This window comes from Aquaspirillum soli, assembly GCF_054781915.1.
In genome coordinates, this window is the sequence record NZ_BAAGTM010000015.1 from 1 (window position 1) to 41,357 (window position 41,357).

At 50.9% G+C, this 41,357-nt stretch carries 33 protein-coding genes and 1 CRISPR repeat array; of the genes, 17 read left to right on the plus strand and 16 right to left on the minus strand.

Features of this window, described 5'->3' with window-relative positions; genetic code table 11:
* Positions 1–318 precede the first annotated feature (318 nt).
* A CRISPR array of direct repeats spans positions 319–849; the repeat unit is 36 nt; unit sequence GTCTTAATCCCTTTAACAACAGGGCTGAATTACTAC.
* Between the two features lie 300 nt (positions 850–1,149).
* The 7 genes from ACYVJG_RS10930 to ACYVJG_RS10960 all read right to left on the minus strand — a co-directional run bounded on the left by ACYVJG_RS10930 (position 1,150) and on the right by ACYVJG_RS10960 (position 8,624).
* Complete coding sequence (locus ACYVJG_RS10930) at positions 1,150–1,860, minus strand: ABC transporter ATP-binding protein (protein WP_022652540.1); 711 nt, start codon at positions 1,858–1,860, stop codon at positions 1,150–1,152.
* On the minus strand, positions 1,857–2,627 hold the full coding sequence (locus ACYVJG_RS10935) for an ABC transporter ATP-binding protein (protein ID WP_460431081.1): 771 nt from the start codon (positions 2,625–2,627) through the stop codon (positions 1,857–1,859). Before ACYVJG_RS10935 ends, ACYVJG_RS10930 begins: the two co-directional genes overlap by 4 nt.
* A gap of 3 nt (positions 2,628–2,630) precedes the next feature.
* Positions 2,631–3,746, minus strand: a complete 1,116-nt coding sequence (locus tag ACYVJG_RS10940; RefSeq protein WP_022652542.1) for an ABC transporter permease subunit — start codon at positions 3,744–3,746, stop codon at positions 2,631–2,633.
* Positions 3,747–3,765: 19 nt separating this feature from the next.
* A complete protein-coding gene (locus ACYVJG_RS10945; protein ID WP_460431082.1) occupies positions 3,766–4,695 on the minus strand; it encodes a branched-chain amino acid ABC transporter permease in 930 nt (309 codons plus the stop codon).
* A 659-nt stretch (positions 4,696–5,354) separates the two neighbouring features.
* Positions 5,355–6,383, minus strand: a complete 1,029-nt coding sequence (gene astA, locus ACYVJG_RS10950; RefSeq protein WP_460431083.1) for an arginine N-succinyltransferase — start codon at positions 6,381–6,383, stop codon at positions 5,355–5,357.
* On the minus strand, positions 6,377–7,402 hold the full coding sequence (locus ACYVJG_RS10955) for an arginine N-succinyltransferase (protein WP_460431084.1): 1,026 nt from the start codon (positions 7,400–7,402) through the stop codon (positions 6,377–6,379). Before ACYVJG_RS10955 ends, astA begins: the two co-directional genes overlap by 7 nt.
* Positions 7,403–7,406: 4 nt before the next feature.
* The gene (locus ACYVJG_RS10960; RefSeq protein ID WP_460431085.1) at positions 7,407–8,624 is read right to left on the minus strand and encodes an aspartate aminotransferase family protein; all 1,218 of its coding nucleotides are present in this window, start codon (positions 8,622–8,624) and stop codon (positions 7,407–7,409) included.
* A 357-nt stretch (positions 8,625–8,981) separates the two neighbouring features.
* Here ACYVJG_RS10960 and ACYVJG_RS10965 point away from each other — a divergent pair, with 357 nt between their 5' ends.
* The gene (locus ACYVJG_RS10965) at positions 8,982–10,493 is read left to right on the plus strand and encodes a methyl-accepting chemotaxis protein (RefSeq protein WP_460431086.1); all 1,512 of its coding nucleotides are present in this window, start codon (positions 8,982–8,984) and stop codon (positions 10,491–10,493) included.
* Here ACYVJG_RS10965 and ACYVJG_RS10970 read toward each other — a convergent pair.
* Together ACYVJG_RS10970 and ACYVJG_RS10975 are read right to left on the minus strand one after the other, a co-directional pair.
* Complete coding sequence (locus ACYVJG_RS10970) at positions 10,471–11,214, minus strand: response regulator transcription factor (RefSeq protein WP_245556733.1); 744 nt, start codon at positions 11,212–11,214, stop codon at positions 10,471–10,473. The genes ACYVJG_RS10965 and ACYVJG_RS10970 overlap by 23 nt on opposite strands.
* Positions 11,196–13,256, minus strand: coding sequence for a PAS-domain containing protein (locus tag ACYVJG_RS10975; RefSeq protein WP_460431087.1), 2,061 nt, complete (start codon positions 13,254–13,256; stop codon positions 11,196–11,198). The genes ACYVJG_RS10970 and ACYVJG_RS10975 overlap by 19 nt, the downstream gene beginning before the upstream one ends.
* 164 nt (positions 13,257–13,420) lie before the next feature.
* On the opposite strand from ACYVJG_RS10975, the gene ACYVJG_RS10980 reads away from it, so the two are divergent.
* From ACYVJG_RS10980 to ACYVJG_RS10990, 3 genes are all read left to right on the plus strand, one after another.
* The gene (locus ACYVJG_RS10980; protein WP_460431088.1) at positions 13,421–15,064 is read left to right on the plus strand and encodes an acyl-CoA synthetase; all 1,644 of its coding nucleotides are present in this window, start codon (positions 13,421–13,423) and stop codon (positions 15,062–15,064) included.
* 102 nt (positions 15,065–15,166) lie between these two features.
* A complete protein-coding gene (locus ACYVJG_RS10985) occupies positions 15,167–15,478 on the plus strand; it encodes a DUF485 domain-containing protein (protein ID WP_460431089.1) in 312 nt (103 codons plus the stop codon).
* On the plus strand, positions 15,475–17,148 hold the full coding sequence (locus tag ACYVJG_RS10990; RefSeq protein ID WP_022652552.1) for a cation acetate symporter: 1,674 nt from the start codon (positions 15,475–15,477) through the stop codon (positions 17,146–17,148). Before ACYVJG_RS10985 ends, ACYVJG_RS10990 begins: the two co-directional genes overlap by 4 nt.
* Before the next feature lie 105 nt (positions 17,149–17,253).
* On the opposite strand, the gene ACYVJG_RS10995 is transcribed toward ACYVJG_RS10990, so the two are convergent.
* The gene (locus tag ACYVJG_RS10995; RefSeq protein WP_460431103.1) at positions 17,254–19,029 is read right to left on the minus strand and encodes an extracellular solute-binding protein; all 1,776 of its coding nucleotides are present in this window, start codon (positions 19,027–19,029) and stop codon (positions 17,254–17,256) included.
* Positions 19,030–19,182: 153 nt separating this feature from the next.
* Between ACYVJG_RS10995 and fabI the strand changes: the two genes are divergently transcribed.
* Positions 19,183–19,977, plus strand: coding sequence for an enoyl-ACP reductase FabI (gene fabI, locus ACYVJG_RS11000; protein ID WP_022652575.1), 795 nt, complete (start codon positions 19,183–19,185; stop codon positions 19,975–19,977).
* Positions 19,978–19,989: 12 nt separating this feature from the next.
* Here the strand turns inward: fabI and ACYVJG_RS11005 are convergent, their stop codons facing one another.
* Positions 19,990–20,889 (minus strand): LysR family transcriptional regulator, encoded by a 900-nt coding sequence (locus ACYVJG_RS11005; RefSeq protein ID WP_022652576.1) that lies wholly within the window; start codon positions 20,887–20,889, stop codon positions 19,990–19,992.
* Between the two features lie 168 nt (positions 20,890–21,057).
* On the opposite strand from ACYVJG_RS11005, the gene aceB reads away from it, so the two are divergent.
* The 10 genes from aceB to ACYVJG_RS11055 all read left to right on the plus strand — a co-directional run bounded on the left by aceB (position 21,058) and on the right by ACYVJG_RS11055 (position 31,464).
* Complete coding sequence (aceB, locus tag ACYVJG_RS11010) at positions 21,058–22,653, plus strand: malate synthase A (RefSeq protein ID WP_460431090.1); 1,596 nt, start codon at positions 21,058–21,060, stop codon at positions 22,651–22,653.
* Between the two features lie 85 nt (positions 22,654–22,738).
* Positions 22,739–25,192, plus strand: a complete 2,454-nt coding sequence (locus tag ACYVJG_RS11015; protein WP_460431091.1) for a heavy metal translocating P-type ATPase — start codon at positions 22,739–22,741, stop codon at positions 25,190–25,192.
* 16 nt (positions 25,193–25,208) lie between these two features.
* Positions 25,209–25,370 (plus strand): cbb3-type cytochrome oxidase assembly protein CcoS, encoded by a 162-nt coding sequence (ccoS, locus tag ACYVJG_RS11020; protein WP_022652579.1) that lies wholly within the window; start codon positions 25,209–25,211, stop codon positions 25,368–25,370.
* A gap of 9 nt (positions 25,371–25,379) precedes the next feature.
* Positions 25,380–26,693, plus strand: coding sequence for an MFS transporter (locus tag ACYVJG_RS11025; RefSeq protein ID WP_460431092.1), 1,314 nt, complete (start codon positions 25,380–25,382; stop codon positions 26,691–26,693).
* Positions 26,690–27,181, plus strand: coding sequence for a YiiD C-terminal domain-containing protein (locus ACYVJG_RS11030; RefSeq protein WP_460431093.1), 492 nt, complete (start codon positions 26,690–26,692; stop codon positions 27,179–27,181). The genes ACYVJG_RS11025 and ACYVJG_RS11030 overlap by 4 nt, the downstream gene beginning before the upstream one ends.
* A gap of 3 nt (positions 27,182–27,184) precedes the next feature.
* Positions 27,185–28,264, plus strand: a complete 1,080-nt coding sequence (locus ACYVJG_RS11035; RefSeq protein WP_460431094.1) for an efflux RND transporter periplasmic adaptor subunit — start codon at positions 27,185–27,187, stop codon at positions 28,262–28,264.
* Entirely contained in the window at positions 28,264–29,475 is a 1,212-nt protein-coding gene (locus ACYVJG_RS11040) for an ABC transporter permease (RefSeq protein WP_460431095.1), read from the plus strand. The genes ACYVJG_RS11035 and ACYVJG_RS11040 overlap by 1 nt, the downstream gene beginning before the upstream one ends.
* Complete coding sequence (locus ACYVJG_RS11045; protein ID WP_022652584.1) at positions 29,468–30,166, plus strand: ABC transporter ATP-binding protein; 699 nt, start codon at positions 29,468–29,470, stop codon at positions 30,164–30,166. Before ACYVJG_RS11040 ends, ACYVJG_RS11045 begins: the two co-directional genes overlap by 8 nt.
* A gap of 81 nt (positions 30,167–30,247) precedes the next feature.
* Complete coding sequence (locus tag ACYVJG_RS11050; protein WP_460431096.1) at positions 30,248–31,033, plus strand: enoyl-CoA hydratase-related protein; 786 nt, start codon at positions 30,248–30,250, stop codon at positions 31,031–31,033.
* A gap of 80 nt (positions 31,034–31,113) precedes the next feature.
* On the plus strand, positions 31,114–31,464 hold the full coding sequence (locus ACYVJG_RS11055) for a SpoIIAA family protein (protein WP_460431097.1): 351 nt from the start codon (positions 31,114–31,116) through the stop codon (positions 31,462–31,464).
* Positions 31,465–31,509: 45 nt separating this feature from the next.
* Here ACYVJG_RS11055 and ACYVJG_RS11060 read toward each other — a convergent pair whose 3' ends face one another.
* The 5 genes from ACYVJG_RS11060 to mpl form a co-directional block, all read right to left on the minus strand.
* A complete protein-coding gene (locus tag ACYVJG_RS11060) occupies positions 31,510–33,210 on the minus strand; it encodes a sensor domain-containing diguanylate cyclase (protein WP_460431098.1) in 1,701 nt (566 codons plus the stop codon).
* Between the two features lie 47 nt (positions 33,211–33,257).
* The gene (locus tag ACYVJG_RS11065; protein WP_460431099.1) at positions 33,258–33,704 is read right to left on the minus strand and encodes a response regulator; all 447 of its coding nucleotides are present in this window, start codon (positions 33,702–33,704) and stop codon (positions 33,258–33,260) included.
* Positions 33,705–35,021: a sensor histidine kinase gene (locus tag ACYVJG_RS11070; protein WP_460431100.1), complete on the minus strand. Its 1,317-nt coding sequence runs from the start codon at positions 35,019–35,021 to the stop codon at positions 33,705–33,707.
* On the minus strand, positions 35,015–36,232 hold the full coding sequence (locus ACYVJG_RS11075; protein ID WP_460431101.1) for a sensor histidine kinase: 1,218 nt from the start codon (positions 36,230–36,232) through the stop codon (positions 35,015–35,017). The genes ACYVJG_RS11070 and ACYVJG_RS11075 overlap by 7 nt, the downstream gene beginning before the upstream one ends.
* A gap of 181 nt (positions 36,233–36,413) precedes the next feature.
* The gene (gene mpl, locus ACYVJG_RS11080; protein WP_460431104.1) at positions 36,414–37,805 is read right to left on the minus strand and encodes a UDP-N-acetylmuramate:L-alanyl-gamma-D-glutamyl-meso-diaminopimelate ligase; all 1,392 of its coding nucleotides are present in this window, start codon (positions 37,803–37,805) and stop codon (positions 36,414–36,416) included.
* Positions 37,806–38,018: 213 nt separating this feature from the next.
* On the opposite strand from mpl, the gene ACYVJG_RS11085 reads away from it, so the two are divergent.
* Together ACYVJG_RS11085 and ACYVJG_RS11090 are read left to right on the plus strand one after the other, a co-directional pair.
* Positions 38,019–40,880: a monovalent cation/H+ antiporter subunit A gene (locus tag ACYVJG_RS11085; protein WP_460431102.1), complete on the plus strand. Its 2,862-nt coding sequence runs from the start codon at positions 38,019–38,021 to the stop codon at positions 40,878–40,880.
* Positions 40,868–41,209, plus strand: a complete 342-nt coding sequence (locus ACYVJG_RS11090) for a Na+/H+ antiporter subunit C (RefSeq protein WP_022652593.1) — start codon at positions 40,868–40,870, stop codon at positions 41,207–41,209. The genes ACYVJG_RS11085 and ACYVJG_RS11090 overlap by 13 nt, the downstream gene beginning before the upstream one ends.
* Positions 41,210–41,357: the final 148 nt, after the last annotated feature.

The following is a 41,357-nucleotide window of genomic DNA, read 5'->3' on the forward strand; positions in this document are numbered from 1 at the left end:
GGCGATGAGGTGAATCCGGGGGCTTAATCTACTTAACAAGGTCTGGCCTTAAGGGTGGGCTCAAGCTTCCACGGATTCGGGTGGTGATAGCTAATCACCACAAGAGACAAGATACAAGGGTGGGCACAGGATTTGTGCCCACCTAAATCGGCAATGCAAGGTGATTTATCTTTGAGAAATAACACGATTTAATTTATTCAAAATAGAAATAAAAAAAGCCCGTAATCGGGCTTTTTTTATTGTGTAAATCTTTATTTCGGTAGGGTGGGCACGGGGTTTTTGCTCACCCAATTCGGGCCATTAAGCGGTGGGCTGTTTGGCTTAATCCCTTTAACAACAGGGCTGAATTACTACGGAGGCAGTGGAAGAGGAAATCCGGCGCCATTACGTCTTAATCCCTTTAACAACAGGGCTGAATTACTACTAATGTAACACATGCACTGCAGCAAGCAAGTAACAGTCTTAATCCCTTTAACAACAGGGCTGAATTACTACAGATTGATCCAGCGTGGGGTGGTATCGTACTGGCCGTCTTAATCCCTTTAACAACAGGGCTGAATTACTACTATGCAACCGATTTGTGGTGGCATATAGCAATTGGTGTCTTAATCCCTTTAACAACAGGGCTGAATTACTACTAATAAACGATATGGATTTTGCGCTACTGCTTGTGTCTTAATCCCTTTAACAACAGGGCTGAATTACTACAAAGATGAGTAGTCAAGATGGGTTGCAGTGGTTTCTGTCTTAATCCCTTTAACAACAGGGCTGAATTACTACTATGGTCTCCTCGTGGAACGTGGCGAAATCACCGTCTTAATCCCTTTAACAACAGGGCTGAATTACTACCCTTCGCTCTGAATTTTCCTTACAAATCAAGGACTTCTAGAGGGGGTTACCAACTTTTTAAAGATCGAAAAAGCTGGGCCGTTAATTGCAGTTATTCCTACAACGCGGCACATTCATTAAATATAGCAACACCACAACAACAACACAAGAAAAAAATCACACCTGCACCAAACGATAACTTCGGCAGTGGACAAAAAAACCTGCCCACCCTTGGCTTAGCTGCCGGCCCCATCCGCCACCCAGACAAAAAAATGCCACCCCTCACAGGGTGGCACAAGTCTCGTGAACGGTTGTCGGTGTTTATTCGCCCAAATAGGCTTTTTTCACCGCATCACTGTGTAGTAATTCTTGTGCAGGGCCGGACATAGTAATTTTACCGGACTCCATCACATAACCTCGGTCGGAGACTTCTAACGCCAACTTCGCGTTTTGTTCAACCAGTAAAATGGTCACACCCTGCTGAGAAATCATTTTCACAATTTCAAAGATTTTTTGCACGATAATCGGTGCTAAACCCATCGAAGGTTCATCTAACAACAACAGCTTGGGTTTCGCCAAAATCGCACGTCCCATCGCTAACATCTGTTGTTCCCCGCCCGACAACGTCCCAGCCAACTGTTTATAGCGTTCTTTCAAGCGAGGAAAGAGCTCGTAAACATGCTCGATTTCTGCGTTGATAGCATTTGGGTCGTTGCGGTAAAACGCGCCCATCCGCAGGTTTTCTTCGACGGTTAGGCGTGAGAATACACCACGGCCCTCGGGCACCAAGGACAAACCTTTCGACACAAAATGATGCACCGGAATTTTCGTGCAGTCGTTGCCATCGTAGCTAATCGAACCTGACTTAGGCTTGACCAAACCCACTAAGGTTTTCAAAGTCGTGGTTTTACCTGCACCGTTGGCACCAATCAGCGTCACCAATTCGCCTTGCTCAATATGCAAGTCGATCCCTTTTACCGCTTGAATGCCACCGTAGGCAACTTCAAGCTTTTTCACTTCAAGCAGGCTCATGCGTGGGCAGCTCCCAAATAGGCCTCGATCACGCGAGGATTGTTTTTCACCTCGGCAGGCAAACCTTCGGCAATTTTCTTACCGTAGTCCAGCACCGCAATCCGGTCACATAAAGTCATCATTAACTTCACATCGTGTTCAATCAACAACAACGTGACGCCGGTGGCGCGGATTTTTTCCATCAACACCTGCAAGTCTTCTGTCTCACGCGGGTTCATGCCAGCAGCAGGCTCATCCAAGGCCAACAAAGTCGGCTCGGTGGCCAAAGCACGCGCAATCTCTAAACGCCGTTGGTGACCATAGCTGAGGTTTTTTGCCCGCTCATTGGCCACTTCGGAAATGCCAACATAGGCCAACAGCTCACGCGCCCGTTGTCGGATGGCTTTTTCTTCGTTGCGAGTTTTTTTATCCCGCAACATCGCACCCAACGCCCCAGCAAAAGTACGGACATGACGGCCGACCATCACATTTTCCAAAGCCGTCATTTCACCAAACAGACGGATATTTTGGAATGTCCGAGCGATCCCTGCTTCCACAATCACATGCGGTTTTTTGCAGAACAGGTCTTTACCGTTAAAAGTAAACACCCCTTCATCAGGCTGATACAGACCGGTTAGCACGTTAAACAAAGTGGTTTTACCCGCCCCATTCGGGCCAATCAAACCGTAAATCTCACCTTTGTTGATCGTCAGCCCAACATCGTTGAGCGCATGCAGACCACCGAAGCGTTTGTGAATACCTTCAATTTTAAGTAGTGCTTCTGCCATGATTTACCCCTTGATTCCTTCTTGACGTGCCTGAGAATCAACAGCAGGCAAATCTTCGTCGAGGGCATCGTGGAACTCAGCTGCCCGACGCTTATTCGGCCACAGGCCTTCTGGACGCAACAACATCACCAAAATCAGCGCTAAACCGAACAACAACATCCGTGCATTTTCTGGATCGATCAACATTTTGCCAAAAACAGCCATTTGGACTGGGCCAATCACATCACGCAGCAATTCTGGGGTAATGGTCAGCAAAATCGCGCCCAAAATCACACCCGGAATATGCCCCATCCCGCCCAAGACCACCATCGCCAACACCATGATCGACTCTAACAAGCCGAAGGATTCTGGTGACACGAAACCTTGGAAGCTGGCAAACAAACCACCGGCAATCCCACCAAACACCGCACCGAGGGCAAAAGCCAACAGTTTGATGTTGCGAATGTTAATCCCCATGGCAGAAGCTGCAATGTCATCTTCACGCAATGCCACCCATGCCCGACCGATGCGAGAGTGTTGCAAACGCGAACACACAATCACGGTTAAGACGCAGAGAATCAGGAACAAGTAGTAGTAGAGATACACCGAGTTAATTTTGGTACCAAACAGCTCAATCGATTTACCTAAGCTTACGCCGGCAATTTCAACAGGGGCGATCATATTCACCCCTTGTGGGCCGTTGGTAATGTTGATTGGTGCGTTGAGGTTATTCATAAAAATCCGAATAATTTCCCCAAAACCTAAGGTCACAATCGCCAAGTAGTCACCGCGTAGTTTTAATACCGGTGTCCCCAACATAATCCCCGCACATGCAGCAAGAAAGGCTCCCACGGGTAAGATGGTCCACCACGGTAAGAAGATACCGAAGTGTGGCGAGTTGAGCAGCGCATAGGTATAAGCCCCCACCGCATAGAAAGCGATAAACCCTAAATCAAGCAGGCCAGCAAAACCGACCACGATATTCAGGCCCAACGCCAGCATGATATACAGCAGGGCAAAATCGAGGGTACGGACCCAAGAATTCCCCAATGTCCCGCCGACAATAAAGGGTAGGCAGGCCAAACCAATCGCTGCCAAGCCGAAAACGGCCAGTTGTTTTACCTTGTTGACTTGTGTCATCTGTCTGTCTCCCAGTCAATCAAGCACGTTCGGCCACGCGTTCGCCCAATAAACCAGACGGACGGAACACCAACACTAAAATCAATACCATAAAGGCAAAGATGTCTTGATAGTGGCTGCCGAGGAAACCACCGGTTAAATCACCGATATAACCCGCGCCCAACGACTCAATCACCCCTAACAGAATGCCACCCACGACGGCACCACCAAGGTTGCCAATCCCACCTAACACCGCAGCAGTAAACGCTTTCAGACCAATCAAGAAGCCCATGTGCGAGTGTGCTTGGTCGTAGTTTGCCGCGACCATCACGCCAGCAATCGCGCCTAAACCGGCGCCAATCACAAAGGTCATCGAAATCACGGTGTTGACATTGACCCCCATCAAGCCAGCCACCGCTGGGTTTTGGCTGGTAGCACGCATGGCACGGCCAAGCTTGGTTTTTTCTACCATCAGCAACAAGCCAATCATGATGGCAATGGCCAAGAAGATAATGACGACTTGCAACACGGTAATCGAGGCACCAAAGATATTGACGCTATCGTGAGGCAACAAGGGAGGGAATGGGATGTAGTTACGACCCCAAATTAAGATGGCCAAGTTCTGCAACACAATCGATAGACCAATCGCCGTAATCAGCGGTGCTAAGCGCGGTGCATTACGCAATGGCCGATAGGCGACCCGTTCGATGGTGAAACCCAGCAACATACACACCGGAATTGCCACCATGAGGGCCAACAACACCATCACTGCCCCCGGTAAATCAACACCGGCATTGGCTAAAACACCCAATACGGTAATCGTTACCATGGCACCAATCATCGTCACTTCACCATGGGCAAAATTGATCAAGCCCATAATGCCGTACACCATGGTGTACCCAAGCGCAATCAGCGCATAAATACTGCCGAGCACCAGCCCATTCAGTATCTGTTGTAGAAAGATATCCACAGCAGGAACTCTCCTTTGCATGGGGTTAAACTTTGTCGAGCAACAAAGTTAAGCAAGGACAGGTCAGAAATTACACACCTCGTGACCCCGTCTTTTTTATTTGAAAAACCGCTTGAGCGGCATGGGGCGGATTATGGTTTTGACTGCCCACCCTGTCAACGCAATAAAAAAATTATTTGCTGCAGTTACGCTAACAGACTGGGGTTTTACACTACCTTAGCGCAGTTTTATGGAAAATTCCCCTATTTTTTCACTATTTTGCAATGTCGCAGCGCACAATAATCTGGCATAAAACATGCCCCAAAACAGGGAAACGCAGCACTGTTTTGCAACGCAATCTGCAGAATGTGAATATTTTTTTAAACGCGAGGAAAAGCCCTGTCACCCTATTGTTTTACTCGAAAAGGCCAACAATAGCTGTAGAGAAAATGGCATTTTTTCTGTCATAGCAGAAAAAATATTCCATAAATTGCATAAAAAGGGCAGAGCATGACCAAGAAAGCCGAAAATTATTTCGTCATGCCAAATTTGAGAAAGGTCAACGTAAAGTCTGCAAAATCATCGTTGAGAATCTTAAACAGTTTGAGTAGGAGACAACCGTGGGATGATTTCAGGATGCACTGCACCGAAATGGCGCAGCGCTGGTGATCACATCTATTTCACCGCACAGGCACTGGACAGGCCCGCACGGTATCGCCCACTTGTCGTAATAACGCTGCAGCCACACCGGATGTCAGCTCAATTTCTTGCCGCTCGTGATAACAGACAGCCGAAGCAAGCACCGCCCGAAACTGTTGATCCATCGTATTGCTCAGAAGATAGGGCGTAGCGGTTGCAGCAAGTTGTTCAACCACCCGCAATTGATAACACCGACTGGCAGCAATGGTACGAATGTGCTCAGTCGCAGCCACCAGCGTTGGCCCACCATCAAAAATATCGACGTAGCCTTGTTGCACAAACCCTTCATCACGCAACAGCGCTTCTGCTAACACCGTATCGGGATGCGTTTGCGCCAGCACTGCTTGAGCTTCAGCAGGCAGAAAATCCAGATAAACAGGATATTTCGGCATCATTTCTGCCACAAAAGCTTTGTGGCCGAGTCCTGTTAAACGATCCGCTTCGGCAAACTCAATTTGGAAAAAATGACGGCCTAGGCCTTCCCAAAAGGGAGAACGCCCTTGGCTATCACACACGCCGCGCAATTCAGAAATCACCCGAGAGGGAAAGCGGTCGATAAATTGTGCAATGAACAAAAATCGCGCCCGTGATAACAAAGCACCGAACCCTTGGCCTCGGACACTCGGATCGAGATACAGTGAGCACAATTCAGCACAGCCGGTGTAGTCATTTGATAGGAATAAACTTTGGTGTTGGCTCCAAATCCCTAAAGCAGGGGAAGCGTGTACCATCGTGCCAATCCGATAGTGATAACACGGCGCATCCAAACCCACCGCGCCACGAATCGCGCTGATCCCCAAGACTTGTTGCCGCGATTGATCTTCTAGCACGAATAAATAGTCGGCTTCGGCCAAGGGACTATTACCGGCAAACGCACGCTGTGATGCAGTAATCCGTTGAGCAAGACGCGTTTCATCCACCGGCAAGGAAGTCACCCCCACCCCTGCGGCTGCCGCAAAGCGTAGCAAGACGGCAAGATCGGTTTCGGCAATTGGGCGCAGCACTAACATAACGATTCATCCACAGATAAAGCACTCACCACTTCCCCCTCGCGTAGCCCCAGTGCCGCGCATGTCTCTGCTGGGAGATACAGTTTATTGGCTTCGACCATACCGGCGGTGACGGTGGCGCGAAACTCGGCTGTGGCCGTGTTAGCTAGGAGATAAGGTTGGAAATGCGGTGATGAGGGGGGGGCTTGACGCACAAAATAGCGTTTTGCCGCTGCGATTGAACGGACATGATCGGTGCGTGCAACCAAAGTCGGGGCACCATCAAAAATGGCCAAATAATCTTCATCTTCAAAACCTTCTGCCATCAGAATCGACCACGGTAATTCAGCATCAGGATGAATTTGTCCAATCACATGCTGGGCAGCATCAGGTAACAAACTGACATATATTGGATAGCTGGGCATTAACTCAGCAACAAAGGTTTTACTACGTGTGGCAACCAAATGCTGCGCTTGGGCGTAATCCATATGGAAAAACTTGCGCCCAATCGCTTCCCAAAATGGTGATATCCCTTTTTCATCACTCCACCCCACCATTTCTGCAATCAAACGCCGCGCAAAACGCTCGCGGTGTTGTGCGATAAACAATAAGCGTGCTCGCGACAACAGTTGTGCCGCATAAGGATGGGCGTGATAGGCAGGTTCTAAAAAGAAGGCACATAACTGGCTTTCGCCAGATAAATCATGACATAACGTTAAAGCGTGAATTTTATTGTGGACATCCAAGCTGGCGGAGGCATGGATAAGGGTTTCGTTACGATAGCTATAAAATGGCTCCGAAAACCCAGCCGCCGCCGCAATCGCCGCCGTCCCACACAACCGGCCTTCATCCTCCAACACAAATTGATAAAACTCGGTGCCATAGGTTGCCACATCGGTTTCAAACGAACGCACAGATAAACAAATGCGTTCGAATAAGGTATCTCTTTGATCGGGAAGATTGGTGACGCCCACCCCACTATCGTGAGCCATGCGTTCGATAGCAGGCAGGTCGGACACCCGTACCGGGCGAATGATCATCGCATTACCCTTGTTGAGCCACAAAACGAGCCAATGCACGATCCAAGCGTGCTAAGCCTTCATCAATGTCGGCATCGTCAATCACCAGCGAAGGGGCAAAACGCAACACATTCATCCCCGCCACCAACACAATCAACAATTCTTCTTCTGCTGCTTGCATCAGGGCTTTGGCTTGATTTTGATAACGCTCATTCATCACCGCCCCCAACAACAGCCCCAAACCGCGCACTTCGGCAAAGACTTGATAACGGGTATTTAACGCTTCCAGCCCCGCCACTAAACGCTGATGTTTGGCTTTCACACCGGCGAGAGTGGACGGGGTATTGATTACATCCAACACCCGTTCTGCTACGGCACATGCCAAAGGATTGCCGCCATAGGTAGTACCGTGCGAGCCCACGCCAAAACTGGCCGCCACTTTTGCGGTACTTAAAATGGCCCCAATCGGGAAACCACCGCCCAACGACTTAGCCGAGGACAAAATATCGGGAGTCACGCCATATTCCATATAGGCGAACAACGAGCCTGAACGCCCCATCCCTGTTTGCACCTCATCAAAAATCAGCAAAGCCTGATGACGGTCGGCAATTTCACGGGCAGCTGCTAAAAATTCACGCTGGGCTGGCAAAACACCGCCTTCACCCTGCACCGGCTCCACAATAATGGCGCAGGTATTGTCGTTGACGGCGGCTTCGAGCGCGACAATGTCGTTATAAGGAATGTGCTCAATGCCAGATGGGGCAGGGGCGAATCCTTCAACATACTTTGGCTGTCCACCGGTCGAGACCGTGAATAAGGTTCGGCCATGAAATGAATTGAGGGTAGAGACAATATGGTGCTTATGTGGCCCAAAATGGTCGTGGGCATATTTACGCGCCAATTTCAAAGCAGCTTCGTTTGCCTCGGCACCGGAATTGCAGAAAAACACTTTTTCAGCAAAGGTCGCCGCCACCAATTTGCTGGCTAAACGCAGCGCCGGTTCGTTAGTCATCACATTCGAGACATGCCATAACTGTTGTGCTTGTTCTGTTAAGGCCTCGACTAAAGCGGGGTGGCAATGGCCAAGAGAGTTCACTGCAATGCCGCCGGCAAAATCCACAAATTCACGCCCTGCTTGATCCCACAGACGCGCGCCACGCCCGCGCACCGGAATAAAGGCGGCAGGGGCATAGTTGGGAAACATCACTTCATCAAAGGTGGCGCGGGTGATCGCAGCAGACATCACAGTTCCTTTTCAATATTCAGTCGAAAAACACAGGCTAACAAAAACAGATTGCAATTGTTGATTTTGCAACAGAACCGCCAGCTTAGGCGACAACTTTCACCGGCAAGTTTCATTGCCGCACGCAAACCGCGTGAGATTGGCAGGACAAATTATTTTTTTAGCATGACCCAACCCCCAGCAAAAAAAGCTATTGGGATTTTTTGCAAAGCAGCAAATCCCTGTCTTTACAAATATTTATCGCCCAACGCTTGACGCAAAACAAAATAAAACATACGTTTGAACCCCTCAATTCACCGTCGAGTGAAATAACGCATTAGGCAACACCCCATACTAATAACGAGAGGAAAACATCGTATGCAGCAACGCCCATCACCGACAGAATGGTTTATCCCAGAACACATACGGCAACAACCCGAACAAATGATCCGCGCCCGCACCACTGTGGGCGTGGCACTTTTAGCTGGCACGATTGCCCCTCTCTTTGCCTTGTCCTATTTCAAACTGCAGCATCCAGCGATGGGGTGGGGGATTGTATTAGGCGGGGCGTTGATGTTTGTGATGGCGTTTTTCTTACGCCTCAGTGGTGCGGTAACCGTTGTGGGCTATGCCGTCAGTGCTGTGATGTTTGGCATGGTGACATGGATGGTGTATGTCAACGGTGGCATTTTATCGACCAGCATCGTGTGGTATGCCTGTGTGCCGGTCGCAGCCACCTTTGTGTCAGGACGGCGAGCCGGCATGATTTGGGCGCTGTTGAGCTTTCTTTGCATTGGTTTGTTTTTATTTTTACACGGCCAAGCCGATGCCTTGCCCCATAGCCCGATTGCGGTGGAGCGGATTCCAGAGCTGCAAGCAAAGTCACTGATTGGGCTGATTTTGGTGGTGTTGGCGCTGAGTTTGGCATTCGATAGTGCAAAAACCCGTGGGTTTGCCAAGTTGGAAATTGCCCGCGAACAAGCAGAAACCGCCAGACAACAGGTCAGCGAGATGCTGACACAATTAACCCGTTCGGTGCGCTCGGCCAGCCGCGAAAGCAAAGAGATTGCAGATTCCACGCATTTCATGGTGCAAACCATGGAGGCGCAAAGTGCGCGCACGCAAGGCATGGTGGTCACCGTACAACAAATGTCCACCCTTGCCGGCCAAACCGCTGGTCAATCCGAAGAAGCAGCACAAACCGCCCGTTCAGCCGGAGAAGAAGCCACGGACGGCGGCAATATTATGAATCAAGCGGTATATCGACTTGATGAAGCACAACAGGCAATTTTATTGTCTTCGCAAGCAATTGAAGAATTAGGGCGGCGTTCGAGCGAGATTCGCGGCATTATCGAAATGATTAACGAGATTGCCGAACAAACGAATTTGCTGGCCTTAAATGCAGCGATTGAAGCGGCCCGCGCCGGTGAAGCTGGGCGCGGTTTTGCGGTGGTAGCCGATGAAGTCCGCAAATTGGCCGAGCGTACCCAAGGTGCAACGCAAGACATTACTCAGCGCATTAACCTCATCACCAGCGGCACAGAATCAGCCCTCAACGCCATCCGACAGGGTTCTAGCCGGATGGCTGATGGCACCGAACATACGCGACAGGCACAACAGCGGTTGGAACAAATTATTCGTGGCGCGCAACAGATTGCCCGTATGTTAGGCCGTGCAGCGGAAGCCAATAAAACACAATCGGCAGGTTTCGATACCTTTAGCCATGACATCACTGATTTTGGTCAGGCCACGCTCGCCTTATCATCCGAAACCGCCTCGATTGCACGTTCTATCGCTCGTTTAGACAAACTGATGACCGAGTTGGGCGAATTTGTACGGCGTTTGGATGCAGAACGTGAGGACGAAGTTATTCCCACGTCACGGTACTGACAAACAAATAGCCAGCGCCATAGACGGTTTTAATTAAGCGCGGATTGTGGGTGTCATCGCCTAATTTACGGCGCAAACGCGAAATCCGCACATCAATACTGCGGTCAAACGGGGACATATCGTTTTGACCGAGTAATTGTTCACGCGGCAACACACGGTTTGGACGCTCGAGAAAACGCTGTAGCATTTGCCCTTCGCTGGCACTGATGGATTTTTTACTGCCATCCGGTGCAAACAAGGTATAGCTCTCGGGGTCGTAGCGCCAGCCAGAAAAACACGCAATTCGCGTATTGTCTGGCCCTAATTCTGCCGCTTGTTCACAACGCCGCAGGATGCTTCGCAAACGCGCCACCAATTCGCGGGGTTCAAACGGTTTCATTACATAGTCATCCGCGCCGATTTCCAAGCCCATGACGCGATCTCCGACATGACCTCGTCCGGTCAAAATCATCACGCCACAGCGGGTTTTCGCCCGTAGCTGACGCACGATTTCCATGCCGTCCATATCTGGCAAACCGAGGTCGATAATGCACAAATCGGGGGTCGCCGTCCGTAAGCGGCGGAACAGTTCGCTGCCGGTGCGGAAACACTCGCACTTGAATTGATAGTCGCGCAAGATGGTGGCGATTAAACGCGCCACCGACATATCGTCTTCTACCAGAAAAATCAATTTTTCCTGTCGAGTGGTGGTTTCCATAGCGGTTAAAGGGGTCGTTGACACATTATTACCTCATCCAGGACCTGTGATAACTGCTCCTGGGTAAACGGTTTTTCAAGAATAGGGACAGCCTGCAAGCTGGGATGCGAGACATTCGAACCCGCCGCATGACCACTCATCAACACCACCCGCAAATGCGGACGATGACGACGCGCAAAATCTGCCAAGGTGCGGCCATTCAGTTGGCCGGGCATCACCACATCTGACAGCAGCAGACCAATTTCAGCGATATTTTCCACCATTGCGGCGGCTTCATCACCATTTTCTGCCTCAAGGACAGGATAGCCCAAGCCAGTCAGTTGCAAACGCACAATCCGCCGCACTTCAGGATCGTCCTCGGTTAACAGCACCAAAGGTTTGTCACGGCCACCCGCCCGACCGCTGAAATTCAAGCGTCCAGTCGGCACCGACTCCTCATCAGCGCAAGGCAAGAACAGCGATACCACCGTGCCTTTGCCCAATTGGCTATCGAGGCGAATACCGCCGCCAGATTGCTGCACAAAACCATACACCATCGCCAGCCCCAAGCCACTGCCCGAGCCAAAACGCTTGGTCGTAAAAAAGGGCTCGAACACGCGCATTTGGATGGTGGGGTCTATCCCAGTGCCGTTATCACGCACCGAAATGCGGATATATTCCCCCACCTGCATCTGGCAATCTTGCGCTTCTTCTTCGGTCAGTGGATGGCGAGTAGCTTCAATTAACAATTCGCCACCTTCAGGCATCGCATCACGGGCATTGAGCACCAAATTAAGGATGGCGCTTTCCAGTTGATGCGGGTCAACCGTGGCATATAGCGGTGTCTCACCCAGTGCCGTGTTCATGGTGATATTTTCCGGCAACGAACGCCGCAATAATTTCATCATGCCAAGAATCAAACCGCCGATTTGTACGGTTTTGGGTTCGAGTGGCTGTTGTCGCGAGAAAGACAATAAACGCTTAATCAGCTCGACGCCGCGCTCGGCAGCATGGAGCGCAGGCTCTAAAAATTCGGTCACTTGTGGGTCTTGCCCACAACGATTTTGTAACTCGGCCAAGTTACCAATCACCACCGTCAACATATTGTTAAAGTCGTGCGCCAGCCCACCGGCCAGTTGCCCCACGGCTTCCATTTTCTGCGCTTGAACCAAGGCAGCTTGTGTATGTTTTTGCTCAGTAATGTCAAATGACAGCACAAAACACCCTAACACCTTCCCCTCTGGTGAGACCTCGGGCACCAAGGTGCTGCGGGCAAAAATGGTGCTGCCGTCCTCTTTTTCCATCGAATATTCATACGTGACGCGCTCCCCAGTCAGCGCCTGTTCAACATAACTTTTGACGGCGGCATAGAACTTAATCCCGAGCGCCGCTTCGATATGGTGGCCTACGATGTGCTCATTACGGCGACCAAACCAATCAGCGTAGCCGCGATTGGCATAGCGATAGACTTGTTCATGGTCAAAATAGGCAATCAGAGCCGGAATGGTATCGGTCATCAGCCGCAATCGTTCCTCACTGCGTTGCAATGCAGCAGTCATTTGACTGTTGATTTCACTGGCTTCGCGCAAGCGCGCATTGGCCGCTTCAAGTTCAGCCGTTCGCCGCCGCACACTGTCTTCGAGTTGAGCATGATGTTGTTGTACCACTTGCTCTAAAGCGCGCTGTTCTGTGATGTCGGTATATAACGTGATGTAACCAAGTTCGGGCAAAAACTCGCCATGTAGCTTCAAAATACGCCCATTTGGCCGCACCCATTCGGTTTGATCGGTTAATACTGCCCGTGCTTGCTCCACAATCAGCCGCACCCGCTGTTCAGCATCGCCTTCGCCATATTCTCCATGCAGTGCGTTATGACGAATAAACGCTTCAAACGGTGTTCCCACTTTTGGCAGCGACTCGGGGAAGTCTAAAAGCTGTAAAAAGCGACGATTCCACGCCATTAAGCGTAGATCTGTATCGAACAGCGTCAGACCCTGATCTAGCCAATCTAAGCCCACCAGTAAATGCTCATGGAGATGAGTTTGGGGTTCGTTAGCCGAAGGGGCTGGACGGACGCTTTCAGTCATAGAAAACCTCATACAATAAAGACCGCGCTGCGCAAAAAGCAGGCGCATAGTGAACTAAAAACACCACAAAATGGTGCACTGCAAACATTCGTTACGATTGGTACAAAGTTTTGCAAATTGTTCCATGAATTATGAACGGATAAAAACCAAATGAAGGAGAACTCATGCAAGCGGCTAACCCCTATCAAATCGGTTTGGACAAAACCCCTGCTAATCACGTTTCTTTGTCGCCTCTGACGTTTTTAGAGCGCGCAGCAACAGTTTATCCAAATACCATTTCCGTCATTCACGGCGATCAGCGTTTTACTTGGCAAGAAACTTATGCCCGCTGCCGTCGTCTGGCTTCTGCTTTACAACAACGCGGCATCGGTAAAGGGGATACCGTTGCGGTGATGTTACCTAACATCCCAGCCATGGTTGAATGTCATTTTGGCATCCCTATGACCGGTGCGGTGCTCAACACCCTCAACACCCGCTTAGATGCCGAGGCGATTGCCTTTATGCTCAAGCATGGTGAAGCCAAGGTATTGATTACCGACCGCGAATTCTCTGACACCATCGCCGGTGCATTGAAATTGTTGGAACAGCCTCCGCTGGTGATTGATGTCGATGATGTCGTTTACACCGGCAGCGGTAAATGCTTAGGTGAAATCGAATACGAAGCCTTCATTGCTACAGGCGATGCCAATTTTGCTTGGGGTATGCCAGCCGACGAGTGGGAAGCGATTGCCCTGAACTACACCTCGGGCACCACCGGCAACCCGAAAGGTGTGGTTTACCACCATCGCGGCGCGTATTTGAACGCGGTTTGTAACATCTTGGAATGGGGCATGCCACGCCATGCGGTGTATCTGTGGACGCTGCCGATGTTCCATTGCAATGGCTGGTGCTTCCCGTGGACGATGGCAGCCAATGTTGGCACCAATGTTTGCTTACGCCGTATTGATGCCCGCGCCATCTTTGATCTGATCAAAGAACACAAAGTGACGCACTACTGTGCCGCCCCGATTGTTCACAATTTGCTGATCAATGCCCCTGCTGATTGCAAAGAAGGCATTGAACACAGTGTGAATTGCTTGGTCGCCGGCGCTGCACCACCCTCGTCGGTGATTGAAGGCATGGAAAAACTGGGTTTCAACATCACCCACGTTTACGGTCTGACTGAAACCTATGGCCCTGCTTCGGTGTGCGCTAAACATCCAGAGTGGGACAACCTCACCTTGGCTGATCGCACCGAGAAAAATGGCCGTCAAGGCGTGCGCTATTCGATGCAAGATGGCATGACCGTCATGGATCCTAACACCATGACCGAAGTGCCACATGATGGCGAAACCATGGGCGAAATTATGTTCCGTGGTAATTTGGTGATGAAGGGTTATCTGAAAAACCCCGATGCTACCAATGAATCTTTAGCCGGCGGCTGGTTCCATACCGGTGACTTGGCGGTGATTCAGCCTGATGGCTACATCAAAATTAAAGACCGTTCCAAAGACGTGATTATCTCGGGTGGTGAGAACATTTCTTCGATTGAAGTGGAAGATGTGTTGTGCCGCTATCCCGGCGTGATTACAGCGGCGGTGGTTGCCTTGCCAGATCCAAAATGGGGTGAAGTGCCTTGCGCCTTCGTTGAATTAGCCGAAGGCTTAGAGGGCAATGAACAAGCGGTGATCGAGTATTGCCGTGAACACCTCGCTCGCTTCAAAGTGCCAAAACAAATTCACTTTGGCCCAATTCCCAAAACCTCGACCGGTAAGATTCAGAAGTTCCTGCTGCGCCAACAGGTGAAGTCGGCCTCTGCCATCGAGTAATCGTATTACCCCCTGTTTCACCTACCCCATCAACCTGCACAACGGGTTGATTGGGGTAGTTTCACCCAGAAAAACCTAAAAACGTATCGAGAAGGATGAAATATGAGCAAAGACCTATATCAACGCATGCGCGACAACCCGCGCTTTAATGAGTTGGTCACTAAACGTTCACGCCTCGCTTGGGGTCTCGCTATTCTGACCTTGGTGATTTACTACACCTATATGATGCTGGTCGCATTTAACCCTAAAGTGTTACACGCTACCTTATCCGAAGGCGGCATGTTGACAGTAGGTGTGCCAGCCGGTGCTTTTATTATCTTTATCACTTGGGCCATGACCGGTTATTACGTCTGGCGTGCAAACACCGAGTTTGACTCCCTCAACGAAGAAATCGTGAAGGAGGCTAAAAAATGAAAAAATTTGTTTCCGGTTTAACAGGCGTTGCCCTGAGCTTGGCAACCACTTTAGCCATCGCTGGCCCTGCAGCGAGTGGCGTAGTAGAAAAACAGCCATTGAACATTCACGCCATCGTGATGTTCTTTATCTTCGTGCTCGGCACCTTGGCCATCACTTGGTGGGCGGCGAGTAAGACACAATCGACCTCCGATTTCTACACGGCAGGCGGTGGTATCACTGGCTTCCAGAATGGTTTGGCGATTGCGGGTGACTATATGTCCGCAGCCACTTTGTTGGGTCTGTCCAGCTTGGTGTTCTCTAAAGGCTATGACGGCTTTATCTATACCGTTGGCTTCTTCGTCGGCTGGCCGATCATCACCTTCCTGATGGCGGAACGTCTGCGTAACTTGGGTCGTTTTACCTTTGCTGATATTGCTTCCTATCGCCTCGACCAAACCAAAATTCGGACTTTTGCTGCATTTGGTTCGCTGACTGTGGTGTGTTTCTATCTGATCGTACAGATGGTGGGTGCGGGTCAGCTGATTCAGTTGCTGTTCGGTCTGGATTACCCTATCGCTGTGGTGGTAGTGGGTGTCTTGATGCTGGTGTATGTGATTTTCGGCGGCATGATTGCAACCACTTGGGTGCAAATCATTAAAGCGGTGTTGTTGTTGGTGGGTGGTACTACGCTGGCAGCGTTGGCAATGAGCGAGTTTGGTTTCAGCTACGAAACACTGGCACAACAGGCTGTTGAAACACACAAAGATGGCTTCAAAATGATGGGCCCAGGCCCAATGTTGGCCGACCCAATCAATGCCGCATCGATGTCCTTGGGCTTGGTGTTTGGTATTGCTGGTTTGCCACACATCATGATGCGTTTCTTCACGGTGCCAAACGCTAAAGAAGCACGTAAATCGGTGTTCTACGCAACAGGTTTCATCGGTTTCTTCTTCTTGGTGGTATGTACCATTGGTTTTGCTGCAATCGTGATGATCGGTAAAGATCCACAATACTTTGTCGGTGGTGAGCTGGGCGGCAAGTTGATCGGTGGTGGCAACATGGTTGCAATGCACATGGCGAAAGCGGTGGGCGGCAACTTGTTCTTAGGTTTCTTGTCTGCGGTGGCGTTTGCAACGATTTTGGCTGTGGTGGCAGGTTTGGCCTTGGCTGGTGCATCGGCAGTGTCGCATGACTTGTATGCAACCGTGATCAAAAAAGGTAAAGCCAACGAGAAAGACGAACTGAAAGTATCGCGTATCGCGACTATCGTGTTGGGCTTGATTGCTGTGGTGTTGGGTATTCTGTTCGAGAAGATGAACGTTGCATTCTTGGTCGGTTTGACCTTCGGTGTAGCGGCTTCGACTAACTTCCCAATCTTGTTGTTGTCGATGTACTGGAAACCATTGACCACTCGCGGCGCTTTGGCCGGTGGTTTTGTGGGTCTGATCTCGGCGGTGTCTTTCGTGGTGTTGTCGAAGTCGGTGTGGGTGACTGTGTTGGGTAACGAAGCAGAAATCTTCCCATACGAACACCCAGCTTTGTTCTCCATGCCGCTGGCCTTCTTGGTCACTATGGTAGTGTCGCTGTTGGATAATTCGCATCAAGCCACTGAAGAACGTGCTCGTTTCGACGATCAATTCGTTCGTGCACAGACTGGTGTAGGTGCTGCAGCTGCATCGAACCACTAATTATTAGTGTAGTTGTATTAAAGAAAGGCCAACAGTTCGCTGTTGGCCTTTTTGTTTGAGGGAAGAATCGGTGTATCCCCCTTTTATCGCGTGTTACCGTTTGCCCTATCTCTCAGGTTTTTGCCACCAAGTATGAATCATCCACTCCTGCGCCTGATAATACAAAGGCAGTTGTTGGGGATAGGCAAATTTATCCCACCATGCCACGCGATGGGTAGCCAAGTGCCAATTAGGTACCAGCAAATACTCTGCCCGTAACACCCGATCTAACGCCCGTGAAGCGGTGACCAATTCATTGCGGTCACGGAATGACACAAAATGATCTAACAAACGCTCTAAAGCCGGATGTTTCACCCCCGCTAAATTCAACGAACCCAACTGATCGGCGCTGGCTGTGGAAAAATAATCGCGCAACTCATTCCCCGGCGACAACGACATCCCATACACCGCCACCGTCATATCAAAATCAAACTGATTGAGCTTTTGTTGATAAATACTCGAATCCACCGTGCGGATAGCCAGCTCAATCCCCAAACGGGCAAGGTTGCGTTGATATGGCGCGACAATCCGCTCATAGGTTTTAGAAAAGGTTAAAAACTCAAAACGGAATGGCCGTCCTTGTGCATCAACCAATTTGCCTTCAGGGGACAACAACCAGCCGGCCTCAAACAATAACTGCCGCGCCTGCAGCAGATTATTTCGCAAGGCAAACGCATCTGGCGAAGCCGGTAAGGTGACGGCAGGGCCAAACACCGCAGCAGGCAGATGTTCACGCAAGGGATTGAGCAAAGCCAATTCAGCGGCCGAGGGTGTGCCCTGTGCCGCTAATTCGCTATTGGAAAAATAACTTTGGCTGCGGCGATATTGGCCATAAAACAGCTGTCGATTGGCCCAATCGAAATCAAACGCCAAAGCCAAAGCCTGCCGCACGCGCCGATCGGCAAATACCGCACGGCGTTGGTTCATCACAAACCCCTGCATCCCCGTCGGGTTTTGGTTGGGGAAGGTGTGTTTCAAAATCCGCTTTTCATCAAAAGCCGCGCCGCGATACGAACGTGCCCATGTTTTAGCGATATTTTCTGCGACCACATCAAACTCACCTGCCTTAAATGCCTCCAGACGCACAGTGTCATCTAATAGATAGCGAAAGCGGATGCGGTCAAAGTTAAACATGCCACGCCGCACTGGGTGATTTTTCGCCCAATAGTGGGGATTCTTTTTAAATTCGCTGTTTTTCCCAAGTTGATATTTCGTCAACAGATAGGGCCCTGAAGCCAAAGGCGGGGTTAGAGGCTGTTTACCGAGTTGCCCTTGCCCACCCCAACGGCGAGAAAACACCGGCAATTCGGCAATAATCATGTGCAATTCGGCATTGCGACGTTTGAAATCGAAACGGATGTGGCGTTTATCTAACACCACCGCTTGTTTGATATCGCTCCAATAGGCGCGAAAGCGCGGATGGGCGGCAGGGTCTTGGGTTAGGGTGTCGAAACTGTGTTTGACATCCGCCGCTTCAACTACCGAACCATCGCTAAACCGTGCAGCGGCATTCAAGCGAAACGTGACCGACAAGCCATCTTCTGCCAAAGCAATGTCTTCTGCCAACAAACCATAAACAGTAAAAGGCTCATCCCATGATTTTTCTGCCAGCGAATCAAATAACAGCATGGCAATACCGGCTTCTTTGTCGCCTTTCAAGGTAAAAGGATTGAGGGTGTCAAAACCGCCAAGGGCAGGTAAAGTCAGCGTGCCACCTTGTGGTGCCGTGGGATTCACATAGTCAAAATGGGAAAAATGCGGTGGATATTTCGGTGTGTAGCCCAAAGCAACCGCTGGCGCACTCCATGCCGCAGGGCTCACTATCAGGCCAATCACCAGCATCCACCACGCTATGACGTGGCCGATTGGCTGCTTCAGCCACAGCTTTACAGATAGCGACATAAATAAATCCGTTGAAAATCGGTGGTCGGATTATAAGACCGGCCATCGGGGTGCGCTATAATCAGAAAATTTACCACCTCAAAAGGTACAAACATGGGTTTCCTCGCAGGCAAGAAGATTCTAATTACTGGTCTTTTATCCAATCGCTCAATTGCTTATGGCATCGCCGCTGCCTGTCGGCGTGAAGGGGCGGAATTGGCATTCACCTATGTCAACGACAAACTGAAAGAGCGAGTCGAAAAGATGGCGCGCGAAGATTTCGGCAGCGATATTTTGCTGAAATGTGATGTGCAAAACGACGCTGAAATTGAACAAGTGTTTACCGATTTGGCCACCCATTGGGATGGTTTAGATGGGTTGGTGCACGCTATCGCCTTTGCGCCAAGCGAATCGCTGAAAGGTGATTTCCTCGATAGTCTGTCGCGTGAGGCTTTCCAAGTGGCCCATGAAGTGTCCTCGTATAGCTTCCCCGCCCTTGCCAAAGCCGCACGTCCGATGATGCAAGGCCGCCAAGCGTCGTTATTGACCCTAAGCTATCTCGGTGCAGTACGGGCAATTCCACACTACAACGTAATGGGTTTGGCAAAAGCCAGTTTAGAAGCCAGCGTACGCTTTACCGCCGCCTCTTTAGGCCGTGATGGTATTCGCGTTAATGGCATTTCCGCCGGCCCCATCAAAACATTGGCCGCCGCCGGTATCTCGGGCTTTGGTAAATTGCTGAAAATGGCAGCGGATAATTCCCCGCTGCATCGCAATGTGACCATTGAAGAAGTCGGCAATGCTGCGGCTTTCTTGCTGTCTGACTTGTCGTCTGGCATCACCGGCGAAATCACCTATGTCGATGGTGGTTACAGCATCAATGCCTTAAATGTGCCAGAAGAAGCCTAACCCACGCTGCGGCTAGGGCCAATAATTGGCTTGGCCGTAGATGGTTTTTAGGTGATCGACAAAACGCCGCACCCGTTCCGGTAAAAACTTACGTTGTGGCAACACAGCATAAATCGGATATTCGGGTGAGGCGTAAGCGTCCAACACGGTCACCAACCGTCCTTCGGCCAAATCTGCCCGCACCTCCCACAACGACCGCCACGCCAAACCAAACCCTGCCACCGCCCAATCGTGTAACACCGCACCATCATTACATTCCAATAGGCCAGAAATTTTGAGTGTTTCTAAGCGGCCATCAATACGAAAAATCCACCCTCGGCTTTGACTGCCGCCGCCTAAAGATAAACAACGGTGATGGGCCAAATCTGCAGGCGTTTTGGGAATACCATGCTGGGCCAAATAAGCAGGGCTGGCCACCACTACCCGTCGATTGTCAGCCAAGCGCACCGCAACTTGGGTTGAATCGGCCAACTCACTGATGCGAATCGCACAATCAATCCCCTCGGCCACTAAATCCACAATTCGATCCGTTAGGCTCAACGTCACTTTGACATCTGGGTGTTGCTGTTGAAAGCTGGCGATATGGGGTGCGACATGGCGGCGGCCAAAACCAGCAGGGGCAGAAATACGCAAGTGGCCACGCATTCGACTATGCCCCGACGCCAACGCCGCTTCAGCCTCGTTGAGCTCGTTCAAAATACGCTGGCACTCTTCAAAAAAAGCACTGCCTTCTTGCGTCAAGGTGACACGGCGCGTGGTACGCACCAAGAGCTTGACCCCTAAACGCTCTTCTAGGGCATCAAGGCGGCGGCCAATCATCGCCGCCACTACCCCTTCATGTCGCGCTGCAGCAGAGAGACTGCCCTGATTCACCACATTGACAAAGCTAGTTAACTGCTTGAGCTGGTCCATTACCACACAAAAAGTAAAATATAAAATGCCATTTTAGTGCTTTCTTTCCAAGAGTCCAGTCACTACAATGCTGCAACACAATATAAATTTCCCATTCAGGGAATCTCACTGGCGCAAACAATGCGGCTCTTTGGCTGCTGTGTTGCAGAATCTAAAAAGGAAAAATAGATGGCTGTTACTCTTCCCGAAGGCGTAGAAATCCTCGCCGCTGTTCCTGCTGCTTATGAAGAGATTTTGACCACTGATGCCTTAGCATTTGTGGCCAAATTACACCGCAAGTTTGAAGCCCGTCGCCGCGAATTGCTGGCTGCTCGTGTCACACGCCAAGCAGCCTTAGACGCCGGCAAATTGCCCGACTTTTTGCCAGAAACCGCCGACGTGCGCGCGGGTGATTGGAAAATTGCCCCGCTGCCAGCCGATTTGCTCGACCGCCGCGTTGAAATCACTGGCCCTGTTGAACGCAAAATGATGATTAACGCGCTCAACTCTGGCGCGAAAAGCTTCATGGCCGATTTTGAAGATTCCAACTGCCCAAGCTGGGAAAACCAAATCGACGGTCAGCTCAATGTGCGCGATGCCTATCGCAAAACCATCAGTTTTGTCAGCCCAGAAGGCAAACAATACAAACTGAATGACAGCATCGCCACCCTGATTCTGCGTCCACGCGGTTGGCACTTGATGGAAAAACACATCACTGTCGATGGTGAAATCGTTTCTGGTTCGCTGTTTGACTTTGGTTTGTCGTTCTTCCACAACATCCATTATCTGGTGGACAACGGCCGCGCTACGTATTACTACCTGCCGAAGATGGAAAGCCATCTCGAAGCGCGTCTGTGGAACGATGTCTTCGTGTTCGCGCAAAATGAACTGAACATCCCACAAGGCACCATCAAAGCTACCGTGTTGATTGAAACCATCTTGGCCGCCTTCGAGATGGACGAAATTCTGTATGAATTGCGTGAACACAGCTCTGGTTTGAATGCAGGTCGTTGGGACTACATCTTTAGCTGCATCAAGAAATTCAAGTCGAACAAAGACTTCTGCTTGGCCAACCGTGGTGCGATCACCATGACAGTGCCGTTTATGCGTGCTTATGCCCTGTTGTTGCTGAAAACTTGCCACAAGCGCAATGCCCCAGCTATCGGCGGTATGGCAGCGTTGATCCCGATTAAAAACGATCCCGTGGCCAACGAAAAAGCCTTGGGTGGCGTGAAAGCGGACAAAGACCGCGATGCAGGTGATGGTTATGACGGTGGTTGGGTGGCGCACCCGGGCTTAGTGCCGGTGGCAATGGAAGCCTTCACCGCGGTGTTGGGTGATCGTCCGAACCAAATCGACAAACAACGCGATGATGTCAATGTGACAGCCGCTGATTTGCTCAACTTCCAACCTGAAACCCCCATTACCGAAGCCGGTATAAAACTGAATATCGACGTGGGTATTCAATACCTCGGCTCTTGGATTTCTGGTAATGGTTGTGTGCCAATTCACAACTTGATGGAAGATGCGGCAACCGCAGAAATTTCCCGCGCACAAATTTGGCAATGGATCCGCAGCCCGAAAGGGGTGTTGGAAGATGGCCGCAAAGTGACACAAGAACTGTTCTTACAATTCCATGCTGAAGTGGTCGCTGATCTGAAAGCGAAACTGGGTGCGGGATGGACAAAGCAATATGAAGACGCCGCCGCGATGTTTGCCCAACTGACCAGCAGCGATGACTTTGTTGAATTCTTAACCCTGCCAGGTTACGACTACCTCGACTAATTTGGTATTGCATCAGAATTGACCCTGTTTTGGCCCACTTCGCGTGGGCCGTTTTTTTGCGCGCTTTTCGGTTAGAATCGCAAGCATGTCAGATTCCTGCTTCCATTGCGGCTTGCCTGTTCCGGCAGATGCCGATTATCCGGTTCGCTACCGCGAGCATACCCACCGAGCCTGCTGTGCAGGTTGCCAAGCGGTGGCTCACTCTATTATTGAAAGCGGTTTAGGCGATTATTATCAACACCGACAGCAACAGGCGGGTAAGGTACAAGCCTTGCCAGAAGAATGGCTAGAACGACTTAAGCTGTATGACCAAAGCGACGTACAAGCCAGCTTTGTCCGCCAAGAAAACAGCGAGGACAGCAACGCGGATATTCGCGAAGCAGCGCTGATTTTAGAAGGCATCACCTGTGCCGCCTGCATCTGGCTGAATGAACAACATCTCAAACGGCTGGATGGGGTGTTATCGGTTGAAATTAACTACAGCAGCCATCGTGCCCGTGTCCGCTGGGACAATCGGCGGTTGGTGTTGTCAGATATTTTGCAAGCCATCAGCGCCATCGGTTATCGCGCCCATCCCTACGACAGCGAACGTCAAGAACAGCTGGCACAAAAAAATCGTAAAAGTGCCATCAATCGGCTATGGGTTGCAGGGTTGTCGATGATGCAAGTGATGATGTATGCCGTACCAGTTTATATCGCACAAGATGGTGAAATCGCCTTTGAATACCTGTGGTTATTACATTGGGCCAGTTTTGCCTTAACCCTGCCGGTGGTGGTGTATTCGGCGTGGCCGTTTTATCAAGGCACATGGCGCGACTTAAAAGCCAAACGGGTTGGCATGGATACCCCAGTCAGCATTGCGGTCTTGGTCACCTTTATTGCCTCAAGCTATGCCCTGCTTAGCCGCACCGAACACGGTATTTATTTCGACTCGGTGTCGATGTTCGTCTTTTTATTACTGGGTGGTCGCTATTTAGAAGGCATGGCACGCCGCCGCGCTGGTGCGGCAACCGAAAGTCTGGTCAAACTTGTCCCCGCTTTCGCCCATCGCCTACCCGAATGGCCGCAGCCACACAGCCAAGAAACCACGGTCGCCAGCCTACGCATTGATGATGTGGTGTTGGTAAAAGCCGGTGAGACCATTCCTGTCGATGGCATCATCGTGCAAGGCCACAGCCGCTTAAACGAGGCCTTATTAACGGGTGAAAGCCAAGCGATTGCGCGTCAAGAAGGCGAAGCGGTGATTGCTGGTACGTTAAACCTAGACAGCCCGTTATGTATTCGCACCACACACACCGGCCAAAACACCCGCCTTGCCGCCATTGTGCGTTTGCTCGATCATGCACTTGCTGAAAAACCCCGCCTTGCGGTACTGGCCGACCGTTTTGCCGCATGGTTTATCAGTGTTTTGTTGGTGGTCGCGGTATTGACCTTTGTTTGGTGGTGGCAACGTGATGCCGAACAAGCGTTATGGATTACCGTGGCGGTATTGGTGGTGTCTTGTCCCTGTGCGCTGTCACTTGCGACACCGGCAGCCCTTGCGGCTGCCACCGGCACTTTAGCGCAACGGGGAATTTTAATTGCCCGAGGCCATACGCTCGAAACCCTGCCACAGATCACCGATGTGGTCTTTGATAAAACTGGCACCCTGACCTATGGCACACCACAGGTGCTCAGCCAATATCTGTTTTCACCAGACAATGACGCCATCCACCGCCTTGTCGCTGGCCTCGAAGCACAATCGGAACATCCACTGGCCAAAGCGCTATTGCAGCATGTTGGCGCAGTCGAAGCAGCCACTTTTTTAGAGGTCACCAATCGGGTCGGCAGTGGTTTAGAAGGCTACAGCGCTGAGGGTGATTGCCTGCGTTTAGGTACGTTGTCTTATATCAGTGAGTTGTGTGGTCCGATGCCAAACACCGCATGGGATGCCCCCGCCCACGCCACGGTGGTGGCCTTAGGCAGTCAATTACAAGGGTGGCTAGCGGTGTATGCGCTGGGTGATGAAGTACGCGATGACGCCGCGCCAATGTTGCAACAGTTACAGCAACAAGGTTTGCAGTTACATCTGTTGTCGGGTGATCGCCAAAGTGCAGTTGCCGCCTTAGCCGAGCAACTCGGTATCAGCACATGGCACGCCGAAGCCACGCCAGAACGCAAACTCGATTATGTTGCCCAATTACAGCAACAACAGAAACGGGTGTTAATGGTCGGTGATGGGGTCAATGATGCGCCGGTATTGGCCAAGGCAGATGTGTCATTGGCGATGGGCAATGGCACGGATGTCGCCCGCGCCAGCGCCGACATGATTTTGCCGGGGGAACAACTGACCGCGCTACCCGCTGCATTGCACTTAGCGCGGCAAACACGACAGATTGTGCGACAAAATCTATGGTGGGCAGTGGGATATAACCTATTGGCTTTGCCGCTGGCAGTATCGGGTTATTTAACGCCGTGGCTTGCCAGTTTGGGGATGGCGTGTAGTTCATTATTGGTAGTAGGTAATGCTTTGCGGCTATTACAACGCAAGCCCCGCTAAACAAGAAAGAGGAATCATGGAAAGCCTGTATCTGTTAATCCCACTGAGTATTGTCTTGGTGTTCGTGATTGGCGTGATTTTTTGGTGGGCAACACGGTCGGGCCAGTTTGATGATTTGGAAGGCCCCGGTCATCGCATTTTATTGGATGATGACGATCAACCTTCAACGCGAAAATAGGCTAAAACCATGCAGCACACCTCTTTTGCGTTTTTTGCCTCACGTCGTTTTTTGCCGCTGTTTCTAACGCAATTTCTTGGCGCATTAAACGACAATTTAATGAAAACCGCGTTGTTGGTGATGGTCAGTTACGCCGGCCTACACTTTGCAGGTTTGCCGCCCGAACAAATTGTCAACCTTGCCTCAGCAGCATTTATCTTGCCGTTTTTTTTGTTCTCAGCCACGGCTGGCCGCTTGGCAGAAAAATACGATAAAGCACAGGTTGCCAAACTGACCAAAGTGGCGGAATTGGTGATTATGGCGCTGGCTGCATGGGGGTTTTTACAGCAGCATGTTGGATTATTGCTGTTCACTTTGTTTCTGATGGGCGCGCAATCCACGTTTTTTGGCCCCGTCAAATATGCCGTGTTACCACAGTATCTCAAAGGCAATGAATTATTAGGCGGCAATGGCCTGATCGAGATGGGGACATTTATTGCCATCTTGATTGGGCAAATGGGGGGTGCACTGTTGATGCAATATGGCGATAGCAGCAGCGTCTTGGCTTTATTAGCCGTGGCGTTGTTGGGTTGGCTGGCCAGCCTATTTTTGCCCCCGGCTCCCGCCGCCGCGCCACATCTCACCGTGTCTTACAACATCATCGGTGATACCCGACAATTACTGCGCGCCACCAAGCAATATCGCGAGGTTTCGGCCTCGATTATGGGTATTTCGTGGTTTTGGCTGCTTGGTGCCACCTACACCACACAAATGCCAACCTTTACCCGTTTGCATTTACAGGGTGATGCCTCGGTCTACACCCTAATTCTTACCCTCTTTTCACTCGGCATCGCCATTGGGTCCATTTTGTGCGCCAAGCTGTCACGGGGTCGTTTGGAATTGGGTTTGGTGTTAATGGGTGGGGCCGGCATGACCGTGTTCGGGGTGGATTTATATTTTTCGGTGCAATCGCTTACCCCGACGCATCATTTACTCAGCCTAAGCGAGTTTCTCAACCAAGCACAGCATTGGCGCAGTTTGCTGGATTTTCTCGGGATTGGGATTGCCGGTGGCTTTTTCACCGTCCCGCTTTACACTTGGCTGCAGACTGCCAGCCCAGAAGATTTCCGTGCCCAAGCGATTGCCGCCAACAACATTATCAATGGGCTGTATATGGTGGTATCGGCAGCGCTCAGTATGGCGCTGTTAGCCCTGACCCATAGTATTGCCCTGCTATTGCTGTGTATTTCCCTTGCCAATCTTTTGGCCATGTGGCGTTTGTGCCACCTCGCCCCCGAGGTGTGGCATAACCGTGGCACATGGCTGCAACGAGGTCCCTCTTGAACACCATCACCTCATCCTGTGAGTTAGCCTTAGGCTGTTGGCCAAGCGCAGCTGCATTGACCACCTATTTGCACCACCATATTCCGCTGACCGCTGCCATGCAGCTCAGCGTCCAAACCGCTTCAGAACAGGGGCTTACCCTACAACTGCCCTTGGCACCCAACCACAATCACCAAGGCACCGCCTTTGGTGGCAGTTTATCGACAGCGGCAACAGTGGCGGCATGGAGTTATCTCAGTGGTCGCTTAGCCGCCAACAGCCTGCGTGCAGTGGTCGTCGTGGCGCGGGCGGAACAGCGGTTTTTGGCACCGGTGGCAGAGGATTTTGTGGTACAGGCACTCGCGCCAAGCGAAAGCGATTGGGCTGATTTTTGGCACCGCTTACAGCATAAAGGCCGCGCCAGCTTAACCCTCACAGCCGAAATCAAACCTAACGGGGAACTTGCCTTGGTATTTGAAGGTCGTTTTCACGTTTCTGTCATCGAGTAAGTTATGCAAAATCGTCTTCCGTGGTGGTTATGGCTGGTATTGCTGGCGATGTTGTTAGCGGCAGGATGGGGCTGGCGGGTGTGGCAAGGGCCTACAGTGGCCGTCAGTCAGGTTTTCACACAAGACATCACGCAAACCCTGCTGGCCAGTGGCCGTGTCACCGCGCAAATCGAATCCACCCTCGGAAGCACCCTTACCGCCCGCGTTGTAGCCACCCCCATTGCTGAAGGCAGTGAGGTCAGTGCCGGTACCGCCTTATTGCAACTCGATGACAGCGAAGCCCAAGCCGAAGTGGCTCGCAATCAAGCCAATCTCGCCGAAGCCGCCGCCACCCTTGCCGAAGCAAACAGTCAACACCACCGCCAGCAACAATTGGCGCGTGCAGGCTTTATCAGCGCGGCCGCCCTCGATCAGTCACAGAAAAGCTTACAACTGGCACAAACCCGCCTTGCCGCAGCTGAAGCACAAGTGGCACTGGCTGAACGTAAATTAGCGCAATATGTGATTCGAGCGCCCCAAGCTGGGCGTGTGGTAAAGCGACTGGTGGAACAAGGTGATTTATTGACTGCTGGCAAAGCGGCGTTGACCTTTGCTGCCGCTGGGCCATTGGAATTGCGGGTGGATGCTGATGAGCGTTACCTTGCTCGCCTGCGGGTTGGACAGCCGGCGCGAGTGGTGGCCGATGCCTTCCCCGATCAGCCTTTTGATGCCACAGTCCGCGAGCTTGCCACGCAAGTTGACCGTGAACGCGGCATCTTAGAAGTGAAACTGGCTTTGCCACAGCCACCGGCTTTTTTAAAGCATGACATGACAGTATCGACTGAGATTATTCTTGGCCAACGGCAACAGGCTTTGTTATTGCCACAGGAAACCATTCGTGACAGTGCAACAGAACCGTGGGTGTGGAAGGTCGAACAAAACCAGCTGCAAAAAACCTCGGTCAAAATTGGCCTCAGCAGCCGTGGTTGGGTCGAGATTATTTCGGGTTTGAAAGCAGGCGATTGGGTCGTTAATAGCCCACTGATTTTCGAAGCAGGGCAAACTATCCGTCCCGAACCCCTCTCCGCAACAAAGGCAAACTGATGCAATTTATCTGGACGGTGGCATGGCGTTTGTTGCGAGAAGGCCGTTTTCAAAGCGTGCTCATTCTCAGCGGTGTCACGTTGGGGGTGGCGGTGGTGGTGTATATCACGGCGATTGTGAACGGTTTACAAGCCAACTTAATTAACAAAACCCTCTCGACACAAGCCCATATTGTGTTACGGCCAGCAGATGAAGATAACCGCGCAGTGGTCAATCAGCCGTGGGTGTTAAGTGATGTGCAAAAACGCACCCAACGCGAACGCACATTGCGTGATTGGACTGCCAGCCGTGATCTGGCCCTTGCCACCCCGGGGGTCAAACACAGTGCTGCATTGGCCAGTGGCCCAGCCTTTGCGGTAAAAGGCGGGGTGCGTAAATCGGTCTCGTTGATGGGGGTGGAGCTCGACGATTATCAACGCATTGTGCCGTTACAGGAAAAACTGCGGGCAGGTCGGTTGGCGCTACCGAATGGCTCAGTGATGATCGGGGTGGAACTGGCAGCAGATTTGGGGTTGAAGGTTGGTGATCGGTTGCGCTTTGATGCTGGTGGAGATCGCGAGGAAAGTTTCACAGTCAGTGGGATTTTGGACTTCGGTTTGAAAGACCTCAACCGGCGCTGGGTATTATTGCCTTTACGAGCGGGGCAGTCGTTATTAGGTCATCCGCTGGAAATTACCGAGCTGTATTTAACCGTCGATGACCTATTTCATGCTGACCAAACCGCCTTGCGTGTCGCCGCCCGCACCGGTTTGAAAGCCGAAAGTTGGATTGAAAGCAATGCCCAACTGATGACAGCACTACGCAGCCAACGCGCATCTAGCACCATGATTCGGGTATTTGTGATGATTGCTGTGGCATTCGGCATCGCCAGTGTGCTGGTGGTATCGGTGGTGCAACGACAACGCGAGATTGGCATTTTACGGGCAATGGGCACCCCCTCTTCGCGCATTATGTGGATTTTCTTGTTGCAAGGCGGGATGGTCGGTTTAGTCGGTTCTGCCGCTGGTTCTCTACTTGGTGCGGCGATTGCCAGTGGTTTTTCTCGCTTAGCAGCCCAACCAGATGGCACACCCTTATTCCCAGTCGATTTATCACCAGAGCTGTTTATCAGTACCGCGTTGACCGCCACCTTGGTCGGGGTGTTGTCGGCCTTGGCGCCAGCCAGACGAGCAGCGCGTTTAGACCCTGTTGAGGCGATTCGCTATGGCTAACGTGCTAGAACTACAGGCGATTCGTAAACAATACGGTGGGGGCAATGCCCCCATTGTTGAGGTATTACACGGCATTGATTTCAGCCTGCAAGAGGGTGAATTTGTTGCTTTGACAGGGCCATCAGGGTCGGGTAAATCGACTTTGCTCAATTTAATGGGCCTATTAGAACGGCCCAGCCAAGGCGAATTGCTGATTGCCGAACAAGCCACTTCGCCGCTCGACGATAACCAACGCACCGCATTACGCAATCGCTATCTTGGTTTTGTGTTTCAGTTTCATCATCTGCTGCCGGCGTTTAGCGCGATGGAAAATGTACTGATGCCAATGTTTGCTGGACAGGGAAAACGCACTCGGGCGATGGAAGAACGGGCCCTGTTTTTGCTTGAGCGTGTGGGTCTTGCTGCCCACGCCCATAAAAAACCGGTTCAGCTCTCGGGTGGTCAACAACAACGAGTGGCGATTGTGCGAGCCCTTGCCAATCAACCGCGTCTGGTGTTGGCCGATGAGCCAACCGGCAATTTAGACAGTCAAACAGCCGATGAAGTATTCCAACTGATGCGCAGCATCAATCAACAAGATGGGGTGACATTTTTGATTGTGACACATGATCCCCGTTTGGCTGCGCGGACAGATCGTGAAATCAATCTGGTCGATGGCCAAATTGCACGGGATATCCACCAGCCGATTTGACATGATTTCTTCATCATTGCGTGGACACAGACATGCTATGTTTGCTGAGCATTGCCCGTTTTTCTGCATAAAGGACGCATGATGGAACAGGTTTTACGTTATCACAGCCAAGATGGTGTTGTGACGCTCACCCTGACTCGGCCCGATCTTCACAATCCTTTCGGTGCGGCATTGATGCAAGCATTGAATAGGGCTTTAGATCAGCTTGAGCAAGAGACCGCACTGCGCGTCGTGGTCTTGGCGGCACAAGGGATGAGTTTTTCCACTGGGTTTGAAAATGAGTGGCTGTTACAACTGTCACAACACGCCAATGCCGAGACCTTTAGCGCCGAAGCCACCGAACTGTCACGCCTCTTGGCACGACTCGATCAACTTCCCGTACCGGTGATTGCGCGGGTACAGGGGTCGGCCTTTGGAGTGGGGTTGGCATTAATTGCGTGTGCAGATGTGGCAATTGCCGTACCAGAGGCCTTATTTGGTTTCTCGGATGTCAAACTTGGCTGGGCACCTGCGGTGATTGCACCGTATGTGCAACGCGCCATCGGCACCCGCGCCACCCGTCGCTATTTCGTAACCGCTGAACGCTTTAATGCCCGCAAGGCCAAACGACTGGGGTTGATTCACCAAATTGTCGCTGCGAATGAACTCGATCACACGGTCAATATGCTGATTCAACATGTCAAACATAACAGCCCACAAGCAATTGCAGCCGCCAAGCGGCTGTTACATGAATTAGAAACCCCGCGTTTGGATGAAACCGTACAACAACGGCTGATTGCGCTTACCGCAGAAAATAGCCAACAAGCCCAAGCACAAGAAGGGTTACAGGCATTTGTCGAGCGCCGCAAACCCAGTTGGTCAATCTAGTGGCCCCCTTGCCTGTTGTTGAATTTCCGGCCATGCTGTAAGCGTTGGCGATGGCCATCAACAGGCAAAGGACACTCCAGATGATTACCATAGAACATACCCCATACGGCCTTGACGTCAGCTTATTTAGCGAATTTACGCTGCATGATTTCAAGGAAATGGAACAAGCGGTGTTGGAATGCGTGCAAAAAGGGGAAAAACCCAGTGTATTGGTCGATCTGACCCAAGTGATGGATTTCACCATCGACATGGCACTGGAAGAATTGAAATTTATGCGCGCCCATGAACACGACTTCCACCGCATCGCCGTCGCTGTCAGCGACACTTGGATGAAGCTTGCCGCTCATCTGGCAGGTCTGTTCACCCATACCGAAGTGCAGTATTTTGACGACAGTGCCAGTGCGCGCCGTTGGTTAGAAACTGCCGACTAAAAACGGGCGGGGTGTGGTGCTCTCCGCCACACCCTCACACCTGAGTTAACCTACAAACAAAGCTTCCACCCGATTTCGCCCATTGGCTTTCGCTTGATATAAGGCATCATCCGCCCGTAACAGCGCCTGATCGGCACTGACATCACAAGGGTGAATCAACGTCAGGCCAATACTTGAAGAATAGGCAATCGGTGGTTGTGATGAAGTTGGGGTGGTGGCAATGGTTTGACGCAAACGCTCGGCATACGCTTTGGCGCCATCAGGGGTAATACCGGTTAACAACACAGCAAATTCTTCCCCACCCAACCGGCCAGCCATATCACTCAAACGCAGTTCATGCATCAGCAAAGAGGCAAAGTGTTTTAATACCTCATCACCGCCGGCATGACCGTAGGTGTCGTTGATTCGCTTAAAGCGATCTAGGTCTAACATCAACACCGCGACAGAACTATCTGGAAAACAACGACAACGCTGCCATTCCATTTCCAACCGTGACATAAAGGCTCGCCGGTTGGGTAGGCCAGTCAAGGTATCGGTGCTGGCCAAGGTACGCAGTTCATCTTCTAGGGCTTTACGTTGTGTAATGTCTTGTTTGATGCCGATGAAATGGGTGATTTTACTGTGGTTGTCCAATACCGGTGTAATGGTCATTTCTTCGTGGTACAGATCACCACTCTTGCGCCGGTTGAGCAATTCACCACGCCATGATTGGCCATTGAGAATGGCGTCCCACATGGCACGATAAAATTCCTCGTCTTGATGACCCGATTTCACCAACTCTTTCGGCTTACGCCCCATCGCCTCGCCAACGGAATAGCCAGTGAGTTTTTCAAACGCAGGGTTGACCCACTCAATCACCGCGTCGGTATCAGTAATCACAATCGCATTATCGGCGGCTTCTAGTGCGGTATGCAGCAGATGCAGACGCATTTCGGCCAATTTACGTTGTGTGATATCGAGGTGAATACCGGCGGCGCGCAGTGGCTGGCCATGTTTATCACGCTGCAAAATACGGCCACTGCTGAATATCCACACCCAATGTCCAGCCACATGGCACATGCGGTATTCTTGTTCGTAGATTGGGCTACGCCCTTCGAGATGATCCAACAGTGCCGCTTCGACTCGAGGGCGGTCTTCTGGATGAATCAGCGCCCGCCAAGCGGCCGTGGTTTCAATATTGGCAATAGTTGAGTCATCTTGATAACCCAACATCGTGCGCCAGCGTGAATTGATTAACAGCTGGTCGGACGCAATGGTCCAATCCCATGTCCCAAGGCCAGCGCCATCCAACGCCAGCTGCATCCGTTCTCGTGAGGCTTCTAATGCTTGTTCTAGCTCATGGCGGCTGAGGGCATAGCGAATGGCGCGTTCGAGTTGGTCGGCAGCGATATTCTCTTTTAAAAGATAGTCCTGCACACCGGCTTCGAGGGTTTGTAGGGCAAATTCGGTATCGTGATGGCCGGTTAAGACCACCACCGGCACCCCGTCTAATAACGCTTGTACCGTTTGGATGGTCTGTAAACCAAATGAATCGGGCAAGTTCAAGTCCAACAACACGATGTCGAACATCTCATCGCCATGGCGAGGGTGTTGTTCCCATTCATGTAGTTCACGCAAACAGCTCATCCATGTCACTTGAAATGACACATGTTGTGCCTGACGCAAAGCAAAACGAATTAAACCAGCATCACCGGCCTCGTCTTCAATCAATAAGACATGGATATTTTTTTGCTGTTGCCCGTCCATTTCTCCCCCTACGTATCTTGCCGTACTGCACAGCAAAGCTGCCCAGTCTAGTTCACTTTTGGCAATTTCACCAAAGTAAACCAATAGTTTTCTATTTGCTTCACCGCTTGGATAAATTGTTCCATATCGACCGGCTTGGTGATGTAACCACTGGCACCCAATTGGTAAGAAGCCGTGATATCACGTTCGACATCAGAAGTGGTGAGCACAACGACGGGAACACTGTTTAAGGTGGGGTCGGCTTTGAGATGACGCAGGAACTCTTTGCCATCCATGCGCGGCATATTCAAATCCAATAAAATAAGATCTGGCGTGGGTGCTGCTTGATATTTCCCTTCACGCCGTAAAAAAGCCAACCCTTCCACCCCATCGAGTACATGATGCAAGTTTGATAAAACATGACCTTCACGCAAGGCTATTTTTACCAAGTGGGCATCGGCTAATTCATCTTCGACTAATAAAATTTCAACCGGTGGTGGGCTCATTAACATCATTTATCCTAAAGTATTCTTCAATTCAACAATCACCACCGTGCCATGTGGCATGTTCTCTTCAATCCAAACGCGACCGCCGGCACTTTCCACAATGCGCTGCACAATCGCCAAACCCACGCCGGTATGTGAATTATCATCTTGTACCGTCACCCTCTCGAACGCTCGAAAGACCCGTAGACGGTATTCTGGCTCGATCCCAATACCATTATCCGCAATGCGATATTGGCTACGATTGGCTGTCATTTTGCCGGAGAGGGTAATGCAGGGTTGACGCGAGGGTTCGGTGTATTTCAGTGCATTTTCAATCAAAATACTCAACACATCACGCAAACGAGGCCGATCTAATACGCAGTTTGGTAAAACATCAATTTCGATTTTCGCATTTTTTTGTAAAATTTGGTTGCCTAATCGCTGCACCACTTCATGAGCGACCTCGGTGACATCCTGCTGTCGCATCTCACCACGCGGCTCGCTCGCAGCTAAATAGAGCTGAATATCACGCACTAAATGGCGCAAACGATGGGCCCCTTCACGAATAAAGCGCAGTGCCAACAGGCTGTCTTCATCTTTCAGCTCTTTACTCAGCGCATTATTTAAGAATTGGGCGTAGCTATCTAAACGGCGAATCGGCTCCATTAAATGATGGGCCGACACTTCTGCAAACCGGCGCAATGTTTGATTGGCGTGGTCTAATGCTTCGGCATGTTGTTTCAAACTGGCATTCAGTAGGCGACGCCGGTAAATGTTATACAACAAAGCAATAATCAAGCCCGCTTGTAATAACAAAAAGAAATACAGCAAGTTGTAAAATTGTTGTTCTTGTTCGCGAATTTCTTTGACTTTTTCATTCACCATCTGTTCAAGACGGTTCTGATAATTCCACAGCGCAGGTTCACTTTGGCGGCGGGTCGAGACATCGTGCACCACAGATAGCAAGAGATCTTCACCATCAAAGGTATAAGGGCGCGAAAACACCTCAACGGTACGGAAATCACCATTTTGTAAACGATGGCGAAAGATAAAGTGATTGCGTCCTTCTTTGAGCGCTAAGAGTCGTTCTTCAGCAATCTGCTGTGGGCTCAAGGTGTTGATTTCGTCAATCTTCATCTTCAGCATCTGTTCGCGGTGATAGCCATAGAACGCTACCGCACTGGTGTTCACGTCGCGAATTTCCCCCGATTTCGGTTCAATTAACAACATCACCAATGGATGTTTATCGAAAAAATCACGAAAAGCAGGTTCGGCCTGAACAGGAATAGCCATCACGGCCAACAACACAGCCATCAGCCAGCGTATGGCGCGCAATAGCGTCAGCACAAGTCCTCTTTCTCTGCGTCAGTTGGCAGCAAGGGGAGTGAGAACCAAAAAGTGGCACCAAGGCCTTCGCCTTCAGAATGCACCCCAATTTCGCCATCGTGATGTTGCACAATCCGCCGGCACAACGCCAATCCCACTCCACATCCTTCAAAACGTGAGCGGGCTTGTAAGCGAGAGAACACTTTAAACAGACGATCAATATGGGCAGGGTTAATGCCAATTCCATAATCACGCACCGACACCCGCCATGTCTTTTCTTGGCAGGCGCTGTTGATTTGGATAATCGGTGCCTGTGCAACATCATGATATTTCAAGGCATTACCGATCAAATTTTGAAATAACCGCACCATTTCATCGCGACTCACAGTGGCTTGCGGCCACTCACCCTGTACGGTAATGCTGGCAGCAGCTTGAACAATATCAGGCTGCAAAAAAGCCAGCGCCTCATCTAAAGTCTCACGGGTAGAGAGCAACTGTTTGGGCGAGGTTTTACGGCCAACCCGCGAATACTCCAGCAATGAAACAATCATACTGTCCATTCGCCGCGCGCCATCAAGGGCAAAAGCAAGAAATTCCTGTTCGTCGTCTTGTAAACGACCACTCAGACTGCGCTCTAATAGCTGTAAATAGCTACTGACCATCCGCAACGGTTGTCGCATATCGTGCGACACCGCGTAGGCAAACTGTTCTAAATCGGCATTCGATGCTTGTAACTGACGAGCTTGTTCAGCCAACACCGCTTCGTGATGTTTACGGCGGCTGATGTCGGCAATAAAACCATGCCATAACACTGAGCCATCGTCTAAACGGCGCGGCGTGGCACGGCCTTCTAACCAAATCCAGCCTTTGGTTGGATGGTGAGCACGATATTCAAGATGCCAAATTGACAGACTCTCGGCGGATGCTTGAATCGATTGTCGAATGCGTTCGAGGTCGTTGGGATCTAAAACGGCAAAAACTGGCGAGGCGTCATCAACCACTTGTTGCGGCGTGACGCCGTAGACATCAAAAATCCCTTCGCTGGCATACGGAAAACAAGAACTCCCATTCGGACGCAGTAAATAGAGGTACACCACGCCGGGGACATGGTGAGCTAACTCACGCAAAGAGGCCTCGGCTTGCCAGCTAGCGTGAGGTTTGGCTAGATGATACGCCGCATAGTGCGCCAGTGCGGGAGAGGCCAGAAAACGATAGCGATAGGTAGTGGGCATAAAACATTCCCAAAAAATTAGGCAATTTCCGCGTCCTCGCGGGAAATAAGGATACTTTTCGCGATTTTAAGCTATTTTTAACTTTATAGGCGCGACCTGCTGCAGCAATTCACATAAAATTGCCTAATATCAAATTGGCAATTTTTTTGGCAAATTATTGAGCACCCACTACCAATTTAGCTTAATTTTTTGGCTTAGCTAATGCGTCTAGCAATTGCTGGTGAATACCGTTGAAACTACCATTACTCATCACCAAAATATGATCACCTTCTTGAGCAAAACGCACCACATCAGCCACTAATTCAGGGCATGATTCAAAACAGCGCGCTTTCTCTCCCAAAGGGGACAATGCCGCCGCCGCATCCCAACCCAATTGATATTGATAACACCACACCTGATCGGCTTCATGCAAACTTGTGGCTAAGGCATCTTTTAAGGTACCCAATTTCATGGTGTTCGAACGGGGTTCGAGTAGCGCCAAAATCCGCCCTTGTGTCCCAACCCTAGCACGCAAGCCAGCAACAGTCGTCGCAATGGCCGTTGGATGGTGGGCAAAATCATCATAAACCGTCACGCCGGCAACCACGCCGCGCACTTCCATCCGCCGTTTGACGTTACGGAAAGACGCTAGGGCAGCAATCGCTTGGGTAGGCGGAACACCCACATGGCGGGCAGCAGCAATCGCCGCCAGCGCATTATGGCGATTATGTTCGCCAAGCAAGTCCCATTCCACTCGCCCTTGTTTGATACCGGCATACCAGACATTAAAATGTCCCTGTGCATCGGCCTCGCCAGCCATCCACCCACCTTGTTCAGCAAAATATTCCACCGGCGACCACAAACCACGCGCCAATACCCGATCTAAACTCGGGGCTTGGCCATTGACGATCAATTTACCTTGGCTCGGTACAGTCCGCACTAAATGGTGAAATTGTGTTTCAATCGCTGCTAAATCGGCGAAGATGTCCGCATGATCGAATTCAAGATTATTCAAAATCGCGGTACGCGGATGATAGTGAACAAACTTTGAGCGTTTATCGAAAAAGGCAGTGTCGTATTCGTCGGCTTCAATCACAAAAAACGGACTCCGGCTGTTGAGATCTTGCCGTGGTGTCTGTGGCAAACGTGCCGACACACCAAAGTTTTCTGGTACACCCCCAATTAAAAACCCCGGTGCTAAACCTGCTTCTTCTAAAATCCACGTCAACATGGCCGTGGTGGTAGTTTTGCCGTGAGTCCCAGCCACAGCCAACACCCACAAGCCCTGTAATACATGCTCGGCTAACCACTGCGGCCCCGAGGTATAGGGTAAACCCCGATTGAGAATTTCCTCAATCACTGGCATACCTCGCTTGGCAACGTTGCCTATCACATAACAATCGGCATCAAGGCCATCCAGTTGATCGGCCGCAAAGCCTTGGGTGATATCAATTCCCAGTGCTGCCAGTTGGGTTGACATGGGAGGATACACTTGGGCATCACAGCCGGTAACGGTATGCCCTGCTGCCCGTGCCAATGCAGCAATGCCGCCCATGAATGTGCCGCAGATGCCAATGATATGAATATGCATAATTAACGTGTCTTAAGCAGAATTAAAGCCAGCAAGGTTAAAACAAAAATGGCCTTTCCGCGACGTTCGCTCTTAGTGTCATTGGAACGCTGTCTGTCAACGACACCCGTTATGCTTGCATAGCAACTTGTTTGCCACGGCAGTTATACTTCGCCCCTTGTTGTGCAGTGCTTTCGCACTGCGTGGTTATTGTTTACACGCCAGGACAGTCTAATCATGAGTCTTGCCCTGATTGTCATGCTGCCCTTTATAGGTGCTTTGTTTCCTGCTTTGTTACTACGAGCAGGGCGAAATGCCTGCGCCACAGCGACTTTCACTTTTAGCCTAGCGGCTTTTATTTTACTGATCTTTCAAGCACCCGCCGTGTTGCAAGGTGAAACCTTGCACGCCAGTTGGCAATGGTTGCCTAAACTGGGGCTTGCGGTTTCTTTTATGCTTGATGGATTAGGTCTGTTATTTGCAGGATTGATCCTTGGTATTGGCTTATTGGTGATTTTTTACGCCCGTTTCTACCTGTCAAAACAGGACAATATGGGCAGCTTCTACACCTATTTGCTGTTATTCCAAGGGGCGATGCTTGGCATCGTTTTGTCAGATAACATCCTGTTAATTCTGGTGTTTTGGGAATTAACCAGCCTGTCCTCTTTCTTGCTGATCGGTTATTGGAAACATCTTCCAGCGGGACGACAAGGGGCACGCATGGCCCTGACAGTCACGGGTGCGGGTGGTTTAAGTTTGATTGCGGGGTTGATGTTACTCGGTCATATTGTCGGTTCGTACGACCTCAGTGTGATGTTACAACACCGCGAGTTAATTCAATCCTCCCCTCTCTATTTGCCCGCACTGTTACTGATTCTGGGTGGCTGTTTTACTAAATCGGCACAATTCCCTTTCCATTTTTGGTTGCCCCATGCGATGGCCGCCCCAACACCGGTATCGGCCTATTTGCACTCGGCCACGATGGTCAAAGCCGGTATTTTTCTGTTGGCGCGCTTATGGCCGGTGTTGTCGGGCACACCAGAATGGTTCTATCTCGTCGCCACCACAGGTCTGATCACCATGTTGGTTGCGGCATGGATTGCGCTGTTCAAAGATGACTTAAAAGGGCTGTTGGCGTTTTCGACGGTCAGCCATCTTGGATTGATTACACTCTTGTTGGGGTTGGGTAGCCCGATGGCTGCTGTCGCCGCAGTGTTCCACATCATCAACCACGCGACTTTTAAAGCTGCGTTGTTTATGAATGCAGGCATCGTGGATCATGAAACAGGCACCCGCGACATCAAACAACTGGGGGGACTGTGGCATTTGATGCCCATTACAGCGACCTTAGCCATGGTTGCCGCTGCATCGATGGCAGGGGTGCCCTTACTCAATGGCTTCTTGTCAAAAGAGATGATGTTAGAACAAGTGGCACAGACCGCTTGGTTAGACCAACCGTGGCTCATGGCAATCATCGCCACGCTCGCTGCACTGTGTTCGGTGGCCTATTCCTTCCGCTATATCGTGCATGTGTTCTTTGGCCCACAACGCCATGACTATCCCCATCACCCACATGATCCACCGCTGGGTATGTGGTTGCCGCCAGCGATCTTGGTGTGTTTGGTGATTTTAATTGGCTTATTCCCACAAACTTTTGCCGGTGCATTGGTTGCCAGCAGTGCCAAAGCGGTGATTGGCGGTGCCTTGCCGGATTATCACTTGGCCATTTGGCATGGCGTGACGCCTGCATTATGGATGAGTGTGATCGCGCTGATCGGTGGTTTAAGCCTGTTGGCCAGCTATCGCAAAGTCCGCTCGGCATGGGAGGCAGGGCCACATCCTGATGCAAAAGCGATGTTCCAAGTCTGGATCAAAGGTTTAGTACAGCTTGCACAGATGGCAAGTCACGGTTTACACAATGGTTCATTGCAACGCTATTTGGCGTGGATGGTGGGTGCAGCCGTGGTTGTCGGCTATGGCGCATTTATGAATAGCAGTTTAAGCGCCGGTAGCCGCGAGTTACTGCCTGCCCATCCCACCGCCATCGCCGCTTGGCTGTTATTGATCCTCGGTTGTCTGTTAACGGTGTGGTTACATCATCAACGACTGTTGGCCCTGATTATGGTCGGGGTGATTGGCATGGTGGTGTGTGTCGGCTTTGTCTATCTCTCAGCGCCCGATCTGGCCTTAACCCAAATCTCGGTTGAGGTCGTGACTGTGATCCTGATGTTATTAGCATTAAATGTCTTGCCCAAAACCACACCTAAAGAAAGTGGGTTTGGCCGTAAAGGGCGCGATATTTTGTTAGCCACGTCCGCAGGGGTTGGTATTGCCACATTGGTATGGGCGTTCCTGACTCGTGATTTCACCACCCTATCTGACTACTACCTTGCTGAATCGCTGCCGGGTGGGGGAGGTACCAATGTGGTCAACGTCATCTTGGTTGATTTCCGTGGTTTTGATACCTATGGCGAAATCACTGTGTTGGGCATTGCTGCTCTGCTGATTTTTGCCTTGTTAGATGGCGCCTTACATGGCGGCAGTGCGGCCAAACGATTGGCACAATGGCTACCCGATCAAGCCCGTGCGGCGGATCGGCACCCACTAATGCTCGTCGTCGCGGCGCGTGTGATGTTGCCTTTGGCGTTGTTAGTTGGCGTGTTTATCTTCTTGCGCGGTCACAATGTCCCCGGGGGCGGCTTTATCGCTGGCCTAGTGGTATCCGTCGCGTTAATCATGCAATACATGGCCAGTGGCTTTGGTTGGGCGGCACAGAAAATCCGCCTTGATTACCATGCGATGATTGGCTCGGGCGTGTTGTTGGCCGGCTTAACCGGTATTGGCTCGTGGTTATTTGGTTATCCGTTCTTAACCAGCAGTGTGCTGCATCTTGATCTACCGGCATTGGGTGAGATTCATATTGCGTCTGCGATGTTCTTCGATGCAGGCGTGTTCTCGGTAGTGGTGGGTGCCACCATGTTAGCGTTGTCTCAACTGTCACAAATTGGACGCCGCGCCGAAGCCCTCCCCGTCAATCAAGCGGCGATGGATTGTGATCCATCCCACCCCTTGCAGAAGGACCCCTCATGGAAGCCTTAGTTGCCTCAGCTGTCGGCGTCTTAACCGCCGCAGGGATTTACCTCTTATTGCGTGGCCGCACCTTTCCGGTGGTATTAGGGCTGGCCTTGTTGTCGTATGCCACCAATATCTTTTTGTTTGCTATCGGTCGGTTGAAAATCAATCAAGCCCCGATCTTAAGTGATACCGCCCTAGGCTATACCGACCCGTTACCACAAGCGTTGGTGTTGACTGCGATTGTGATTTCTTTTGCGATGACCGCAGTGATTGTGGTGATGTCATTACGCAGCTATTTGGAAAGCGGCTCTGACCACGTGGATGGCGCACAACAGAACAAGGAGGAGGCGTAAATAACCCTCGACTGAAGTCGCAGGCTTTATTGTGAAACGAGAGCATGGTTGATCCCATTTCCAACATCAGGCGTATTTACAGCCGCCCTTGGCGAGACGGCGGTCTCGCCAATGCGGGCAAGGTTCCGACTTGCATTCAAGTCGCTGT

Bases quoted from the DNA above. Each gene is read 5' to 3' on its own strand.
- ACYVJG_RS10930 (WP_022652540.1), bottom strand. From the start codon at position 1,860: ATGAGCCTGCTTGAAGTGAAAAAGCTTGAAGTTGCCTACGGTGGCATT.
- ACYVJG_RS10935 (WP_460431081.1), bottom strand. From the start codon at position 2,627: ATGGCAGAAGCACTACTTAAAATTGAAGGTATTCACAAACGCTTCGGT.
- ACYVJG_RS10940 (WP_022652542.1), bottom strand. From the start codon at position 3,746: ATGACACAAGTCAACAAGGTAAAACAACTGGCCGTTTTCGGCTTGGCA.
- astA (WP_460431083.1), bottom strand. From the start codon at position 6,383: ATGTTAGTGCTGCGCCCAATTGCCGAAACCGATCTTGCCGTCTTGCTA.
- ACYVJG_RS10955 (WP_460431084.1), bottom strand. From the start codon at position 7,402: ATGATCATTCGCCCGGTACGGGTGTCCGACCTGCCTGCTATCGAACGC.
- ACYVJG_RS10960 (WP_460431085.1), bottom strand. From the start codon at position 8,624: ATGTCTGCTGCGATCACCCGCGCCACCTTTGATGAAGTGATGTTTCCC.
- ACYVJG_RS10965 (WP_460431086.1), top strand. From the start codon at position 8,982: ATGCAGCAACGCCCATCACCGACAGAATGGTTTATCCCAGAACACATA.
- ACYVJG_RS10975 (WP_460431087.1), bottom strand. From the start codon at position 13,256: ATGACTGAAAGCGTCCGTCCAGCCCCTTCGGCTAACGAACCCCAAACT.
- ACYVJG_RS10980 (WP_460431088.1), top strand. From the start codon at position 13,421: ATGCAAGCGGCTAACCCCTATCAAATCGGTTTGGACAAAACCCCTGCT.
- ACYVJG_RS10985 (WP_460431089.1), top strand. From the start codon at position 15,167: ATGAGCAAAGACCTATATCAACGCATGCGCGACAACCCGCGCTTTAAT.
- ACYVJG_RS10990 (WP_022652552.1), top strand. From the start codon at position 15,475: ATGAAAAAATTTGTTTCCGGTTTAACAGGCGTTGCCCTGAGCTTGGCA.
- ACYVJG_RS10995 (WP_460431103.1), bottom strand. From the start codon at position 19,029: ATGCTGGTGATTGGCCTGATAGTGAGCCCTGCGGCATGGAGTGCGCCA.
- fabI (WP_022652575.1), top strand. From the start codon at position 19,183: ATGGGTTTCCTCGCAGGCAAGAAGATTCTAATTACTGGTCTTTTATCC.
- ACYVJG_RS11005 (WP_022652576.1), bottom strand. From the start codon at position 20,889: ATGGACCAGCTCAAGCAGTTAACTAGCTTTGTCAATGTGGTGAATCAG.
- aceB (WP_460431090.1), top strand. From the start codon at position 21,058: ATGGCTGTTACTCTTCCCGAAGGCGTAGAAATCCTCGCCGCTGTTCCT.
- ACYVJG_RS11015 (WP_460431091.1), top strand. From the start codon at position 22,739: ATGTCAGATTCCTGCTTCCATTGCGGCTTGCCTGTTCCGGCAGATGCC.
- ccoS (WP_022652579.1), top strand. From the start codon at position 25,209: ATGGAAAGCCTGTATCTGTTAATCCCACTGAGTATTGTCTTGGTGTTC.
- ACYVJG_RS11025 (WP_460431092.1), top strand. From the start codon at position 25,380: ATGCAGCACACCTCTTTTGCGTTTTTTGCCTCACGTCGTTTTTTGCCG.
- ACYVJG_RS11035 (WP_460431094.1), top strand. From the start codon at position 27,185: ATGCAAAATCGTCTTCCGTGGTGGTTATGGCTGGTATTGCTGGCGATG.
- ACYVJG_RS11040 (WP_460431095.1), top strand. From the start codon at position 28,264: ATGCAATTTATCTGGACGGTGGCATGGCGTTTGTTGCGAGAAGGCCGT.
- ACYVJG_RS11045 (WP_022652584.1), top strand. From the start codon at position 29,468: ATGGCTAACGTGCTAGAACTACAGGCGATTCGTAAACAATACGGTGGG.
- ACYVJG_RS11050 (WP_460431096.1), top strand. From the start codon at position 30,248: ATGGAACAGGTTTTACGTTATCACAGCCAAGATGGTGTTGTGACGCTC.
- ACYVJG_RS11055 (WP_460431097.1), top strand. From the start codon at position 31,114: ATGATTACCATAGAACATACCCCATACGGCCTTGACGTCAGCTTATTT.
- ACYVJG_RS11060 (WP_460431098.1), bottom strand. From the start codon at position 33,210: ATGGACGGGCAACAGCAAAAAAATATCCATGTCTTATTGATTGAAGAC.
- ACYVJG_RS11065 (WP_460431099.1), bottom strand. From the start codon at position 33,704: ATGATGTTAATGAGCCCACCACCGGTTGAAATTTTATTAGTCGAAGAT.
- ACYVJG_RS11075 (WP_460431101.1), bottom strand. From the start codon at position 36,232: ATGCCCACTACCTATCGCTATCGTTTTCTGGCCTCTCCCGCACTGGCG.
- ACYVJG_RS11085 (WP_460431102.1), top strand. From the start codon at position 38,019: ATGAGTCTTGCCCTGATTGTCATGCTGCCCTTTATAGGTGCTTTGTTT.
- ACYVJG_RS11090 (WP_022652593.1), top strand. From the start codon at position 40,868: ATGGAAGCCTTAGTTGCCTCAGCTGTCGGCGTCTTAACCGCCGCAGGG.